The organism is Allosediminivita pacifica (assembly GCF_003054175.1).
Lineage (GTDB): Bacteria > Pseudomonadota > Alphaproteobacteria > Rhodobacterales > Rhodobacteraceae > Allosediminivita > Allosediminivita pacifica.
Genome location: NZ_QBKN01000008.1, coordinates 110,038 through 158,054, shown reverse-complemented (window position 1 = coordinate 158,054; position 48,017 = coordinate 110,038). Strand labels below are relative to the sequence as shown.

Here is a 48,017-nt window from a genome sequence, read left to right as displayed (position 1 = left end):
TGGTAATCTTTGACATGACCGCCTCCCATTAAGGATTGTTGCGATCCCACCTTGGCACAGCGATGCCGTCGGGGGGCGGTTACAGCATCAAAGCCCCGAGGGATGAATTACATTCCGCCGACCCGGCAGGGATGGTAGGCCCGGAGGGACTCGAACCCCCAACCAAGGCGTTATGAGCGCCCTGCTCTAACCAATTGAGCTACAGGCCCGGCCTGGGACCTTCCCTAGCAGAGCGCGGCAGACCGTCAAGCGTGCAGATTGCAGGGCGGCGCGGGATGGGCTAATCGCGCCTCACGGCAAGACGAGGACAGCTTCATGAGCGAGCGTAAGAACGGTCTGACCTACGCGCAGGCGGGCGTCGACATCGATGCGGGCAACGCCCTCGTCGAACGGATCAAACCCGCGGCCAAGCGGACCAACCGGCCCGGCGTCATGGCCGGGCTCGGCGGCTTCGGCGCGCTCTTCGACCTCAAACAGGCGGGTTATGACGACCCGGTGCTGGTCGCGGCCACCGACGGCGTGGGCACCAAGCTGCGCATCGCTATCGACACGGGCCTTGTCTCGGGCGTCGGCATCGACCTCGTCGCCATGTGCGTGAACGACCTGGTCTGCCAGGGCGCCGAGCCGCTCTTCTTTCTCGACTACTTCGCCACCGGCAAGCTCGACACCGAAACCGCCGCACAGGTGGTCGAGGGGATCGCCGAGGGCTGCGTGCGCTCGGGCTGCGCGCTGATCGGCGGCGAAACCGCCGAGATGCCGGGCATGTACGGCGACGGCGACTTCGACCTCGCGGGCTTTGCCGTGGGCGCCATGGAACGCGGCGCCGCCCTGCCCGACGGCGTGGCCGAAGGCGACGTGCTGCTGGGCGTGGCGTCGAGCGGCGTGCACTCCAACGGCTATTCGCTGGTACGCAAGCTGGTCGAGCTTTCCGGCCTCGGCTGGGACGCCCCCTGCCCCTGGGCCGACGGCACCCTGGGCGAGGCGCTGTTGGCGCCCACCCGCCTTTACGTGAAACCCGCGCTCGAGGCGGTCCGCGGCGGCGGCGTGCATGCGCTCGCCCACATCACCGGCGGCGGCCTGACCGAGAACCTGCCCCGCGTGCTGCCCGAGGACTGCGGCGCCGAGATCGACCTGAGCGCCTGGGAGCTTCCCGGCGTATTCGCATGGCTGCAGCAGCAGGGCGGCATCGAGGCCTCCGAGATGCTCAAGACCTTCAACTGCGGCATTGGCCTCGTGGTCGTCACGGCCGCGGACCAGGCCGAAAGCGTCGCCGCCACCCTGCGCGAGGCGGGCGAAACCGTCGTCACGCTGGGCAAGGTCACTGGCAGGCCGGGCATCGCCTACAGCGGGAGCCTTGCGTGACGCGCGTCGCCATCCTGATTTCAGGCGGCGGGTCGAACATGGTCAAGCTGGTCGAGGACATGACCGGCGATCACCCGGCGCGACCCTGCCTGGTCCTGTCGAACAAATCCGACGCGGGCGGCCTTGACCGCGCGGCGGACATGGGTGTGCCAACGGCGGTGGTCGATCACAGGCCCTTCGGCAAGGATCGCCCCGCCTTCGAGGCGGCGCTTCAAGAGGCCCTCACCAAGGCGCAGCCCGACCTGATCTGCCTTGCTGGCTTCATGCGCGTGCTCACCGGTGGCTTCGTCCGCCAGTGGGAGGGGCGCATGCTCAACATCCACCCCTCGCTGCTGCCGAAATACCGCGGGCTGCACACCCACCAGCGCGCGCTCGAAGCGGGCGACACCGAACACGGCTGCACCGTGCACGAGGTCACGCCCGAACTCGACGACGGCCCGATCCTCGGTCAGGCGACCGTGCCGGTCCGGCCTGATGACACGCCCGACGATCTCGCCGCGCGTGTCCTGACGCAGGAGCACCGTCTTTACCCCGCCGTCCTGCGCCGCTTCGCTGCCGGGAACCGCGAACCTCTGCACCTCAGCGCGCAGTGACGGCGTGCGGCGCGGCGTTGCCGTGCCATGCGCCGGGCGCGACCTCCGAGGCCGGGGCCAGCAGCGCCGGGATCCCCATCATGAGAACAAGCGCAAGACCCGCACCGATGGCCCGAAGGTCCGAGGGGGCGAGTCGTCGGTAATGTTGCGCAGGGGCGCAGGTCAGATCCAGATGTGTCATCTCAGCTCTCCTTCTCTGGTCATGCTGTAAGACGACACCTAGATAGGCGTCTCTTCGTCATCGCGGAAACGAATGTCTGTGCGCCCTGTCATCACCATCCTGAATGATAGCGATTGACCCGAGCGGGAGGCAGGCCGCCCGGCTCGGTTCCAAATGGAAATGGTGCCTTTGCGCTCCTGCCCGGACGGGTGTAGGAGGGCGCACCATCATCAGGACAAGCGGCCGGAGCGCACATGAAGACGATCACGACGACAGAGGACCTCGCCGCATTCTGCGACGCCGCGCGGGCACATCCCTATCTGACGGTCGATACCGAATTTCTGCGCGAACGCACCTACTACTCCAAGCTCTGCCTGGTACAGCTCGCCTATCCCGGCGACGGCGAGAATGACGCGGTGATCGTCGATCCCCTCGTCGAAGGACTCTCGCTCGATCCGCTGCTCGACCTCTTCCGCGATGACAGCGTGGTCAAGGTGTTCCACGCCGCCCGTCAGGATCTCGAGATCTTCTGGGTCGATCACGGCGTGATCCCCACGCCGCTCTTCGACACGCAGGTCGCCGCCATGGTCTGCGGCTTCGGCGAACAGGTCGGCTACGAGACGCTGGTCAAGAAGATCGCCAAGCAGAGCCTTGACAAGTCCTCGCGCTTCACCGACTGGTCGCGCCGCCCGCTGACCGACGCGCAAAAGACCTACGCGCTGGCCGACGTGACCCACCTGCGGGTGATATACGAATTCCTTGCCGGGCGGCTTGCCAAGACCGGCCGCGACCGCTGGGTGGCCGAAGAACTCAACACCCTCACCGATCCCGAAACCTACACGGTCCGGCCCGAACAGGCCTGGATGCGGGTCAAGACCCGCTCCAACTCGCCGCGCTTTCTTGCCATCGTGCGGGCGCTGGCGACCTTCCGGGAAAACTACGCCCAGAAGCGTAACATCCCGCGTTCGCGGGTCTTCAAGGACGACGCGCTGGTCGAACTCGCCTCGACCAAGCCGGCCGACATGGCTGACCTTGGCCGCTCGCGACTGCTTCTGCGCGAGGCGCGCAAGGGCGATATCGCCGAAGGCATCCTCGCCGCGGTCAAGGAAGGGCTCGACTGCCCCAAGGAAGACCTGCCGCAGCCTGATACGGCGCGCGACAAGCTCAACGTGAACCCGGCGCTCGCCGACCTCCTGCGCGTCCTGCTCAAGGCCAAGACCGAAAGCTCGGGCGTTGCCTCCAAGCTGATCGCCCCCGCGGCCGATCTCGACGCGATCGCTGCCGGCGAGCGCGATGTGAGCGCGCTGCGCGGCTGGCGTTACGAGGTCTTCGGAGAGGACGCCCTGCGCCTCTGCGAAGGGCGCATCGCGCTGTCGGCCAAGGGCAAGAACGTCTCGGTCATCGAACTCTAGGCCGCGGCGGCAAGCTCCCGGTTTTCCACCGGAAAATCCGGATCGGGGCGAATTCTCCGCCTCTCCCCCTTTGCAAGCCGCGCCACCCCGCCTATATTCCGAGTGTCTCGCAAGGGACTATGGGCATAAACGCGCACATAATAAGCGGATCGGACCCGGGGGCGGTACCCGGCGGCTCCACCAAATACCCGGCGTTGGCGGGAACATGGGGCCGAAATAGGATCGACGAACGTGTAAAGGTGTAGCTTTGTCCCGGTGAGATACCACCGTTATCGGTTCATTAAGCATAGTTGCCAACGACAATCATGCTCCGGTTGCAGTTGCTGCGTAAGCAGTGACAAGACCGAAATCTAAGCCCTTGCGCCTAGCAGCGTAAGGCGGGGTTCGCAGGCACCTGGCAACAGAAGCCTGCACTTTATCCCCACAAATCGACGCTCTTCGCTATCGGACCTGTCGCGCCGCGCGCAATGTCGTTGACGCATAGGCAAGCCGACGGCAGCATCGCCTCATGAACGTCGCGCCCGCGGCCCTCTGTCTTGCCGCAATCACCGCCGCCAGCCCCCTCGGGGCCTGCCAGACGGCCCTGCTGCTGGCGATGGACGTTTCCAATTCCGTCGATGCGGGCGAATTCCGCCTCCAGACCGAAGGGCTCGCAGCCGCGCTGCAGGACCCCGAGATTACCGAGATCCTCGTTCGCGACCGCGTGAGCCTTTCCGTACTGCAATGGTCCGGCATCCCGGATCAGGAGATTAGCATCGGCTGGACCACCATCTACAGCCCCGCCCAGGTCGCCGCACTCGCGCAGCAGGTCCGCGACATGCCGCGCGCCTTCATCCTCTCCGACACCGCCCCGGCCGAGGCGCTCATCGCGGCGCTCGCCCACATAACACAGGGCCCCGACTGCGTTCGCCGCGTCATCGATCTCTCGGGCGACGGAACGCCCAACGCCCTCGGCGGTGCCGAGGTGCGCCACCTCCGCCGTCGTGCGGAACGGGCCGGCGTCACGATCAACGGGCTTGCCATCGAAAGCCTCGGCCTCGCCATCACCAACTTCTATCACCGGCAGGTCATCACCGGCGACGGCTTTGTCGAGACCGCCCGAGGCTACCGCGACTACGCCCGCGCCATCCGCCGCAAGATGCTGCGCGAGATCTCGAGGGTCTTCGGCTGACCGCGCCCGCCGCCTGTCACATCCCTGTCGCACACGGATGTCAAAGGCCACGCGCATGACCACCCCTCTTGCCTCGCTCGCCCGCGTCTTCGGCCGCATCGGCGTCCTCTCTTTCGGCGGCCCCGCCGCCCAGATCGCCCTCATGCACCGCGCCCTGGTCGAAGAGACCCGCTGGCTGAGCGAGCGCCAGTTCCTCTCGGCGCTCAGCTTCTGCATGCTGCTTCCGGGCCCCGAGGCGATGCAACTCGCCACCTACGCAGGTTGGCGTCTCCGCGGGATTCCCGGCGGCCTCGTCGCGGGCACGCTCTTCGTGCTGCCGGGCGCGCTGGTTATCGCCGCGCTCGCCCTGCTCTACGCCCGCTTCGGCGCCCAGCCCGAAACCGGCGCGCTGCTGCTCGGGGTCAAGGCGGCGGTCATCGTCATCGTCGTGCAGGCGCTCCTGCGCCTCGGGCAGAAGGCCCTGAAGACCGCCGATGCCTATCTGCTCGCGGCCCTGTCCTTCCTCGCGATCTTCGCGCTCGGCCTGCCTTTCCCGCTGATCATCGCCGTGGCCGGGCTCTGGGGGTTCCTGCGCAGCCGTGAGACCGCCACCGACATCCCGCCACCACCGGCCAATCACACGGCCCCCGCAACGCTCGCGCTCTGGGCCGCGCTCTGGCTCCTGCCCCTGCCCGTCCTCTGGCTCGCCGGTCAGACGCTGCTCTTCGACCTCGCCGCCTTCTTCGCGCGCCTCGCCGTCGTCACGTTCGGCGGCGCCTACGCGGTGCTCGCCTACATGGCGCAGGAAGTGGTCCAGAACCGTGGCTGGCTCGACGCCACGCAGATGGTCGACGCGCTCGGCCTGGCCGAGACCACGCCTGGACCGCTGATCCTCGTCACCCAGTTCGTGGGCATGCTGACCGGCCACGCACAGGGCGGCGCAGGTCTGGCCATCCTCGCAGGTCTGCTCACCCTCTGGATGACCTTCGTGCCCTGCTTCCTCTGGATCTTCGCGGGCGCCCCCTATGTCGAAAGCCTCCTCGCCCGGCCCCGGCTGCAATCCGCGCTCAGCGCCATCACCGCCGCCGTGGTCGGCGTGATTCTCAACCTCTCGCTCTGGTTCGCCTTCCACGTCGTCTTCACCGAAGTGGCCGAGGTCCCGCTCGGCCCCCTCACGCTCGATCTGCCGCGCCTCGACGCGCCACGCTGGGACGCCTGGCCGCTCATCGCGCTCGCGGCAATCATGCTGGGGCCCCTGCGTCGCGGAATCCCCCTCACGCTCCTCGTCTGTGCGCTGGCCGGCTGGGGGATCTCGCACCTCTGACAAATCCGGCCTGCCCCCTTTCGCTCCCTGCGGAAAACGGCCTATGCTGGCCCCCAATCAAGAGGGGAGCGCCATGTCCCGCAGCATCGACTACGGAAATCTCATGCATCGCGCCATGCGCGGCCTGATTCAGGAGGTGCTGGAGGACGTCCAGGAACGGGGTCTGCCCGGCGACCACCACTTCTTCATCACCTTCGACACGGCCCATCCGGACGCCGAGCTCGCCGACTGGCTGTCGGACCGTTATCCCGAAGAGATGACCGTGGTGATGCAGCACTGGTTCGACCACCTCGAAGTCACCGACGAGGGATTCGCCGTCACGCTGAACTTCGGCGACGCGCCCGAACGGCTCTACATCCCCTACGATGCGATCAAGACCTTCGTGGACCCATCCGTCGAATTCGGCCTGCGCTTCGAGACCCAGGACGAGGCCGAGGACGACGATCAGCCCACGCCCCCCGACGACGGGCCGGGCGGCGGCGAAACCGAATCCCAGCCCGAGACCGAACGGCAGGATGCCGAGGTCGTCAGCCTCGACCGTTTCCGCAAATAAGAAGGCCGCTGCGCCGAACTGGCCGATTGCCCCCCGGGCAGCGACAGGCTATCCGGCATGCAGCTGCATACCGGAGGACCCCGACATGACCGAGACCCGCACCGAGACCGACAGCTTCGGCCCGCTGGAAGTGCCCGCAGACAAGTACTGGGGCGCGCAGACCCAGCGCTCGATCATGAACTTCCCCATCGGCTGGGAGAAACAGCCGGTGCCGATCATCCGCGCCCTCGGCGTGGTGAAAAAGGCCTGCGCCATGGCCAACAAGGCCAACGGCTCCATGGATGCCAAGATCGCCGATGCCATCATCGCCGCCGCGGGCGAGGTCATCGACGGCAAGTTCGACGACAACTTCCCGCTCGTCGTCTGGCAGACCGGCTCGGGCACCCAGTCCAACATGAACGCCAACGAGGTCATCTCGAACCGCGCGATCGAGATGCTCGGCGGCACCATGGGCACCAAGGACCCGGTGCACCCGAACGACCACTGCAACATGGGCCAGTCCTCGAACGACACCTTCCCGACCGCCATGCACGTGGGCATCGGCATGCAGGCGCGTGACGTGCTGCTGCCGGGCCTGACCAAGCTGGCCGAGGCGCTTGAGGCCAAGTCGGCAGAGTTCAAGGACATCATCAAGATCGGCCGCACCCACACGCAGGATGCGACGCCGCTGACGCTGGGCCAGGAATTCGGCGGCTACGCGCACCAGGTCCGCAAGGGCATCGCGCGCATCGAATCCTGCCTTCCAGACATCTACGAGCTCGCGCAGGGTGGCACCGCCGTGGGCACCGGGCTGAACACGAAGAAGGGCTGGGGCGAAACCGTCGCCGCCAACATGGCCGAAATCACCGGCCTGCCCTTCGTCACGGCCCCCAACAAGTTCGAGGCGCTCGCCGCGCATGACGCCATGGTCATGTTCTCCGGTGCGCTCAAGACCGTCGCCGCGAGCCTTTTCAAGATCGCCAACGACATCCGCTTCCTGGGCTCCGGCCCGCGGTCCGGCCTGGGCGAACTGATCCTGCCGGAAAACGAACCCGGCTCCTCGATCATGCCCGGCAAGGTGAACCCCACGCAGGCCGAGGCGCTGACCATGGTCTGCGCGCATGTCATCGGCAACGACACCGCCGTCGGCATGGCAGGCAGCCAGGGCCACTTCGAACTCAACGTCTACAACCCGATGATGAGCTACAACGTGCTCCAGTCGATGCAGCTTCTGGGCGACAGCGCCTCGGCCTTCACCGACAACATGGTCGCGGGCATCCAGGCCAACGAAAGCCGCATCGGTGAACTCATGCGCAACTCGCTCATGCTCGTCACCGCGCTGGCGCCCACCATCGGCTACGACAACGCCACCAAGGTCGCCAAGACCGCGCACAAGAACGGCACCACCCTCAAGGAAGAGGCCATCAACCTTGGCTTCGTCGACGAGGAAACCTTCGAGCGCGTCGTACGTCCCGAACAGATGATCGGCCCCAAGGACTGATCACGCGGCGCGGCGCCCCTTGCGGGCGCCGCCTCCCCGAAACGTGAGCGGCAGAGAGTTGCCGCCGCCGCGCAGACACCGCAGGTCTCTGCGCATGATGCACCGCCGCACGCTCCTCGCCTCCGCCATCGCCCTGCCCTTCGTCCGCCCCGCCAGCGCACAGCAGGCCCGTGACGAACTTCAGTCCGCCCTCGACACCGAGGACCAGCTGCATTCGCTTCAGGTCATGCAGGGCGGCGAGATGCTGATCGAGGCCGCCCCCCGCGGGCCGGGTCTCGACGGTCTCGCCAACATCAAGTCCTGCTCGAAAAGCCTCGTGGCCCTCATGCTGGGACAGGTCATCGCGCGCGGCGACATTTCGGGCGTCGATGCCACCCTGGGCGATGTCGCCCCCGGCCTCATCCCCTCCGGTGCCGACCCGCAGGTGCGCGACATCACCATGGAGGATCTCGTCACCCTTCGCGCGGGGCTCGAAAGCACCTCGGGCGGCAACTACGGCGCGTGGATCAACTCGTCGAACTGGGTCGCAAACGCGCTCTCCCAGCCGATGCAAAGCGACCCGGGCAGCCGCATGATCTATTCCACCGGCTCCACCCACGTGCTCGGCGCGGCCTTGGCCGAGGCATCTGGCGACAGCCTCCTGTCCCTCATGCGCGCCGAGCTCGGCAATCCCCTCAACATCGAAATCCCGCCCTGGGTCCGCGACCCGCAGGGCTACTACATGGGCGGCAACCAGATGGCGATCACGCCGCGCGCCATGTTGCGCATCGCGCAGATGATGCGCGACGAGGGCCGCTGGGAGGGCACGCAGGTGATCCCGCAGGACTGGATCGAGGCCTCGCTCGAACCACGCACCCGCTCGCCCTTCTCCGGCTATTCCTACGGCTACGGCTGGTTCCTCACCGGCTCGGGATACGTCCTCGCCCGCGGCTACGGTGGACGGGTCATCGCCGCCCACCCCGAGCGCGATCTGGCCGTCGCCATCACCTCTGATCCGAACCGCCCGGCCCGCTCGGCCGGCTACTTCGGTGTGCTCTCGGACCTTCTCGACGGACCAATCCTTGCCTTGGCCTGACCTTGGTGGCACGATGAAGAAATGGGCACCGTCACCAACCTGAACCGCTTCCGCAAACAGAAGGCCCGCGCCGACAAGCGCGCCGAGGCCGACGGCAACGCGGTAAAGTTCGGACGCACCAAGGCCGAAAGGCAGGCCGCGAAAAGCACCCGCGAAAAGGCCGACAGGGATCTCGACGGCCACAAGCGCGACACATGAGCGGCCGTCCGGTCAAGCACTCGCTGACCATCCGGGGGCACCGTACCTCGGTCTCGCTCGAAGATGTCTTCTGGAAGGAATTCCGCCGTATCGCCGAGGCGCGCGGCAAGGCACTGAACGCGCTCGCCGCCGAGATCGACGAACTCCGTGACCCCGAGGTGGGCCTCGCCTCGGCCATCCGCGTCTTCGTGCTCGAGGACCGCATCGCCTCAGGCCGCGTCTGAGCGCTCCACCGGAAAGACGAAACAGCGATCCCGCCGGACCGTCAGCCAAAGCGGCGTGCCGCGCGACGGCAGGAACACGTTCGGCACCGTGGCGCGCAGCACCCCGCCGTCGAAGTCCATCCGGAACTCCACCAAGCTTTCCGACCCCATGAACCGCGCCCGCTCCACGACGCCCCGCGCCGGTGTGCCGGCCATGTCCGTGGGATTCGGTCCTCGCCCGTTGCGGTCGAAATCGATGCTCACGTGCTGCGGGCGAAAGACGATCTCGACCTCCTGCCCGTCGGGCACGCCCGGCGCCAGGAACTGCCCGAAAGGCGTTTCCGTCAGCGCCCCGCGCACGGTGCCGCGTAGCACGTTGATGTCGCTGAAGAAGGCCACGGCCTCCTTGTCGGCGGGCGCGTTGTAGATGTTGTAGGGCGCGCCCTGCTGCACGATCCGCCCCCCGCGCATCAGCGCGATCTCGTCGGCCATGCGCATGGCCTCCTCGGGTTCGTGCGTGACCAGCAGCACCGAGCTGCCCTCTTCCTTGAGCACGTCCAGAGTCTCGTCCCGGATGCCATCGCGCAGCCGGTTGTCGAGCCCAGAAAACGGCTCGTCCATCAGCATGATCCGCGGCCGCGGCGCCAGCGCCCGCGCCAGCGCCACCCGCTGCTGCTCCCCGCCCGACAACTGGTGGGGATACTCGTCGATGTAGTGAACCAGCCCCACCCGGTCGAGCAGCGCCCGCGCCCGCGCCTTGCGCTCGGACCCCGCGCCCTTGAGGCCAAAGGCCACGTTCTCGCCCACGCTCAGATGCGGGAACAGCGCGAAGTCCTGGAACATCAGCCCGATCGACCGCCGCTCGGGCGGCACGCGAAAGACCGTGTCGCAGACAAGGTTGCCGTCCACGTAGATCTCGCCGCTGTCCTGCATCTCCACGCCCGCGATCATCCGCAGCGTCGTCGACTTGCCGCAGCCCGAGGGCCCCAGCAGGCAGGTCACGTTGCCGGGCTCGAGCGACAGTGACACGTGGTCGACCACGGCGGTGCCGTCGAAGCGACGGACAAGATCGCGCGTCTCGAGCCGCGGGGCATTCGGCATCTGGGTCTCCGGCTATCCGACAAAAACCTTCGGGATCGGACTTGGCGGTATCAGCCCCGCGCCGTCCCGGCAAGGTTCCGACGGCTGCCTGCGACCACGGCGACCGTCCCTGTGACAAGCACCGCGACGCAGATCACGAAAAGCTGCTCGTACTTGTGCCCCTCCGGCAGGACGGCCGCCACCGGCGCCCAACCCCGCGCAAAATAGACCGCCGCCCCCAGCATCGCCGCGCCCCAGGCCAGCATGTAGGACCAGAGCGCCACCTGCCGCCCGAGCACTAGCCCCGCGATCAGCACCGGCGTCAGGAACATCGACGCCGTGCCGCTGACCGCCACCGCGTCGAACAGCGTCTGGCTGCCCCAGAGCGTCAGCGCCGTGCCCGCCAGCGCGAAAACCGCCATGGCCGCGCGCCCGCCGTCCAGCGTCGCGGGCGCCAGACCCAGCTCCTGCACGCAAAGCCGGGCCGCCGAGGACAGCGCCGAATCCAGCGTCGACAGGGCCGAGATCAGCAGCGACAGCATCAGCGCGGCAAAGATCCACCCCGGGAACATCCCCGCCCAGCTTCCGATCAGTTCACCCTCGTAGGCGGCGCCGCGCAGGCTCGCCTCGATGCCGAAGACCCCGAAGGCCATTATGCACAGGGTCGAGATCCAGAAGGCATGCAGGAAGGACAGCCGGGTGGTGCGCGCATCCGCGATGAAGCCCCGGTCCATCATGACCGGGTCATGCGCCGGGTAGGAAAAGACCTGCAGCGCCGCCACCACCAGCAGCACCCAGCCGAGGTAGCCGCCCGACTGGCCCGGGGCGGTGACCACCGCCCCCAGGTCGAACCCCGGCGACAGCACCAGCGCGCCGAAGGCCACGAAGAAGATGCCGAGGAACAGCACCATCTGCACCACGTCGGTGCGCAGCGCCGCGCTCAGCCCGCCCCAGGCCGAATAGGCCAGCGCCAGCACCGCCACGCCGAGGATCGCCATGGTCCCACTGCCCGGCGCCACGGCCGAGAAGATCAGCCCCACCACCAACAGGTTGGCAAAGACCTCGGACAGCAGCCGCAGCGCGATGACAAGGTTGTAGGCCGCAGCCCCCGTGCCCCCGAACCGCGCCGACAGCCAGTCCTGAACCGACACGGCCCCCGCCTCGCGCAACCGCCCGACGATGAAGCCCCCCGTGACGAAGGACCCATAATAGGCCGCATAAGCCAGCACGCCCGCGATCCCGTAGAAATACCCCAGGATCGCCGCGTTCAACAGCGACCGCGCGAAGATCCAGGTCGTCACCTGGCTCAGCACCAGCGTCCAGAGCCCCGGCGCCGCGCCGCTGTCGTCCCGACCTCCGAAAAAGCCCTCGACACTCGCCCGCCGCGGCGCCGCGGCAAGGGTCAGCACCACGATCACGGCGCAGGCGATGACAAGCAGGGAAACGGACATGGGCACTCTCCGGAAACACACAATCCCAGAGCTTTAGCGGATCAAAGCGCCGCGCACAGCCGGGTTGCAGAGCCTTGCCGCGAACGTGACTGGCGGGAGAGCTTGGGGCCGTGCCCTGCCAGACCCGGAACAAGGGGCGAGGTCCCGCCGGGCCAACGCTAGGAGGGAGATGACCTCGGAGCTGTCATCAGCCGTGGAATGCCAGAATGTCCGTAGTGCGGGACAAAGCGCCAATTCGCTGCGCCTGCACCAATATCGGCTTTCGAAAAGTAGGCAGCGCGATAGCTGGGGATACGCGCGCTAGTACTCTCAAGTACTATCTGATGCGGCTTGAGTGCCTACGAGCCGTTCAAGGCGATCCGAAACCTCATTTTGTTTGAATTGTGCCATTTCGGCACGCCCAAACATCAAGCCTGTACAGATGAAATACCAACGAAAGAACCAAGGGGCGACGATTACCAAACCTACAAGCCCTAGAACCATGTTGAAGACGGCCCCAAAAATTCCCGTGTCCTCAAACAGGATTACTAGCAAGATGCCAACCGGGAGCATTGGCAAGAAGAACCAAAGCCATAGAGTACCGAACGCGAATAGGGCGAAAAAAGGTACCCTTCGCGCTGCCTTGAGTACCCAAATTTCATGCCGAGTAAAATTCAGTTTAATCCAACGAGAGAGACTCTCAAAACGAGATGCTTCACTATTCTCATTTGCGTACACTTCAATCATCCAAACTAGGATTGTTTCTGCAAGCTTTGAATAACAGACATTTGTCCAAAGTGCAGCATCCGTTACGCTGGCTCGCTCCCAACCTTCGCAACTTGCCCCCCGAAGCATCGCCTCCAGCCTCAGCGCGTCAGCGCCTTCGCCAGCCGCGGCAGGCGCGCCTTTTTCAGCAGTGCGCGCATCTCCCAGTCGCCCTCCGACAGGCGCCGCGCCTCGGCCAGCACGGCCTCGGTGACGTGCTCCATGGCCTCGGGATTGCCTTGCCAGAGCCCCAGCAGGAAGGCATCCGGATCGGCGCGACTCAGGCCTTCCTCGGCCAGCACGTTGCGCGGGAAATCCTGCGCGTTCATGGTCACGATCACATCGGCGCTGCCGGCGATGGCCGCGGCCAGCACATGGGTGTCATTGGCGTCCGGCAGCCAGAGCCGATCCTCGAGCGATGGCGCCCATCGCACCTCCGCCCCGGGCCAGGCCGCGCGCAGCAGCGCGATCTCACCGCGTGCCTGCGCCTCGCCCGTGGGGCCGATCTTGCGCGCAGCACGCGCCCATTCCTCGAGGATGCGCTCCGACCAGAGCGGCGTGAACAGCCCCTGCCGCGCCGCCCCCAGCAGCACCTCGCGCATCACCGTGGGGTAGATCACGCAGGTGTCGAGCAGGACCTTCAAAGCCGGAAGACCAGCGCCTTGAGATAGCCCGATTCCGCCAGCTGCGGCAGCAACGGATGGTCCGGCCCCGCCTGCCCCGTGTGGATCAGCTGAGCCCGCCGCCCCGCGCGCCCGATGCCCCGCAGGCAGGCCCCGGTAAAGGCCGACAGATCCGCCGCGTGCGAGCAGGAACAAAGCGTCAGGTAGCCGCCCTCCTCGACCAGCGGCGCGGCCAGCTTGGCCACCCGCTCGTAGGCCCGCAGCCCGTTCTCCAGCGCCTGCTTCGACGGCGCAAAGGCTGGCGGATCGCAGATCACCACATCAAACCGCGCCGCGTCCTCGTTGAGCGCGCCCAGCACGTCGAAGGCATCGCCCTGCCGCGTCTCCAGCGGCTTGCCCATACGCCGCGCGCCCTCTTCGGCCAGCGACAGCGCCGGTGCCGATCCGTCCACGGCCAGCGCGCTCTGCGCGCCGCCCGCCAAGGCGGCCAGCGCAAACCCGCCCACGTGGCTGAAGACATCAAGCACCCGCGCGCCCTCCGCCAGCCTCTGCACGAAGCGCTGGTTCTCGCGCTGGTCGTAGAACAGGCCCGTCTTCTGGCCGCCCGTGAGGTCGGCCATGTAGGTCGCGCCGTTCATCTCCACCGCCAACGCCGCCTCGGGCGCGCTGCCGCGCAGCACCGCGTCGGCATCGTCGAGCCCTTCAAGGCTCCGGCCCCGTCCGCCCGCGTTCTTCATCACCGTGGTCACGCCCGTGACCTCCACTAGCGCCTCGGTCAGCGGCTCGATCAGCGCGTCGGCCCATGCGGCGTTCGGCTGCATCACGCAGGTGTCGCCGAACCGGTCGATCACCAGCCCCGGCAGCCCGTCCGCCTCGGCATGGACCAGCCGGTAGTACGGCGCCGGGTAAAGCCGGTCGCGATGCGCCTGCGCCCGCGCCAGCAGGCCTTTGAACCAGGCCCGATCCACCACCGCCGCCGGATCGCGGTCAAGCATCCGCGCCGCGATCCGCGACTCGGGGTTCACCGCGACCACGCCAAGCGCCTCGCGCTCGTTGTCCTCGAGCACGGCAAGGCTTCCGGGCGCAAGCTTTCGCGTGCGCCGGTCCAGCACCAGTTCGTTATCGAAAATCCAGGGCGCACCGCGCCGGATGGCGCGGACATTGGCCTTGGGGCGCAGGCGGATCACGGGATAGTCGCTCATGCGCGGCATCTATCCCGCCACGGCGGCGAAGGGAAGCGGCACCGTCACACGGCTGGCACCCGGCTGCGCCATGATGCACAAGGAACCCGGAGGGCCGCCGGGGCGCTTATCCACAGTGCCCGGCTTTACTGTTAGCGGTAACTGCGCTAGCGTGCCCGCAGAGGAAAAGGAGGCTGCGATGCCGCTCAACGAAACGATCGCCAAGGTGACCCAGCGGATCGAGGAGAGGTCGCGCCCGACCCGCGAGGTCTACCTCGACAGGATGCGCCAGGCCGCCGACGAAGGCCCGCGCCGCGCCCACCTGAGCTGCGGCAACCAGGCCCACGCCTATGCCGCCATGGGCGAGGACAAGGACAGCCTCGCCGGGGACCGCGCCCCCAACCTCGGGATCATCACCGCCTACAACGACATGCTCTCGGCCCACCAGCCGTTCGAGCGTTTCCCCGACATCATCCGCGCCGCTGCCCGCGAAACAGGTGGCACCGCGCAGGTTGCCGGCGGCGTGCCCGCCATGTGCGACGGCGTCACCCAGGGTCAGGTCGGCATGGAGCTGTCGCTCTTTTCCCGCGACGTGATCGCGCTCGCCACCGGCGTCGCGCTCTCGCACAACACCTACGATGCCGCCGTCTACCTCGGCGTCTGCGACAAGATCGTGCCCGGCCTCGTCATCGCCGCGGCCACCTTCGGCTACATCCCCGGCATCTTCCTGCCCGCCGGCCCCATGACCAGCGGGCTGCCGAACGACGAAAAGGCCAAGGTCCGCCAGAAGTTCGCCGCCGGCGAAGTGGGCCGTGACGAACTCATGAAGGCCGAGATGCAAAGCTACCACGGCCCGGGCACCTGCACCTTCTACGGCACCGCGAACTCCAACCAGATGCTGATGGAGTTCATGGGCCTGCACCTGCCCGGCGCCAGCTTCATCAACCCCAACACGCCGCTGCGCGACGCGCTGACCGTGGCCGGGGCCCAGCGGGCGCTCGAGATCACCAACCTCGGCAACGACTACCGCCCGGTCTGCGACGTGCTCGATGCCAAGGCCTTCGTGAACGGCATGGTCGGCCTCATGGCCACCGGCGGCTCGACCAACCTCGTGCTGCACCTGCCCGCCATGGCCCGCGCCGCCGGCATCCAGCTCGAGCTCGAGGACTTCCACGACATCTCGACCGCCGTGCCGCTCATGGCCAAGGTCTATCCCAACGGCCTTGCCGACGTGAACCACTTCCACGCCGCGGGCGGCCTCGCCTACATGATCGGTGATCTCGTGGACCACGGGCTGCTGCACGACGATGTCTCGACCGTCGCGGGCGACGGGCTTCGCCGCTACGCGCAGGAACCCAAGCTCGACGGCGACCGCGTCGTCTGGGTCGACGGCCCCGGCGAAAGCCAGAACGACAAGATCCTGCGCCCCGCGGCCGATCCCTTCCAGCCCACGGGCGGCCTGCGCCAGCTTTACGGCAACCTCGGACACGGCATGATGAAGACCTCCGCCGTCGAGAAGGAGCGCCACATCATCGAGGCGCCCGCCCGCGTCTTCAAGGACCAGCAAGAGGTCAAGGACGCCTTCAAGGCCGGCGAGTTCACTTCCGACACCGTGATCGTCGTGCGCTTCCAGGGCCCCAGCGCCAACGGCATGCCCGAGCTGCATTCGCTGACGCCGACGCTGGCCGTGCTTCAGGACCGCGGCCTCAAGGTCGCTCTCGTCACCGACGGGCGCATGTCCGGGGCCAGCGGCAAGGTGCCCTCGGCGATCCACGTCAGCCCCGAGGCCGCCAACGGCGGACCGCTGGCGCGGGTACAGGACGGCGACGTGATCCGCGTCGATGCCGTCTCGGGCGCGATCGAATGCCTTGCCCCCGACTTCGACAAGCGCGAGCCGGTCAAGGAAGACCTGCAGGGCAACGGCCACGGGGTCGGGCGCGAGCTCTTCGCGGCCTTCCGCTCGAACGTGGGCCTTGCCTCCAACGGGGCCGCGGTGGTCGTATGACCGCCGCACCCCTCCCGACCCTACTGACGAAAGAAGACCGGACATGACCCCCGAAACCGCCAGCATCGAATCCGAAAAGCTCTGCCGCATGGCCCCCGTGATCCCCGTGCTGGTGATCGAGGACCCCGCCAAGGCCCGTCCGCTGGCCCAGGCGCTGGTCCGCGGCGGCCTGCCCGTGCTCGAAGTCACGCTGCGCACCCCCGCCGCGCTCGAGGTCATCCGCGAGATGAGCCAGGTCGAAGGCGGCGTCGTGGGCGCGGGCACCCTGCTTACCCCCGAGGACGTGACCAACGCACGCACCAGCGGCGCCCGCTTCGGCGTGTCGCCGGGCGCCACCGACCGGCTGCTTCAGGCCTGCGAGGACGAGGGTCTGCCGCTCCTGCCCGGTGCCGCCACCGCCTCCGAGGCCATGGCCCTGCTGGAACGCGGCTACCGCGTGCAGAAGTTCTTCCCGGCCGAGGCCAACGGCGGCGTGCCCGCGCTCAAGGCCATCGGCGCGCCGATCCCGCAGGTGAAATTCTGCCCCACGGGCGGCGTGTCGCTGAAGAACGCCGAGACCTACCTCGGCCTTTCGAACACGCTCTGCGTCGGCGGCAGCTGGGTCGCGCCGAAAGATGCGGTGGACCGCGAGGACTGGGAGGAAATCGAACGCCTCGCCTCCGAAGCGGCGGCGCTGACGCGCAGCTGAGGACCCACCACGGCGTCTAATACCGTTTGAGAACAGAAGGTTGAGGGCCATTCCTCAACCTTCACATGAAGACCCCCAGGTGCCGATCACACCAACCACCCGCAAAACGCGCTTCCCTCTCCCCTAGGGGGAGAGGGCCAGGGTGAGGGGCAACAACACCCCCCTCTAGCACCGACGATTGCAGAGATTCTCGCAGGGGATGCCGTCGTTGTCGCCGTCCCGGATGCTCTGCCCGCATTGGATCAGCTTGTAACAGGCCTCCGCACAGGACCGCAGCTGCTTGCAACTGACGTTCCTGCAGTCAAAGGCCTGCGCCGTCCGGAAGGCATTCAGCCTCTCTGTCGGCGTCCTCTGCTCCTCTGCAAAGGCCGCTTGCGACACCAGCACCAGGATCAGAACAAGTCCCCGCATCTGCCGACCTCCCTCACTTGTTAACCATTGGTTAACCTAAGGGCAGCGAGAGCGAAAAGGCAACGAGCGTAGAGACCCAAAAGTTAAGTCCCGGTGAATGCCGGAACCTAACCCATTGAAATCATTTAGGCGAAGAAGTGTCCCGGCCCGGGACACTATCTCACGCCCCTTCCTTCTTCCGCTTCTTCACGGCCCCCGCCGCCTCCGCCAGATCCACGGCGATGGCGAAGGCGCCCTTGATCTTGTCGGCGTCGGATTTCCAGTCGCGGCGGACCACCACCTTGTTGTCCTTCACCTTGGCCAGCCCGTTCTGGTTCCCCACGAACTCCACCAGCCCCTCGGGCCGGGCAAACTTGTCGTTGTGGAACTGGATCGTCGCGCCCTTCGGCCCTGCATCCAGCTTGGAGATCCCGGCCTTCTTGCACATGGCCTTGATCCGCACGACCAGCATCAGGGTGTTCACCTCCTTCGGCAGCTTGCCGAAGCGGTCGATCAGCTCGGCGGCAAAGCCTTCGAGCTCCACCTTGGTCGACAGCTCCGACAGGCGGCGGTAGAGCCCCAGCCGCACGTCGAGATCGGGCACGTAGTCCTCGGGGATCAGCACCGGCACGCCGAGGTTGATCTGCGGCGCCCACTGGCCGTCGTCGTCGCTCAGGCCTTCGCCCTCGCCGGCCTTGATCTTGCCGATCGCCTCCTCGAGCATCTGCTGGTACAGTTCGTAGCCCACGTCGCGCATCTGGCCCGACTGTTCCTCGCCCAGCAGGTTGCCCGCGCCGCGAATGTCCAGGTCCTGGCTCGCCAGCGTGAAGCCCGCCCCCAGCGTGTCGAGCGAGCCCAACACCCGCAGACGCTTTTCCGCCGTGGCCGTCAGCTTGGCGCGCGGCTTGGTGGTCAGGTAGGCATAGGCGCGAGTCTTGGACCGGCCCACGCGGCCCCGGATCTGGTAGAGCTGCGCCAGACCGAACATGTCGGCTCGGTGCACGATCATCGTGTTCGCCGTGGGAATATCCAGCCCGCTTTCCACGATGGTCGTGGCCAGCAGCACGTCGTATTTCCCGTCGTAGAAGGCGTTCATCTTGTCGTCGAGCTCGCCCGCCGGCATCTGCCCGTGGGCGACGACGAAGGAGACCTCGGGCACCTGTTCGCGCAGGAATTCCTCGATCTCGGGCAAGTCGCTCAGGCGCGGCACCACGAAGAAGCTCTGCCCGCCGCGGTAATGCTCGCGCAGCAGCGCCTCGCGGATGGTCACCGCATCGAATTCCGACACGTAGGTGCGGATCGACAGGCGGTCGACAGGCGGCGTGCCGATGATCGACAGGTCCCGCACCCCGGTCAGCGACAGCTGCAGCGTGCGCGGGATCGGCGTCGCGGTCAGGGTGAGCACGTGTATATCCGTGCGCATCTGCTTGAGCCGTTCCTTGTGGGCCACGCCGAAATGCTGCTCCTCGTCGATGATGAGCAGCCCGAGGTTCTGGAACCGCGTGTTCTTGGCCAACAGCGCGTGGGTCCCCACCACGATGTCGACGGTGCCCTTGGACATGCCTTCGCGCGTGGCCTGCGCCTGCTTGGAACTGACGAAGCGCGACAGCGGCGCAACGTTGATCGGGAAGCCGCGGAAGCGTTCGGCAAAGCTCTTGTAGTGCTGGCGGGCGAGCAGCGTGGTGGGCGCGATCACGGCCACCTGCACGCCCGACATGGCCGCGATGAAGGCCGCGCGCATGGCGACCTCGGTCTTGCCAAAGCCCACGTCGCCGCAGATCAGCCGGTCCATGGGCTGGCCCGACATCATGTCCTCGAGCACGTCCTCGATGGCGCGCAGCTGGTCGTCGGTCTCGGTGTAGGGGAAACGCGCGGCGAAGCTTTCGTAGGCGCCCGGCGGTGGATCCATCATCGGCGCCTTGCGCAGGGCGCGCTCGGCCGCGATCCGGATCAGCCGGTCGGCCATCTCGCGGATGCGTTCCTTCAGCTTGGCCTTCTTGGCCTGCCAAGCGCCACCACCCAGCTTGTCGAGCAGCCCTTCCTCGTGGCCGTATTTCGACAGAAGCTCGATGTTCTCCACCGGCAGGTAGAGCTTCGACCCTTCGGCGTATTCCAGCAGCAGGCATTCATGCGCGGCACCGGCGGCGGTCACGACCTCCATGCCGATATAACGGCCGATGCCGTGATCCACGTGCACGACCAGATCGCCCGGAGTGAGCGCCTGCGCCTCGGTCAGGAAGTTCTCGGCCTTGCGGCGCTTGCGCGGCTGGCGGATCAGCCGGTCACCCAGCACGTCCTGTTCCGAGATCACCGTGATCCGACGATCCCCCCAGGGTGCCTCGAACCCGGCCTCAAGGGACCAGACCGCAAGGTGCAGCCCGCGCTTGCCGACGCGGGTACCGTTGGCGACGGGCACGGCCTCGGCCAGGCCCTCATCCTCGATCAACCCGGTCAGGCGTTCGCGGGCGCCTTCGGAATAGGAGGCGATGAGGACCGGGCCGTCTTCGAGTTTCTTCTTGACGTGATCCGCCAGTGAACTGAAAAGGCTGATACTTTCCTGCTGGCGCTCGGGCGCAAAGCTGCGCCCCAGCCGCCCGCCGGCGTCCACCACGCCCGGCCCGCTCGCGTGCGGCAGCGGGTTGAACTGCACCCGTCGGTGCCGGTCCAGCGTGGCAATCCAGGTCGCCTCGTCCAGATACAGCTGTTCCGGCGGCACGGGCTTGTAGACCGTGTCCATCCGCCCCTTCTGGGACATGGCGAACTTGCGGCTCTCGTACTGGTCGGCGATCTGTTCCCAGCGCGACAGATGCGCGGGCACGACCTGATCGTCCAGCAGCACCGGCGCCTTGGGCAGGTAGTCGAACAGCGTTTCGAGCTTTTCGTGGAAGAATGGTAGCCAGTGCTCGATGCCCTGATGCTTGCGCCCGGCGCTGACGGCCTCGTAAAGCGGGTCGTCGGTGCCCGCCGCGCCGAATTCCACGCGGTAGTTCTGGCGGAAACGGGTGATGGCGCTGTCGTCGAGGATCACCTCGGAGACCGGCGCCAGTTCCACCACGTCCATTTTCTCGGTCGTGCGCTGCGACACCGGATCGAAGCGGCGCGCGCCGTCCAGCACGTCACCGAACAGATCGAGCCGCACAGGCCCGCCTTCGCCCGGTGGGAAAATGTCGAAGATGCCGCCGCGGATGGCGTAGTCGCCGGGCTCGGTCACGGTCGGCGCCTGCGAAAAGCCCACGCGGACAAGGAAGTTGCGCAGCGCCTGTTCGTCGATGCGGTCGCCCACGCGGGCGGTGAAGGCCGCCTCGCGCAGGACATCGCGCGCGGGGATGCGTTGCATCGCCGCCGACAGCGTTGTCAGCAGGACGAAGTGCTTCGGCCCGCCATGCGCCAACCCCGCCAGCGTCGCCATGCGCGCGGCGGATATGTCGGCGTTTGGCGACACCCGGTCGAAGGGCAGGCAGTCCCAGGCGGGAAAGCGCAGTACCGGCATGTCGGGTGCGAAAAAGGCCAGCGCGTCGGCCATGGCCGCCAGCCGCCGGTCGTCGCGTGCCACGTGGACGACGGGCCCGCCCGCCTTGTCCACCTCGTCGAGGACGAGCCGCGCATCGAAGCCCTCGGGCGCGCCTCCGATCGTGATCTTGTCTGCCATGCGGGGCAAATGGCGCGCCGCCGCGCCAGCGTCAACCGTAGAACGGACCAAGCACGAGGTTCTGGTACATCCCCCAGACCGCGGTCACGAAGATCGCCACCATGCCGATCATCTGGGTGATCACGCGATGCGCCCGGATAAGCCGCAGCAGCGCCTCGCCATGCCTCTCGCCGTTGTGCACCCGCTGCGCCGCGCGCAGTTCCAGCAGGCGCACCAGCAGAAGCGGGAACCCAAGCAGGAACAGCGCCTGCGCGAACTCGACCCGGTAGAGGAACCCCAGAAGCAGCGCCATGCTCAGCACTCCCGCCACCAGCGCAGACATCCAGAGCCCGCTTTCCCGCGCCAGAAGCAGTTGTCTTTCCGCGTTGATCCGGGCGAGCTCCTCGAGATCCAGGGTCGCCTGCCCGCCATCGCGCCGGGCGCGCGTTACCATGTCGATCGGCACACCCAGCACGCGATGGCTCGCCATGGACCAGACGGCGGCCAGCACGATCCAGAACCACAGGTTCGAAAAGGATCGCATGTCGATCACTTCGAAAACTGTGCCGTACCAATCCAATGCGCGACCTCCCGCCCTTGCGAGGGCCTTCTATCGCGCCTCGTTTCGCTTGCCCATAGCACATCCCCGCCGGGGTTCCCGCAATTGCCGAAAACACAGCGAGGAACACGGGCCGGTGGCTCTGCGATGAAGCAGTACAACCACAATACTGCAAGTCAGGAGGACACTATGCCACTGGAATTCGGTGCGCAGAGCCAGGACACCTATCCCACGCGCAACCCCGATCAGGAACGCTGGATCGAACGCGCGGACCCGGTCCTCTGGACCGACTGGACCGACCATGCCCCGATCTCACAGGAGCAGGCCGGATCGTTCGAACGCGACGGCTTTCTCGTGCTGAAGGGCCTCTTCGAACCCGAAGAGGTCGAGGCCCTGATCGACAGCGCCGCCGCACTGCGCGAGGACCTTGCCGGCGCCAAGGCCGAGGACATCGTGACCGAACCCGAGAGCGAGGCGGTGCGCACGGTCTTCCGGCTCGAACAGCATAACGCCCTGATGCAGAAGCTCAGTCGCGACAAGCGTCTGGCCGGCATCGCGCGCTTCCTGCTGGGGGACGAGGTCTACCTTCACCAGTCGCGCCTCAACTACAAGCCGGGCTTCTCCGGCAAGGAGTTCTACTGGCATTCGGACTTCGAGACCTGGCACGCCGAGGATGGCATGCCGCGCATGCGCGCCGTCTCTGCCTCGCTGCTGCTGACCGACAACCGGGCGCATAACGGCGCACTGATGCTGATGCCCGGCTCGCACAAGACCTTCATCTCGTGCCAGGGCGAGACGCCGGACGCGAACCACGAAAGCTCTCTCAAGGCGCAGGAGGTCGGCACCCCGTCGCAGCAAAGCCTGCGCGACATGGCGACGATGTGCGGGATTGAGGATGCCGAAGGCCCGGCCGGAACGCTGGTGCTTTTCGACTGCAACACGCTGCATGGCTCGAACGGCAACATTACGCCCGATCCGCGCTCGAACGCCTTCTTCGTCTACAACGCCGTCTCGAACGCATTGGACGACCCATACGCGGCCAAAGCCGCGCGTCCGGATTTCCTCGCCAAGCGCGGCGAGCCTGAGCCGATCGAGCTTCACGACGGCCCGCTCGCCTGAAGCGGCCCTGCCCGCTCCGGCCCTTCACGGGCCGGGGCTGGACACGCTCTGGCTCCGGGTGCAGACCTGCCTTTGAACGACAAAGATCAGGTGTTTCCTCATGCTCCCCAGCCAGGCCCCCTTCCCCGCCACCCGTCACCGCCGCCTGCGCCAGAGCCCGGCGATCCGTTCGCTGGTCGGGCAGACCTCGCTCAGCCCCTCGGATTTCATCTGGCCGGTCTTCGTGCGCGATGGCGAAGGCATCTCAGAACCCGTGGGCTCGATGCCCGGGGTCAACCGGCTGTCCGTCGACAAGGTTGTCGAGGCCGCGCGCGAGGCCCATGCCCTCGGCATCCCGGCGATCTGCCTGTTTCCCTACACCGCCCCCGCCCTCAAGACACCCGACTGCGCCGAGGCCTGGAACCCCGAGAACCTCTCGAACCGCGCCACCCGCGCGATCAAGGACGCAGTGCCCGACATCGCGGTGATGACCGATGTGGCGCTCGATCCCTACAACAGCGATGGTCACGACGGCATCGTCGAGAACGGCGTGATCGTGAATGACGCCTCGGTCGAGGCGCTGGTGAAACAGGCCCTCAGCCAGGCCGCCGCTGGCGCGGACATCATCGGGCCCAGCGACATGATGGACGGACGCATCGGCGCCATGCGCGCCGCGCTGGAGGCCGAGGGGCATCAGAACGTCCTGCTGCTGAGCTATTCGGCCAAGTTCGCCAGCGCCTTCTACGGGCCGTTCCGTGATGCCGTGGGCGCATCCGGCGCGCTCAAGGGCGACAAGAAGACCTATCAGATGGACCCGGGCAACTCGGACGAGGCCATGCGCCTGATCGAGCGCGACCTTCAGGAAGGCGCCGACATGGTCATGGTCAAGCCCGGCATGCCCTATCTCGACATCTGCCGCCGCGCCAAGGACATGTTCGGCGCCCCCACCTTCGCCTACCAGGTCTCGGGCGAATACGCGATGATCGCGGGGGCGATCGAGCGCGGCTGGCTCGACGGCGACAAGGTCATGATGGAAAGCCTCATGTCCTTCCGCCGCGCCGGCTGCGACGGGATTCTCACCTACTTCGCACCGCAGGCCGCGCGACTTCTGGCGGAATGATGCCGTGCATCATCGGATTGTTGCCTATTGCGTGACACAGTCGCCACACTCCGGTATAAGAAAAGACAACCGGCGGAACAGCCGGGTTCGGCATCGGCAGTGAAGAGAGAGTTCCCCATGAAGATCACGCGACGCGCGTTTACCCTCGGTCTGGGCGCCGCCCTTGTGGCTGGCTGCAACAACGGCATCGGCAGCCCCGGTGCCGCACGGATCGACGCCCGCGTCGATCAGACCCTGAATTCGCTCTACTCCCAGTATCCCTCCACCCGCGACCTGGCCCAGAAATCGGTCGGCACGCTCGTCATGCCGCTGGTCAATGAGGCAGGCTTCGGGCTCGGCGGCGCCTACGGGCGCGGCGCCCTGCGTGTGGGCGGCGCCACGGTCGACTACTACTCGGTCAGCAAGGCCTCCGCCGGGCTTCAGATCGGCGCGCAGCAATACTCCCACGTCCTGTTCTTCATGACCGAGAACGCGCTGACCAGTTTCCGCCGCTCGCCGGGCTGGGCCGCAGGCGCGAACGTGGCTTATGCCACGCTGACTGAGGGGCAGGCGCTTGCAGCCGAGACGACGACCTCGCTCGCGCCCGTCATCGCGGTCATCTTCGGCCAATCCGGCCTGCGCGTCGGCGCCACCCTCGAGGGCGTGAAATACACCCGCATCATCCCCTGATCGTGGCGCCCCGGGACATTTCCAGGACCCACGGCCCGTCGTCGTAGGCGGCCGGCCCCAGCATAGGTACGGTCGTGACCGACGCCCTTATCGAGATTGGCCGTTTTGAGCCCGCCGAGGCGGACGCGCTTGGTGTGATCTACTACAGGGCGGTGCACGAGGGTGCGGCCGGGGCCTACGACGCCTCCCAGCGACATGCCTGGGCGCCCAAGGCCCCGTCCGGCTCCGACTGGGAAGCCCGACTTTGGGCGCAGCACACGTTGGTGGCCCGTGACGCCGGGAGGCCCGTCGGCTTCATGACGCTCGACGCCGGGGGCCACATCGACCTTGCCTTCGTGGACCCCGACTTCCAGCGCCGCGGCGTGGGCGGGCGTCTCTACGACCGGCTCGAGGCGCTGGCCATGGACGCAGGACTTGAGCGTCTGTCCTCGGATGCCAGCCACTTGGTGAGGGGCTTTTTCGAGCAGCGGGGCTGGCAGGTGCTGCGCGAACAGCGGATCGAACGGGCCGGCGTGACGCTAACGAACTTCGCGATGGAAAAACGGCTTACCGACGTTGGTCAGGGCTGACCCGAACGCGCTAGGGCGGCCAAGAAAAAGCCGGCCATCGGGCCGGCTTTCTCATGTCATGACAAAGCCTTACGGCTCAGACCTGCATGATCTCTTCCTGCTTGGTCTCAAGCGCTTCGTCGACCTTCTTGATGTAGGCGTCGGTCAGTTCCTGCACCTCGGTCTCCCAGAACTTCTGGTCGTCCTCGCTCATGCCGTCGGACTTGGCCTTCTTGACCCGATCCATGCCGTCGCGGCGGATGTTGCGGATCGAGACGCGGGCGTGTTCGGCATACTGACCCGCCACCTTACCCAATTCGCGACGGCGTTCCTCGTTCAGCTCGGGAATGGGGAGCATGATGATCGTGCCGTTCATCTGCGGGTTGATCCCGAGACCGCTTTCACGGATCGCCTTCTCGACCTTGTTCACCATGCTCTTGTCCCAGACATTCACGGTGACCATTCGTGGTTCGGGCACGTTCACGGTGCCGACCTGGTTGATCGGGGTCATCTGGCCGTAGGCCTCGACCATCACCGGCTCCAGCATCGAGGCCGAGGCACGGCCCGTCCGCAGGGACGCGAATTCGGTCCGGAGGTTGGACATGGTGCCGTCCATGCGGCGTTTCAGATCGTCGGTATCGAGTTCGAAATCGTCTGCCATGGTCGTCTGGCCCTGCATCTTTGAAAACGGTGTATCTTGGGACCAGACCCATATCCCGCCCCGAAGTGCGGATCAATGGGCGCCTCCCGGCGCCCGGACCTCAGCCCTGGACGCGGGTATAGGTGCCTTCCCCTGCAAGGATGCCGCGGAAGCCGCCGGGCTCGTCGAGCGAAAAGACGATCAGCGGCAGGCTGTTGTCCCGCGCGAGCGCAATGGCCGACGCATCCATGACGCGCAGGTTCTTGGCCAGGCAGTCGTCATAGCTCACGGTGTCATAGCGTTTGGCGTCGGCGTGCTGCTTGGGATCCTTGTCGTAGACCCCGTCGACACCGTTCTTGCCCATGAAGATGGCTTCGCAGTTCATCTCGTTGGCGCGCAACGTGGCGGCGGTGTCGGTGGTGAAATAGGGGTTGCCGGTGCCCGCGGCGAAGATGCAGACCCGCTTCTTTTCAAGGTGGCGCACCGCGCGGCGGCGGATGTAGGGTTCGGCCACCTCGTCCATGCGGATCGCGCTGATGACCCGGGTGAAGACGCCCAGCCCTTCGAGCGCGCTTTGCACGGCCAGCGCGTTCATGACCGTCGCAAGCATGCCCATGTAGTCGGCCGTGGTCCGCTCCATGCCCTGTGCACTGCCCGCGAGACCGCGGAAGACGTTGCCTCCGCCGATCACCATGCAGATCTCGACGCCCATGTCGTGGACCGACTTCACCTCTTTCGCGATGCGCTGGACCGTCGGCGGGTGAAGCCCGAATCCCTGGTCGCCCATCAGGGCCTCGCCCGAAATCTTCAGCAGGACACGCTTGTACTGTGTCCGGGGTGTGCTGCCGTCGTCCATGTTGCGCTCCGCCTTGGCCCGGGTCTAGGATCGCCGGCATAAATGTCTCAAAAGCGGCCTCTCTGCAATGCCGCAAGAAGGCCATGCCAGAGCCGCCGCACGCGATTGCCGATATCCTGCGCGACCATGACCCCGCGCGCCCCGTCCTGATCGCCGGCCCCACCGCCAGCGGCAAGTCGGCGCTTGCGCTCGCGATTGCCGAAGCCGCGGGCGGTATCATCGTCAACGCCGATGCGATCCAGGTCTACGACGACTGGCGGGTGCTGACCGCGCGCCCGGGCCCCGAGGATCTCGCCCGCGCCCCGCACGCGCTCTATGGCCATGTGCCGGGGGACCGTGCCTATTCCGTGGGCGACTGGCTGCGCGAAGTCACGCCGCTCCTGCACGGCCCGACCCGGCCGATCGTCATCGGCGGCACCGGGCTCTATTTCACCGCCCTGACCGAGGGACTGGCCGAGGTGCCGCCGGTCCCGGAAGAAGTCCGGGAAGAGGCCATGGTCCGTCTCGAGGAAGGCGCGCTTGGCGAACTCGTCGCCGAGCTCGACGGCGAGACGCGCACCCGCATCGACACCGCCAACCCCATGCGCGTTCAGCGCGCGTGGGAGGTGCTGACCGCCACCGGACGCGGCCTCGCCCAATGGCAGGATGACACGCCGCCGCCGCTTCTGCCGCTCGAGCAGGCGCAGCCGATCGTGGTCGACGCCCCGAAAGACTGGCTGACGCCCCGGATCGAACGGCGCTTCCACCAGATGATCACCGCCGGCGCCCTCGCCGAGGCCCGCGCCAACGAACCCGGCTGGTCGCCTTCGCACCCTTCGGCCAAGGCCATCGGCGCCGCCGAGCTGATCGCCTACTTGCGCGGCGAAACCACGCTCGAAGCGGCGACCGAGCGCGCCACGATCCTCACCCGCCAGTTCGCCAAGCGCCAGCGAAGCTGGTTCCGGGCCCGCATGAAAACCTGGACGCATGTCCCGGGCGAGGCACTGGCCGGATGACCGCCACCGCACCTCGTCCGGTGCCGCCTCAGGCGCCCGCGATCCGGTGCGACAGCTATGGTCTGAAACTTCAACTCGCGCCCTGGCGCTTCACGCTGCTCCACGACCGCCCCGACGACGTCCTGCTCTGGGTGACACGCGGCCAAGGGCGCGTGATCGTGAACGGCGTCCGGCGCGGCATATCCATGAACACCGCGCTCTATCTGCCTGCAGGTACGCTCTTTTCTGTAGATCTGGCTCCTCAGGCGCAGGCCCTTCTTGTCGAGTGCCCCGGCGGACGGGTCGGCATCCTGCCAAAGACCACGCTTCTGCTCCGTGTGCGTGACAGCCTCTCGCAGGCCGAGCTCACCGGCGAGATCGACGCCATGACCCGCGAGACCCAGCGCGGACGGGCCTATCTGGACGACGCCCTCGAAGCGCATATGCGGCTGATCGCGGTCTGGCTCCATCGGCAGACGGCGGCAGGCGCAGGGGAGGAGCCCCCGGACAGCGCCGCGCAAAAGCTCGCCCGGCGCTACGCGCAGGCCGTCGTACGCAGCTACGCGGGGCCGCATCCCATGGGCGCCTTTGCCGAGGCGCTTGACGTGACGCCCACGCACCTCACCCGAGCCTGCCGCGCCGCGTGTGGCCGGACCGCGGCGGAGATCCTGACCGAACGTCGCCTGCATGCAGCGCGCGATCTGCTCGAAACCGGAACGCCCAGCATCAAGGACATTGCTCAGCGGCTTGGATTCGCGTCACCTGCCTACTTCACGCGCTTCATCCGCAATCACACCGGCGCGTCCCCCTCGGAACTGAGGTTCCGTGCCCGCACGCGCCCGGCACGAGCGTAGGGTAAGGTCGAGACAACGTGGCTTGAAATCCGCCGCCCTGTCGTTTTTGGTCGGGTCGACTGTCGTTTTTGAACATCTAACTGGCGGAACCTGCCGTTGACCTGACGCGGAAAACAATGCGCAATGTCGTCCAAACGGACAAAGCGCATCGCCACCGGCAGAACGACGGCGCAATGGCAAAGACCCCGCCGGATAACGACAACATGTGTCACAGGGAGACGACGATGACGCAGACAAAAGATCAGTGGGTGCACCCTGCTGCCAAGCTTTATGCGCGTGAATTCAAGCAGGGCCTCATGGATCGCCGCGAATTCCTCGCCCGTTCCACCATGCTCGGCATGACCGCCACCGCCGCCTATGCCCTCGGCGGCCTCGGCAGCCCCGCCGCCGCACAGGAAACGCCCCAGGAAGGTGGCACCCTGCGCATGCAGATCGAGGTGCGCCAGCACAAGGATACGCGCACCTACGATTGGAGCCAGATGTGCTGGGTCACCGCCGGCACCCTGGAAATGCTGGTCGAATACAACTCCGACGGCTCCTTCCGCGGCATGCTGCTGGAAAGCTGGGAAGCCAACGACGATGCCACCGAGTACACGCTCAATGTCCGACAGGGCGTAAGCTGGAACAACGGCGAGCCCTTCACCGCAGAACACGTCGCCTTCAACATCGAACGCTGGTGCGACAAGTCGGTCGAAGGCAACTCCATGGCCGGCCGCATGGACACGCTGATCGACCCCGAGACCGGCCAGCTTGCTGAAGGCGTGCTCGAGATCGTCGACGATCACACCATCAAGCTCACCCTGCCGCGTCCCGACATCACCATCATCGCTGGCATGTCCGACTATCCCGCCCCCGTCGTGCACCCCAGCTACGACCCGGCGGCAGACCTTTCCGAACTCGTCGGCACCGGCCCGATGATCGTCGAGGAACTCTCCGTCGGCCGCCAGGCCATCCTCGTGAAGGGCGACCACCCATGGTGGGGCAACGAGGCCTTCGAGGAAGGCGGCTACTACCTCGACCGGATCGAATACATCGACTACGGGCAGGACCCCGCCGCCTGGCTCGCCGCGGCCGAAGCCGACGAGGTCGACGTCTTTTACGAATCCGTGGGCGATTTCATCGAGATCCTCGATTCCCTCGGGCTCAAGAAGTCCGAGGTGGTGACCGGCGCGACCATCGTGGTGCGCCCCAACCAGAACGCCGAGGTCGACGGCATGAAGCCCTATGCCGACAAGCGCGTGCGCCAGGCGCTCGTGATGGCCGTCGACAACGAGATCTGCCTCGAGCTCGGCTACGCCGGCCGCGGCGAGGTGGCGCGCAACTTCCACGTCGCCCCCGTGCACCCTGAATACGACGACAGTGTGCAGCGCCTGCCCTACGATCCCGAAGGCGCCCGCGCGCTCATGGAAGAGGCCGGCATGGCCGATTTCGAACATGAGCTGCTGTCCATCGACGACGACTGGCGCAAGAACACCACCGATGCCGTGGCAGCCCAGTTGCGCGACGCGAGCATCAAGGTCAGCCGCCGCGTCCTGCCCGGCTCCACGTTCTGGAACGACTGGACCAACTTCCCCTTCAGCTCTACCAACTGGAACCACCGCCCGCTCGGCGTTCAGATCCTCGCGCTCGCCTACCGCACTGGCGAGGCCTGGAACGAGTTCGGCTTCTCGAACGAGGAATTTGACTCGCTTCTGGCCGAGGCCAACTCGATCGCAGACGCCGACGCGCGCCGCGAGGTCGTGGGCCGCATGGAAGAGATCCTCGTCGACGAGGGCGTGACGATCCTGCCCTACTGGCGCTCGCTCTATCGCCACATGAAGCCCGAAGTGGTCGGCGCGGACATGCACATCGCCTTCATGCCGCAGATCTACAAATGGGGCTTCGCGGCCTGACCAGACAGAACGGGACCGCCCGCCGCGGGCGGTCCCTCGTCAAGTTCACCGGTCCGAAGGGCCGGCCGTCCGGTACCCAGTAGCCAGGGGACGCCATGGGTCTGTTCATTCTCCGTCGGGTCGGGATCATGCTGCTGACGGCGGTCTGCCTGACGTTCATCGTCTTCTTCCTAACGAACCTCTATCCGAACCTCGAAAAGCTCTCGAAATCGCAGGGCAACTTCCGCATGTCCGATGCCGAGGTCGAAACCTGGCTCGGCAACCGCGGCTACACCCAGCCGCTGCTGGTGAAATACGGCCAGTGGCTCGGCGTGATGCCGGGCTACGTGATCGAGGGCAGCGACGGCGAGTTGCGCGGACGCTGCTTCGAGACCGGCTTGCCGCCCGAAGAAGCGCCCACCTTCTGTGGCGTCCTGCAGGGCAACTGGGGCTTTTCCACGGTCTTCCAGGAACCGGCGGGCCGCATCATCGGCGAGGCGCTGGCCCTGACCGGCAAGCTCATGTTCTGGGTCATGCTGCTCATGGTGCCCACGGCCCTGCTGATCGGCGTGCTCGCGGGCATGCGCGAGGGCTCGGCCACCGACCGGAGCCTGTCGACCGTGGCCATCGTGACCACCGCCACGCCGGAATACGTCTCGGGCGTGATCCTGATCGCGGTCTTCGCCAGTTCCGCCGTGGGGCTGAAGTGGTTCAAGGGCACCGCAACGCAGGCGATGGAGAACGCCACCTTCGAGAACTTCTTTCTGCCGGTGCTGACCATCGCGCTTTACGGCATGGGCTACATCGCGCGGATGACACGCGCCAGCATGGCCGAGGTCATGACCGCGCAGTACATCCGCACGGCGCGGCTCAAGGGCGTGAGCTTTCCCAACATCGTGGTGAAGCACGCGCTGCGCAACGCGCTGATCGCGCCCTTCACCGTCATCATGCTCCAGTTTCCATGGCTGCTGAACGGCGTGGTGATCGTCGAGACGCTCTTCAACTACAAGGGCTTCGGCTGGACGCTGGTGCAGGCGGCCGGCAACAACGACATTGACCTGCTGCTCGGCGTTTCGGTCGTGTCGGTCTTCGTCGTGCTCGTGACGCAGCTGATCTCGGACATCGGCTATGTCTATCTCAACCCGCGCATCAGCGTGAGCTAAGGAGAGAGCGATGGATCCCCTGTCCTGGGCCGAAATCATCACCCGCGTGCTCACGCAATTCCTGCCTGTCTGGGTTTCGATAGCGATTGTCTTCGCAGTATCAATCACCTGGAAGCGAAAGCTCGGGCTTTACGGCAAGATGTTCGACAGCCCCATTGGCATGATCGGTTTTGCGCTCGTGCTGTTCTGGGTCTTCACCGGCATCTTCGGCGCCATGGACCTGATCGTCACGCACGACAGTCTCGGCCAGAGCGCCTTCATGAAGAACGAGGTGCCCGGCACCCCGCTGCGCGGCGGCGATGAGAGCGCCTATCCCTACTACCTTCTGGGCGGCGACAACCTCGGGCGCGACGTCTTTTCCCGCATGGTCGACGGCGCCTGGGTGGTCGTTCAGATCGCGCCGCTGGCCACGCTCTTCGCCTTCATGGTGGGCATCACGCTGGGCCTGCCAGCGGGCTACTTCGGCGGGCGGCTCGACACGGTGTTGTCGTTCCTGGCCAACCTCATTCTCGCCTTCCCGGTGATCCTGCTCTTCTACCTGCTGGTCACGCCCGAGATCGTGGAGACGGGCATCCCGAGCTACATGGCGACGGTGCTCTTCGTCTTTCCCATTGTCTTCCTCGCGGTGCTGCTGAACTCGCGCTACCACACGCGACCGAAACTGCGCACACCGCTGCTTGTCTTGGTGCTGGGACTGACCGGCTGGCTCTACCTCTCGCTGATCTCGCAGGCGGGCACGGGCGTCGAGGTGCTGCCGCAGGCGCTCGACCTCTTCGACGTGCCGGGCGGCATCCTCGTGGTCTTCGTCGCGGTGGTCTTCGTGAACTCGCCCACGGTGTTCCGCATCGTCCGGGGGCTCGCCATGGACATCAAGACACGCGACTACGTGGCCGCCGCCCAGACCCGCGGCGAGGGCCGCTGGTACATCATGCTGTGGGAGATCCTGCCCAACGCGCGCGGGCCGCTCATCGTCGATTTCTGCCTGCGCATCGGTTACACGACCATCCTCCTGGGCACGCTGGGCTTTTTCGGGCTGGGCCTCCCGCCCGAAAGCCCCGACTGGGGCACCACCATCAACGACGGACGGCGGCTCTTGCAGATCTACCTGCATCCGGCGCTGGTCCCCGCGGTGGCTCTGCTGAGCCTCGTGCTCGGCCTTAACCTGCTGGCCGACGGGCTGCGCGAGGAGTCCTTGCGTGACTGAGACAAGGCCGGGGGCGCTGCCCCCGGACCCCCGAAGTATTTCCGCCAAGAAGAAGCGCCACGCGCGCTCGAGCCCAAAGGGACACGCGCCATGAAAGACAAATATGACGGGCCGATCCTCGAGATCGATAATCTCTCGATTTCCTTCTTCACCCGCCTGCGCGAGATCCCGGCGGTCATGGATTTCTCGGTCAAGGTCATGCCGGGCGAGGCGGTGGGCCTGGTGGGCGAGAGCGGCTGCGGCAAGTCCACCGTGGCGCTTGGCGTGATGCAGGACCTGGGCGTGAACGGGCGCATCGTCGGCGGCACGATCCGCTTCAAGGGGCGCGACCTGTCGGAGATGTCGGCCGACGAGCTGCGCCGAGTGCGCGGGTCAGAGATCGCCATGATCTACCAGGAGCCCATGGCCAGTCTGAACCCGGCCATGCGGGTGGGCAAGCAGCTCATGGAGGTGCCCAAGATCCACCGCGGCGTCAGCGACAAGGAGGCCTACGCGCGGGCACTTCAGGTGGTGACCGACGTGAAGCTGCCGGACCCCGAGCGCATCCTGCAGGCCTACCCGCACCAGCTTTCGGGCGGGCAGCAGCAGCGTATCGTGATCGCCATGGCGCTGATGGCCGAACCCTCCCTGCTGATCCTGGACGAGCCGACCACTGCGCTCGACGTGACGGTGGAGGCCGCCGTCGTGGACCTCGTGAAGGAGCTGGGCCAGAAGTACGGCACCTCGATGCTGTTTATCTCGCACAACCTCGGACTGGTGCTCGAAACCTGCGACCGCATTTGCGTGATGTATTCCGGCGAGGCGGTCGAGCGCGGCAGCATCGCCGACGTTTTCGATGAGATGCAGCACCCCTACACGCAGGCGCTGTTCCGCTCGATCCCGCTGCCCGGCGCCGATAAGGCGGCACGCCCTCTGCGTGCCATCCCGGGCAACTTCCCCCTGCCCCACGAACGCCCGCCGGGCTGCAATTTCGGACCGCGCTGCGACTACTTCGTCGAGGGGCTCTGCGACGAGCGTGAGATCCCGATGTTCGACGTAAAGGGTTCGGACCGGCACACCACGCGCTGCCTGCGCTTCGAGGAGATCGACTGGCACGCGCCGCTCTCGGGCGTCGAGGCGCGCGACAAGACCGAGCCGGGCAAGGTCATCCTGCGCATGGAGGAGCTCAAAAAGTACTACGAGGTTGCCGCCAACGCGCTCTTCGGGCGCTCGGGCGAGACGAGGGTGGTCAAGGCCAACGAGACGCTGAGTTTCGAGGCGCGCGAATCCGAGACGCTGGCCATCGTGGGCGAAAGCGGCTGCGGCAAGTCGACCTTCGCCAAGGTGCTCATGGGGCTCGAGACGGCGACCGAGGGCAAGATCATTCTCGACAACCGCGAGATCCAGGACACGTCGATCGAGGACCGCGGCGCCAAGACGGTGTCCGAAATCCAGATGGTGTTCCAGAATCCCTTCGACACGCTCAACCCCTCGATGACGGTGGGGGCGCAAATCATGCGCGCGCTCGAGATCTTCGGCATCGGCGATACGGTGGCAGAACGCCGTGAACGGATGCTGTCGCTGCTGGACCTCGTGAAGCTGCCGCGCGAATTCGCCGACCGTATGCCCCGGCAGCTTTCGGGCGGGCAGAAACAGCGCGTAGGCATCGCCCGCGCCTTTGCCGGTGACGCCCGCATCGTCGTGGCGGACGAGCCCGTCTCGGCCCTCGACGTCTCGGTCCAGGCGGCCGTCACCGATCTGCTCATGGAGATCCAGCGCGAGCACAAGACCACGCTGCTGTTCATCAGCCACGACCTGTCGATCGTGCGCTACCTGAGCGACCGTGTCATGGTCATGTACCTCGGCCACGTGGTCGAGCTCGGCACCACGGAACAGGTCTTCGCCCCGCCCTACCATCCCTATACCGAGGCGCTGCTGTCCGCCGTGCCCATCGCCGACACCCGCGTCGCGAAAGAGCACATCGTCCTCGAGGGCGATGTGCCCTCGGCCATGAACCCGCCGCCGGGCTGCCCCTTCCAGACGCGATGCCGCTGGAAATCGAAGGTCCCCGGCAATCTTTGCGAGACCGAGGTGCCGCCGATGCGGCAGATGCAGGACGGTCACCAGGTGAAGTGCCACCTTTCCGAAGAGGAGTTCCGCGGCATGACGCCGGTGATCCGCATCGCCGCGGAGTGACGCTCAGAACCCGGCGCGGCGCAGGTTCATCCCGCGCCTTCGGCTCCTCTCGATGTAGAAGGGCGTGATGATCGAGCACTGCAGGATCTCCTGCTGCTGCTGCACGGAAAGCCGTTCGGCAAAGCGGAAATGCGCGTAGCCGGGATAGCTCTCGCTGACCGTCGCCGGGATCGCCGCGTCACCAATCGCGAGGGTCACCTTGCCGGCGGGCATCGCCTCCAGACGCGCGTACATCAGCGCCGCGTCGTCGGGCTGAAAGCGCAATCCGCCACGCCCCATGGTCGTCACGAGCCCCTCCACCGGGAAGGAGCCGTCGCGCGCCGTCAGGCTGGCGGGGATCCGGCAGGCCTTGGTGTTGTAGAGATAGGCCATGGACCAGCGGAAGACACGCCCGCCCGCAAGGACCGCCGCCGCGATCCCCGTCACCATCAGCAAGGCCGCGCCGATGCCAAGGATCGGCTCGATCACGCGTGTGACGAAATTCTTGGGCAAATCGCGCGTCTCGGCGTAGGTCACCGTTCCCAGCGGCTGGGCCGCCTGCGTCCCGTCGCCCCCGAGCGGCACGCAATTGAGGCGCACCATCTGGTCGATGTTGCGGATCAGGCGCTGCAGGCCCTCCGCGTCGGCGATCACGCCGGTGGCGGCGATCTGCTCGGCCCGGTCGAGCATCTCCATCACCATCGGCACACCGCGGATCATGCCGGAGGCCTCGACCCTGCTCCGGACGCGGGATCGCGATATGTCGCGCTGAAGCGACCGCAGGTAGCTCAGGTTGCCACTGGCGATCGCGTCCCGCCCAGCCATCTGCTGCAGGGTGACGCTGATCGCCTCCACCTCGGGCGGAAGGCGGCATATCTCGGTCTGCGCAGCCGCGGATCGGGGCAGAAGAAGGCCAAGGCAGACCAGAACCGCGACCATCCTGAAGGCCCGGCCCGTGTTGAAGATGTCGGTTTTTCGTGACTCGGGTGCTCGTGACACTATGCGATCCTGCCTGACGGGTGCCTGGTTCGAAGCACCCGCCCACAGGATCCGGGAAAGACCGCAAGCCACGGTTAAGAGAGGACCGGAATGTCGCCTCTCAACCTAGGGATATTCCGGACATCTTTCCTAAAATGCGCCCTAGTTGCCCCAGATCTTGGCGACGTAATTGCGCGTCTCGGTATAGGGCGGCACGCCTTCGTGGCGCACGACCGCCTCGGGCCCAGCGTTGTAGGCCGCGAGCGCCAGCTTCCAGGACTGGAACCGCTGGTACTGCGCCTTGAGATAGCGCGCGCCGCCGTCGAGGTTCTGCTCCGGATCGGCGGGATCGACACCCAGAAGGCTTGCCGTGCCAGGCATGAGCTGCGCGAGACCGATCGCCCCCTTGTGTGACAGCGCCTTGGGGTTGAACCGGCTTTCCTGAGCGACAAGCCGCAGGAAAAGATCCTCGGGAATGCCGTGCCGGCGCGCGGCGCTGCGGGCCATCTCGGCATAGATGCCATTGTAGCTGCCGCGATAGGCCGGGACGCTTCCGTCGAGCGTGCCGTACTTGGTCGGCGTCACTACCTTCGGCGGCTGCAGGCGGACCGAGTTGTTGTATTGCTGGGCCGCGCGGCTGTCGAGAACACCGGTCTGGTTGCTGAAAAGCCCGGCGCGGCTGCGCGTGGAAAGGATGTCGGCCGTGGCTGCGGAGCCCGCGATAAGCCCGACCGCGACCGCACAGATCGTCGTCAAACGCATGCTGTTCCTACTGTCCCCGTTGGCTTTGGGCGGACCTTAACGGAACCGGCCGGGTGACGCCACCATCTCGTCGAAAAGCCGCCCTTTCCCGACTGCTTTCCGCGCGGACCCGTGTAGCGTTCCGGGGGTGGGACGTGTAGCGTGTCGCGAACAGCAAGAGATCCACTGAAAAAGATTCGAAGGGGGCGTCATGGCCGGATCCGTCAACAAGGTGATCCTGATCGGCAATCTGGGCCGGGATCCCGAGGTCCGGAACTTCCAGAACGGCGGCAAGGTGTGCAACCTGCGCATCGCCACATCCGAGAACTGGAAGGACCGCAACACGGGCGAACGGCGGGAAAAGACGGAATGGCACAGCGTCGCCATCTTCGCCGAACCGCTTGTCCGCTTAGCCGAGCAATACCTGCGCAAGGGCTCCAAGGTCTACATCGAGGGTCAGCTCGAAACGCGCAAGTGGCAGGACCAGAGCGGCCAGGACCGCTACAGCACCGAGGTCGTGCTGCGCCCGTTCAAGGGCGAACTGACCTTCCTCGACGGCCGCGATGGCGGCGGCGGCGGTGGCGGCGGGGGCAGCTACGGCGGCTCCTCCGGCGGTGATTACGGCGGCGATTACGGTGGTGGCGGCGGTGGCGGCGGCGGCTCGCGCGCCCCGGCCCGTGACATCGACGACGAGATCCCGTTCTAGGTCACTCGAAACCAGACGCGCCCCACCCGGGGCGCGTTTTCGCTTCAACCTGATGCGTCAGCGCGGGTCATGGCACCAGCCTTGCTCGGGCATTATGTCTTTACCAGTCACACGTTAATCGGGGTTTCACATGACCTGGTCTTTCCCTCTCGGCCGCCTGCTCGGCTCGGAGCTTCGGGTACACGCCACCTTCTTCCTGCTGCTCGCCTGGATCGCCGCCTCGGCATGGTCGCTCGGCGGCCCACAGGCGGCGCTGATCAACACCGGGTTCGTGCTGGCGCTCTTCGCCTGCGTGGTCGCCCACGAATACGGCCACGCGCTCATGGCGCGCCGCTTCGGAATTGCCACACCCGACATCACCCTGCTGCCCATCGGCGGCATGGCCCGCATGGAACGGATGCCGGAAAAGCCCGGACAGGAGATCGCCGTGGCCCTCGCCGGACCTGCCGTGAACGTGGTGATCTGGGCACTGCTCGCCCTCTTCGGTGCGTCCACGGCGCTGACGGCGCTTGTCGATCCCGGCACCAGCGGCGCCTTCCTCGGGCGGCTCGCGGCGGTGAACCTCTTTCTAGCACTCTTCAACCTGATCCCGGCCTTCCCGATGGACGGCGGGCGCGTACTGCGCGCGCTGCTTGCCACGAAGCTGACCCGCGTTCGTGCCACCCGGATTGCGGCCACCACGGGGCAGGTCGTGGCCTTTCTCTTCGGCCTCTTCGGGCTGACATCGGGAAACCTGATCCTGGTGCTGATCGCGGTCTTCATTTTCATCGCCGCGCAGGCGGAATCGAGCGACGTGCAGAGCCGCGACATCGCCAGCCATCTGAAGCTGCGCGACGCGACCATCACCGCCTTCGAATCTCTCACGCCCTCCGACCCGCTGCACGTGGCCGCGCAGACGCTCATCCGCACGACCCAGCACGAGTTCCCGGTGCTCGACGCCGAAGGGCGTCTTGCGGGCTTTCTCACGCGGCAAGCGCTGCTCTACGGCATGGCCGAAGGACAGAACACGCGCCCAGTTGGCGAATTGATGGAGACGGAAATTCCCGCGCTGCCGCTCGGCGCGCCTCTGCAGGACGCGCTCGAGGCGCTCGACCATGCACCGGCCGTCGCGACGACCGACAAGGCCGGGCACGTGATCGGCTACGTCACGCGTGAAAATGTCGGGGAACTGATGATGTTGCGCGGCCGCTCCTAGGGCCGCGCAAGCTATCTCAAACCGGCAGGACCGCCAGCGCGACCCGCCGGCCTTCGCTCAGCAGGACGTTGTAGGTACGGCACGCGGAGGGTGAATTCATCACCTCCACACCCATGCCGGCCTCCTCGAGCTCGCTGCGCAGCTCGCCGGGAATGTGGCGGGTGTCGTTGCCCGTGCCGACGAACAGCACGTCGATATCGCCCTTGAGCGCAAGCAGCGTTTCGCTATCGGCCATGCCGCCCCATGCCTTGGTCCCTTGGGGCGACAGAAGAAGCGGACCGTCGACGGCCTTGCCGCCGATTCGGAAAAAGCCGGGGCCGTAACCGTCGACCGGTTCGGCATCGGTATAGGTGATCTCGTTCAGACGCATCCTGGCGTCCCCCCGTCAGTTCTTGTGCAGATTTCCGGACTCAGTAAAGATATGATTTTGTGCGATAGCACAACGAGCAATCATATCGGCAGGTTAATCGCGTGGTTTTTTCGGATTTCGCAACTGCAGCATAGGTTAGCGAATCGTTAACGCCAAGAAGAAAGTCAGATCAGACAACGTCTTTTGACATGCCAATGACACAGTCTTTGTTTTCGAACTGGCATCAATGAAGAACCAAGGGCCCCGCATGTCGGGGCCCTTTCGCGTCAGGCGTCCACGTCGCCGAACTGGTTGCCGGTCGTGTCGGTCGGCTTGGACCAGTCACGCTTTACGCCGAGCCAGAGCAGGATCGCGCTGGCCACGAAGATCGACGAATAGGTCCCGACGATCACGCCCCAGATCATCGCGAAGACGAAGCCCCGGATCACGTCCCCGCCCAGCACGAAGAGCGAGATCAGCGCTAGCAGCGTCGTGAACGAGGTCATGAAGGTCCGCGACAGCGTCTCGTTGATCGAGACGTTCATGACCTCCTTCAAACCCTTCGACTTGTACTTGATCAGGTTCTCGCGAACCCGGTCGAAGACCACCACGGTGTCGTTCAGAGAATAGCCCACGATGGTCAGCAAGGCCGCGATGATCGCAAGATCGAACCGTATCCCGACTTCCGAGAAGACGCCGATGGTCAGGATCACGTCGTGCACGAGGGCCACGACGGCCCCCAGGGCGAACTGCCACTCGAAACGCAGCCAGATGTAGACAAGCACCGCGCCGATCGCGAGCGCCACCGCCACCACGGCCGTCTGGATCAGTTCGCCCGACACCTTCGGCCCCACGGATTCCACGGACACGAACTCGACGTCCGGAGCGATCTCCTGCAGCGCCGCACGGACCCTGTCGATGGTCTCGGGCGTGACTGAGGCCTCGGCGTCCTGGGCGCTGATGCGCACCATGGCCACGTTGCGATCCGGCCCGAACGACGGGTCGAAGACCTCCGAGATCACCACGTCGCCAAGGTTCAGCGCCTGCAGCGCGTCGCGGTAGGCCCCCACGTTCACCGGCTCGGAGCTTTCCGTCCGGATGGTCGTGCCTCCCCGGAAGTCGATGCCGTAGTTCAGCCCGCGGATGGCAAAGCTCGCGAAGGCCAGCACCATCATTACGGCCGAGATCCCCAGCCAGAGCCGCCAGCGCTTGAAGAAGTCGAACGAGGTTTCGGACGGTATCAGTTTCAGGCGCATATCAGACCTCGATCGTCTTGGGACGGCGGCGTTCGAACCACATCACGATCAGCAGCCGCGTCACGTAGATCGCGGTGAAGACCGAGGTGAGGATGCCGAGCCCCAGCGTGACGGCAAAGCCGCGCACCGGGCCCGAGCCCATGACGAACAGGATCACGGCGGTGATGAATGTGGTGATGTTGGCATCCACGATGGCCGAGAGCGCACGCTCGTAGCCAAGCTCGATGGCGCGTGCCGGCCCTCGAGAGGTCTTGAGTTCCTCGCGGATGCGCTCGAAGACAAGCACGTTCGCGTCGACCGCCATACCCACGGTCAGCACGATGCCCGCGATGCCCGGCAGGGTCAGCGTGGCGCCGATGGTCGACAGAAGGCCGAAGATCAGGCCGATGTTGATGATGAGCGCGATATTCGCAAAGAGCCCGAACAGCCCGTAGCTGAGCCCCATGAAGACGAGCACGGCGATGAAGGCCACTGCCGTGGCGATCTGGCCTGCCTCGATGCTGTCCTGGCCGAGCTCCGGACCGATCGTGCGTTCCTCGAGGAAGGTCATCTGCGCCGGCAGCGCACCGGCCCGAAGCAGCACGGCAAGCTGCGTGCTTTCCTCGACCGAAAAATCGCCGGTGATGATGCCCGACCCGCCCGCGATGTGGCTCTGGATGACGGGCGCGCTGATGACCTCGTTGTCGAGCACGATGGCGAAGGGCGAGCCGATGTTCTCGGCGGTGTAATCCCCGAACGCCCGCGCCCCCGAGGGGTTGAAGCGGAAGTTCACCGCCGGCCGGCCGTTCTGGTCGAAGGTGGGCTGCGCGTCGTTCAGTTCCTCGCCCGTCACGACGGGCGCCTGCTCGAGCACGTAGTACAGTCCCTCCTGATCCATCGACGGAAGCAGCTCGTTGCCGATACCGGGGTTCTCGTCAGGATCGGAGGTCCGGCTGACGACGGGCTGGAAGGTCAGCTGCGCGGTCGTGCCGATGATGTCCTTGAGCTCCTGCGCCGATCCGATGCCGGGCACCTGGATCAGGATCCGGTCGAAGCCCTGGCGCTGGATCGTCGGTTCGCGCGTGCCGACCTCGTCGATACGGCGGCGGATGATCTCGAGGCTCTGGCGCATGGTGCGATCGTCGGTCGCCTCGCGCTCGGCCTCGGAGAGCGTCACGACGATGTCGCTGCCCTCGCCGCGTACCGTGATGTCGGTCGATCCCGCACCGGTCAGCGACTGGACCGGCGAAGCCAGGCCCCGGACGAGCTCCAGCGCTTGTTCCATGTTCTCGGGCTTGCCGATGCGCACGCGCAGCTCGTCGGCCGCCGAGGGCTGAAGCCGGATGGTGCCGACCGTGTCACGCTCGGGGCGCAGCGTGTCGCGCACTTCGGGCCAGAAGCTTTCCAGCCGCGCGGCATAGACATCCTCGACCTGGACTTCCGCCAGAAGATGCGCGCCGCCCCGCAGGTCGAGCCCCAGATTCACCAGCCCCGAGGGCAGGTACGAGGGCCATGCCCCCGCCGCGTCCCGGTTTTCCGAAGTATCGGCGCCCCCCTCGATGGCGGAAACGGCATCGTTGTGCCGTTCCACCCGATCGTAGAAGAGGTTGGGCATCGCCAGCAGCAGACCAACCGCCACCAGCGCCCAGATCAGAACGCGTTTCCAGGTCTCGACTTGGAGCATCGCCGGTTCAGCCTTCGGCCGGTTCGGTCTTGGAGGTCACCTGCGCGATGGTGTTCTGCACGACGCGGACACGAACGCCTTCGGCCAGTTCGACCTCGAGCTCGTTGTTTTCCTTGACCTTGGTTACCTTGCCGATCAGCCCGCCCTGGGTGACGACCTGGTCGCCCCGGCGAAGCCCTTCGACCATCTTCTGGTGGTCCTTCATCTTCTTCTGCTGCGGACGGATCAGCAGGAAATACATGATGGCGAAGATAAGGATCAGCGGAACGAATTGTCCGAGGGCTGCGGGATCCATGGGCACTCCTGTATGGTGTCAAGCGGGGCACCCCCGCGAATTGCGCGGAACCTATGCGCGGGGCCCGTGGGATGCAAGGAGAGTGCGGCGCGATGGCCCCCTGTCACCGGCGGCGCAAGGCCGCGATGTAAGGAGAGGGGACTTGCACCGCGGCCGGTGCCGCCTACCCTGACAGGCGCGCCCGGTCACTTCGGAGCCATGTCCCGTGCCCCTGCCCCTCCTTCGCCGACTCGCGGTCCTGCTGATCGCAGCGGTCCCAGCCCTGCCCGCCCTGGCCGATGACGCGGGCCCCGCCGTGGGTCGGCTGAACCTCGGCGGCTACAACCGGCTCCAGATGTGCACCGGCACGCTGGTCGCGCCCGACCTTGTCCTGACCGCCGCGCATTGCGTGCTGGGCGACGACGGGTACGCCCGCCGCACCGAGGACATGGTCTTCGTCGCGGGCTGGGACGGCGCGTCGCACTCCGGTGCCGCCGGCGTCCTCACGGTCGAAGCCCACCCCGGGGCCTTCCGCGACGGTCGCATCGACATCACCCGTGACCTGGCCCTCGTCACCTTGGAGACACCGCTCGACATCACTCCGCTGGCCCTCGGCATCAGTCCACCCGCCGGTCCCTTCGCCCTGCTCGGCTACCCGCGCAGCGCCCCGCACCGGCTTCGCCGCGAGGACGGCTGCGCAGGCGAGGCCTTCCGCGCCATCTGGCGCCTCTCCTGCCGGGTCGAACGCGGCCAGTCCGGTGGCCCTGTCCTCGCGGGCGTGGGTCCCGCAACCCGTGTCGTCGCCGTGCTTTCCGCAATCTCCGGCAGCCGCGCCCTCGCCGTTCCGGTCGACGACTGGCTGCGGCGAAGACTGGCGCGCTGAGCCCTACCCTCTGCCCGAAAGATCGGGCATAACCGGCCCCGACTCACGCAGAAGGAGCACCAAGATGCACGACATCCGCGCCATCCGAGACAATCCCGCCGCCTTCGACGCGGCGCTGTCCCGCCGGGGTGTGGAGCCGAGCGCGTCCCAGGTGCTCGAGCTCGACCAGGCGCGCCGTGCCGCCATCACCGCCGCCGAAACCGCCCAGGCCGAACAGAACAAGGCCTCCAAGGAGGTCGGCAAGGCCAAGGCGCAGGGCGACGAGGCCGAGTTCACGCGCCTGCGCGAACTGGTCGCCGCCAAGAAGACCGAAGTCGCCGAAATGCAGGCCAAGGCCAGGGAGCTCGACGCCCAGCTCACCGACCTGCTCATGGGCCTGCCCAACATGCTGCACGACGACGTGCCTGACGGCGCGGACGAAGCCGACAACGTCGAGATCCGCCGCTGGGGCGAGCCGCGCGCCTTCGACTTCCAGCCGAAGGAGCACTACCAGCTCGCCGCCGTGCAGGACGGGCTCGACTTCGAAACCGCCGCCAAGCTTTCGGGCTCGCGCTTTGCCGTGATGTCGGGCGCCGTCGCGCGCCTGCACCGGGCGCTCGCGCAGTTCATGCTCGACACGCACACCAACGAGAACGGCCTGACCGAGACCTGGACGCCGGTCCTCGTGCGCGAGGAGATGATGTACGGCACCGGCCAGCTGCCCAAGTTCGGCGAGGACAGCTACAAGACCACCGACGGCTGGTGGCTCGTCCCCACCGCCGAGGTGCCGCTGACCAATATCGTCAACGGGCTCACCCTCGACGAAGGCTACCTGCCCCGCCGCTACGTCGCCCACACCCAGTGCTTCCGCTCCGAGGCAGGCAGCGCCGGCCGCGACACCGCCGGCATGCTCCGCCAACATCAGTTCGAAAAGGTGGAGATGGTCTCCGTCACCCACCCGGACCTCAGCATGGACGAGCATGAGCGCATGACCCGCTGCGCCGAGGGCATCCTCGAGGCGCTGAATCTGCCCTACCGCACCGTGGTGCTCTGCGCCGGCGACATTGGCTTCGGCGCGATCAAGACCCATGACATCGAAGTCTGGCTGCCCGGGCAGAACACCTACCGCGAGATCAGCTCGGTCTCGGTCTGCGGCGACTTCCAGGCGCGGCGCATGAATGCCCGATTCAAGCCCGAGGGCGGCGGCAAGCCGCAGTTCCTCCACACGCTGAACGGCTCCGGCCTTGCGGTGGGGCGCTGCCTCATCGCCGTACTGGAAAACGGGCAGACCGAGGACGGCGGCGTGGTGCTGCCGCAGGTGCTTGGCCCCTGGCTCGGCGGCAAGACACGCATCACTCCGGAAGGTGCGCTGGAATGAACCGCCTCTGGGCGATCCTGTGTTTCGTGGCGGCGCTGGCCTTCGCGGCGTCGCCCTTCTTCACGGGCGGCTTCGACGGCTTCGACCCCTCGCAGTTCCCGGCCCCCCAGGACGACCCTCCGGTGCAGCCCTCGGGCTACGCCTTCTCGATCTGGGGGCTGATCTACCTCTGGCTTCTGGCCGGCACCGGCTTCGGCCTGCTGCGCCGCTGGGCCGACCCGGACTGGGCGCCCATGCGCCCGCCGCTACTGGTCAGCCTCGCCGTGGGAGCCATCTGGCTGCCGGTCGCCAATGTCTCGCCGGTGCTCGCCACGCTGCTCATCTGGATCATGCTGGCCGGTGCGCTGGTCAGCCTGTTCCGCGTCGGCGACACGGACCGGTGGCTGCAACAGGCGCCGGTGGCGCTGCTGGCGGGCTGGCTCACCGCGGCGGCCTGCGTGGCGCTGGGGCTGCTGCTGGCGGGCTACGAATGGCTCCCCGAGACGCCAGCCGCGCTCATCGCGCTCTCCATCGCGGTGATCATCGCCGTCACTACCCAATACCGCCTGCACCGGGCGCCCGAATACGGCATCACGGTGATCTGGGCACTGGTGGGCGTGATCGTCTCGAACTCGCAGCCCTTCAACGCCGCCGTCACGCTGCTGGCGCTGCTCGGCATCTTCGCGATCCTCGCCCTGCGCGGCACCGACACCGAGTGAGCTGAGCGCGCGCCGGAGACCCGGCCTCAGGCTTGGGGCAGCGTGACCCGGCCGTTGTGCAGCCACGAGATCGCATCCTCCAGACGGTCGTCGCCCCAGAAGACCTCGCCATCCACGACGAAGCTCGGCGCGCCGAAGACGCCGAGATCCATGGCCAGATCGGTCTCCACCTGCAGCGCCTTGCCGATCTTGGCGCTTTCCGCTTCGGCCACGGCCTTGAGCGGGTCGACGCCCGCGGCCTCCAGCGCCTCGGTGTTGTTGGGCTCTTCGCCCGGTGGATGCCCGGCCAGGAACCACAGCCGGTAGGCGGCACGCGTGTAGGCCACGCCCCAGCCCTGCCGCATGCCCAGCACCGCCAGCCGGTTGGCCAGCGCGAAGTGCTTCAGCGGATAGGGGGCGGGCAGATGCGCATGCGGCAGCCCGTATCCCTCGGCCCGCCGTTCTATGTCGCGCCACATGTAGGCGGCCTTCACTGGCTTGTCCTTGAAGGGGATGTTGTTCTGATGCGTCATCACGTGGCGCACGTCGAAGGGCCGCCAGATGATGTCGAGCCCCTCGGCTGCGGCGAGATCGGGCAACCGCATGATGGTGAGATAGCTGTAGGTGCTGCCGATCGCGTACCAGAAATCGATGTGGGCCATGCGCGTCCTCCTGCAGGCCGCCTCCCCGCGACCGCTTTCTCCGGCATCTTGCAGGCAAAAAGGTAAAAGGAGCACGAAAATCCGCGCGAAACCGCATCAATCCAGCACGACGATCCCCGAATGCTTCTGCTTGTGCTCGGGCTCCACGTGGATGGTGATGCGCGCGCCGGGCACGGCCTCCTTCAGCGCCTCCTCGACCCGGTCGCAGATCTCGTGCGCGTCGAAGACCGTCATCTCGGCGGGCACCACCAGATGGAAATCGATGAAGATCGCCTGCCCCGCGTGCCGCGTCCGCAGATCGTGTGCCTCGACCGCGCCGCCCGCCTCCTGCGAAATCACCTCGCGTACGCAGCGTACGGTAGCCTCGGGGGCCGCCTCGTCCATCAGCCCGCTCAGCGACTCGCGCACGACGCGCGACCCCGCCCAGAGGATATTGAGCGCCACCGCCCCTGCCAGCAGCGGATCGAGGATCCACCATCCCGTCGCCACGGCCAGCAGCACGCCAACCGCCACGCCGAGCGAGGTCACCACGTCGGCCATCAGATGACGCCCGTCCGCCACCAGCGCCGGCGACTGCGCCGAGCGGCCCTTCGTGATCAGGATCCGCGACCAGACCGCGTTGATCACCGTCGCGCCCGCGTTCACCAGCAGACCCACCAGCGGAAGCTCCAGCGCCACCGGCGACCGCAGCCCCTGCCAGGCCTCGTTCAGGATCAACAGCGCAGCCACGATGATCATCACGCCTTCGAGCACTGCGCTGAAGAACTCTGCCTTGTGATGCCCGTAGGGATGCGTGTCGTCAGCCGGGCGCGCGGCGACCCGGATCGCGATCAGCGCCGCGACGGCCGTGGCCACGTTCACGGTACTCTCAAGCGCATCCGAAAGCAGCGCGACCGACCCGGTCATCCACCAGGCCAGCGTCTTGATGCCCAGCACGAGAGCGCCGATGATGATACTGCCGATGGCAAGACGGATTGGGGTCGACACGGGCGGCACTCTCCCGGCGGGAAACAGGGACGCCCCATCTATCGCCGCCCGCGCCGCCGGGCAACCACGGGTTGGCGAGATTTGAGGGCAATCGGCCCGGACCTGCGCCCGGGCCGATGCGAGCGGCGGCGGCTCAGGTCACCTTGCCGTTCAGCGGATCGTCCGAACCGTCCTTGACGACCTCGAACACCACCTGCTTGCCCGCGTCGAGGAAGCGGTCTCGCTGGGCCACGCCGAAGTCACCGTAGGGGTAGGTGTTGCGCGGGACCGGCCTGCTTAGGAACTCGAGCCGCTCGACCGCGCCGCCGTCGAGCTCCAGGTCCGCGGCCGCGAGGTTGGCCTTCAGCTGATCGGCATCCCGTGCACCCACGATGGGCGCCGCGACACCCGGCCGGTCGGCAAGCCATTTTAGCGCCACCTGCGCCGGGGTCGCATCGTGGTCCCGAGCGATCTCGCGCAGCGCATCGACGATGTCCCAGCTCCGGTCGCCTTCGAGGAACTCCGCCGTCGACCACTCGTAAAGCGCACTCCCGTCACCGGCGCGGGTGCCCTCAGGCGCGGTGCCGCCACGCTCGTACTTGCCGGTCAGGATGCCGCCCGCCAGCGGCGACCACGGCAGCAGGTCCAGACCATTGTACCGGGCCGCGGGGAGGATCTCGTACTCGATCTCGCGCGACAGCAGGTTGTACTGCGGCTGCAGCGACACCGGCTTCGGCAGGCCCAACCGTTCGGCCGTCGAGACGAAAAGCTGCAGCTGCCAGCCGGTCACGTTCGACAGCCCGTAGGTGTGGATCTTGCCCGCCCGGATCGCGTCGGCGAGGAAATGCACCGTCTCTTCGACCGGCGTCAGCATGTCCGCCGCGTGCAGCTGGTAAAGGTCGATGGTCTGGACCTGCAGCCGCTCCAGCGACTCGTTCAGCGCGTTGTGCAGGCTGCGGCGCGACAAGCCGTGCGCGTTGATCTCGGGACGGACGCTGTAGCGCCCCTTGGTGGCGAGGATCGCGTGCTGCGTCACGTCTTTGGGCCGCGACGCGAACCACCGGCCAATGATGGCCTCGGTCTCGCCTCCCGCGTAGACGTTCGAAGTGTCGATCAGGTTGCCGCCCCCCTCGATGAAGGCGTCGAGCACGGCAAGGGACTGCTCTTCGGTCGATTCCGCGCCGAAGGTCATTGTGCCGAGCGCCATGGTCGAGACGCTCAGACCGGATGTGCCGAGGATGGTGTATTTCATGGCTCTGTCTTTCCTTGTCTGTTCCGGCCGCCTGCCTGCCCCGCACGG

46 protein-coding genes, 1 tRNA gene and 1 other RNA gene are annotated in these 48,017 nt (G+C 66.6%); 28 read left to right on the top strand and 20 right to left on the bottom strand.

Annotation, left to right across the window (positions count from 1 at the left end; translation table 11 throughout):
- Window positions 1-132 precede the first annotated feature (132 nt).
- A tRNA-Ile gene (locus C8N44_RS08410) sits at window positions 133-209 on the bottom strand.
- A 106-nt stretch (window positions 210-315) separates the two neighbouring features.
- On the opposite strand from C8N44_RS08410, the gene purM reads away from it, so the two are divergent.
- Window positions 316-1,362 carry a phosphoribosylformylglycinamidine cyclo-ligase gene (gene purM / locus C8N44_RS08405; RefSeq protein WP_107975745.1) on the top strand — a complete coding sequence of 349 codons (1,047 nt, stop codon included), beginning with the start codon at window positions 316-318 and terminating at the stop codon, window positions 1,360-1,362.
- Window positions 1,359-1,955, top strand: a complete 597-nt coding sequence (purN, locus tag C8N44_RS08400) for a phosphoribosylglycinamide formyltransferase (protein WP_107975744.1) — start codon at window positions 1,359-1,361, stop codon at window positions 1,953-1,955. Before purM ends, purN begins: the two co-directional genes overlap by 4 nt.
- Here the strand turns inward: purN and C8N44_RS08395 are convergent.
- Window positions 1,942-2,136 (bottom strand): hypothetical protein, encoded by a 195-nt coding sequence (locus C8N44_RS08395; RefSeq protein ID WP_107975743.1) that lies wholly within the window; start codon window positions 2,134-2,136, stop codon window positions 1,942-1,944. The genes purN and C8N44_RS08395 overlap by 14 nt on opposite strands.
- Window positions 2,137-2,369: 233 nt before the next feature.
- Here C8N44_RS08395 and rnd point away from each other — a divergent pair, with 233 nt between their 5' ends.
- The 9 genes from rnd (at window position 2,370) to C8N44_RS08350 (ending at window position 9,531) form a co-directional block, all read left to right on the top strand.
- The gene (gene rnd / locus C8N44_RS08390) at window positions 2,370-3,527 is read left to right on the top strand and encodes a ribonuclease D (protein ID WP_107975742.1); all 1,158 of its coding nucleotides are present in this window, start codon (window positions 2,370-2,372) and stop codon (window positions 3,525-3,527) included.
- Window positions 3,528-3,592: 65 nt separating this feature from the next.
- Window positions 3,593-3,942, top strand: a transfer-messenger RNA (tmRNA) gene (gene ssrA, locus C8N44_RS08385).
- Between the two features lie 93 nt (window positions 3,943-4,035).
- Window positions 4,036-4,698 carry a DUF1194 domain-containing protein gene (locus C8N44_RS08380; protein ID WP_107975741.1) on the top strand — a complete coding sequence of 221 codons (663 nt, stop codon included), beginning with the start codon at window positions 4,036-4,038 and terminating at the stop codon, window positions 4,696-4,698.
- A gap of 55 nt (window positions 4,699-4,753) precedes the next feature.
- On the top strand, window positions 4,754-6,001 hold the full coding sequence (gene chrA / locus C8N44_RS08375; RefSeq protein WP_107975740.1) for a chromate efflux transporter: 1,248 nt from the start codon (window positions 4,754-4,756) through the stop codon (window positions 5,999-6,001).
- Window positions 6,002-6,074: 73 nt separating this feature from the next.
- Window positions 6,075-6,554 carry an SspB family protein gene (locus tag C8N44_RS08370; protein ID WP_107975739.1) on the top strand — a complete coding sequence of 160 codons (480 nt, stop codon included), beginning with the start codon at window positions 6,075-6,077 and terminating at the stop codon, window positions 6,552-6,554.
- Between the two features lie 85 nt (window positions 6,555-6,639).
- The gene (gene fumC / locus C8N44_RS08365) at window positions 6,640-8,034 is read left to right on the top strand and encodes a class II fumarate hydratase (protein ID WP_107975738.1); all 1,395 of its coding nucleotides are present in this window, start codon (window positions 6,640-6,642) and stop codon (window positions 8,032-8,034) included.
- A 94-nt stretch (window positions 8,035-8,128) separates the two neighbouring features.
- A complete protein-coding gene (locus C8N44_RS08360) occupies window positions 8,129-9,109 on the top strand; it encodes a serine hydrolase domain-containing protein (protein ID WP_170121072.1) in 981 nt (326 codons plus the stop codon).
- A gap of 21 nt (window positions 9,110-9,130) precedes the next feature.
- Entirely contained in the window at window positions 9,131-9,307 is a 177-nt protein-coding gene (locus C8N44_RS08355; protein WP_107975737.1) for a DUF4169 family protein, read from the top strand.
- Window positions 9,304-9,531, top strand: a complete 228-nt coding sequence (locus C8N44_RS08350) for a ribbon-helix-helix domain-containing protein (protein WP_107975736.1) — start codon at window positions 9,304-9,306, stop codon at window positions 9,529-9,531. Before C8N44_RS08355 ends, C8N44_RS08350 begins: the two co-directional genes overlap by 4 nt.
- On the opposite strand, the gene C8N44_RS08345 is transcribed toward C8N44_RS08350, so the two are convergent.
- From C8N44_RS08345 to C8N44_RS08325, 4 genes are all read right to left on the bottom strand, one after another.
- Window positions 9,517-10,611, bottom strand: a complete 1,095-nt coding sequence (locus C8N44_RS08345; RefSeq protein ID WP_107975735.1) for an ABC transporter ATP-binding protein — start codon at window positions 10,609-10,611, stop codon at window positions 9,517-9,519. The genes C8N44_RS08350 and C8N44_RS08345 overlap by 15 nt on opposite strands.
- A 50-nt stretch (window positions 10,612-10,661) precedes the next feature.
- Window positions 10,662-12,041, bottom strand: a complete 1,380-nt coding sequence (locus C8N44_RS08340) for an SLC5/6 family protein (protein ID WP_107975734.1) — start codon at window positions 12,039-12,041, stop codon at window positions 10,662-10,664.
- 845 nt (window positions 12,042-12,886) lie between these two features.
- Window positions 12,887-13,429, bottom strand: a complete 543-nt coding sequence (locus C8N44_RS08330) for an RSP_2648 family PIN domain-containing protein (RefSeq protein WP_107975732.1) — start codon at window positions 13,427-13,429, stop codon at window positions 12,887-12,889.
- On the bottom strand, window positions 13,426-14,610 hold the full coding sequence (locus C8N44_RS08325; protein WP_244641034.1) for an RSP_2647 family RNA methyltransferase: 1,185 nt from the start codon (window positions 14,608-14,610) through the stop codon (window positions 13,426-13,428). Before C8N44_RS08325 ends, C8N44_RS08330 begins: the two co-directional genes overlap by 4 nt.
- A 178-nt stretch (window positions 14,611-14,788) precedes the next feature.
- Here C8N44_RS08325 and edd point away from each other — a divergent pair, with 178 nt between their 5' ends.
- Both edd and C8N44_RS08315 read left to right on the top strand, forming a co-directional pair.
- On the top strand, window positions 14,789-16,594 hold the full coding sequence (gene edd / locus C8N44_RS08320) for a phosphogluconate dehydratase (RefSeq protein WP_107975730.1): 1,806 nt from the start codon (window positions 14,789-14,791) through the stop codon (window positions 16,592-16,594).
- A 43-nt stretch (window positions 16,595-16,637) separates the two neighbouring features.
- Window positions 16,638-17,282 (top strand): bifunctional 4-hydroxy-2-oxoglutarate aldolase/2-dehydro-3-deoxy-phosphogluconate aldolase, encoded by a 645-nt coding sequence (locus C8N44_RS08315; RefSeq protein WP_107975729.1) that lies wholly within the window; start codon window positions 16,638-16,640, stop codon window positions 17,280-17,282.
- 165 nt (window positions 17,283-17,447) lie between these two features.
- Here C8N44_RS08315 and C8N44_RS08310 read toward each other — a convergent pair whose 3' ends face one another.
- The 3 genes from C8N44_RS08310 to C8N44_RS08300 form a co-directional block, all read right to left on the bottom strand.
- On the bottom strand, window positions 17,448-17,693 hold the full coding sequence (locus C8N44_RS08310) for an excalibur calcium-binding domain-containing protein (protein WP_107975728.1): 246 nt from the start codon (window positions 17,691-17,693) through the stop codon (window positions 17,448-17,450).
- Window positions 17,694-17,853: 160 nt separating this feature from the next.
- Window positions 17,854-21,321 carry a transcription-repair coupling factor gene (gene mfd, locus C8N44_RS08305; protein WP_107975727.1) on the bottom strand — a complete coding sequence of 1,156 codons (3,468 nt, stop codon included), beginning with the start codon at window positions 21,319-21,321 and terminating at the stop codon, window positions 17,854-17,856.
- Window positions 21,322-21,352: 31 nt separating this feature from the next.
- Entirely contained in the window at window positions 21,353-21,844 is a 492-nt protein-coding gene (locus C8N44_RS08300; RefSeq protein WP_244641033.1) for a component of SufBCD complex, read from the bottom strand.
- A 204-nt stretch (window positions 21,845-22,048) separates the two neighbouring features.
- On the opposite strand from C8N44_RS08300, the gene thpD reads away from it, so the two are divergent.
- From thpD to C8N44_RS08280, 4 genes are all read left to right on the top strand, one after another.
- Entirely contained in the window at window positions 22,049-22,978 is a 930-nt protein-coding gene (gene thpD, locus C8N44_RS08295; RefSeq protein WP_107975725.1) for an ectoine hydroxylase, read from the top strand.
- Between the two features lie 100 nt (window positions 22,979-23,078).
- Window positions 23,079-24,077 carry a porphobilinogen synthase gene (gene hemB / locus C8N44_RS08290; protein ID WP_107975724.1) on the top strand — a complete coding sequence of 333 codons (999 nt, stop codon included), beginning with the start codon at window positions 23,079-23,081 and terminating at the stop codon, window positions 24,075-24,077.
- 117 nt (window positions 24,078-24,194) lie between these two features.
- Complete coding sequence (locus C8N44_RS08285) at window positions 24,195-24,746, top strand: lipid-binding SYLF domain-containing protein (RefSeq protein ID WP_107975723.1); 552 nt, start codon at window positions 24,195-24,197, stop codon at window positions 24,744-24,746.
- Window positions 24,747-24,820: 74 nt separating this feature from the next.
- A complete protein-coding gene (locus tag C8N44_RS08280; RefSeq protein WP_158274023.1) occupies window positions 24,821-25,315 on the top strand; it encodes a GNAT family N-acetyltransferase in 495 nt (164 codons plus the stop codon).
- A 76-nt stretch (window positions 25,316-25,391) separates the two neighbouring features.
- On the opposite strand, the gene frr is transcribed toward C8N44_RS08280, so the two are convergent.
- Window positions 25,392-25,955 (bottom strand): ribosome recycling factor, encoded by a 564-nt coding sequence (gene frr / locus C8N44_RS08275; protein WP_107975751.1) that lies wholly within the window; start codon window positions 25,953-25,955, stop codon window positions 25,392-25,394.
- Between the two features lie 100 nt (window positions 25,956-26,055).
- Entirely contained in the window at window positions 26,056-26,790 is a 735-nt protein-coding gene (gene pyrH / locus C8N44_RS08270) for a UMP kinase (RefSeq protein WP_107975721.1), read from the bottom strand.
- 83 nt (window positions 26,791-26,873) lie between these two features.
- On the opposite strand from pyrH, the gene miaA reads away from it, so the two are divergent.
- The 6 genes from miaA (at window position 26,874) to C8N44_RS08240 (ending at window position 35,031) form a co-directional block, all read left to right on the top strand.
- On the top strand, window positions 26,874-27,785 hold the full coding sequence (miaA, locus tag C8N44_RS08265) for a tRNA (adenosine(37)-N6)-dimethylallyltransferase MiaA (protein WP_107975720.1): 912 nt from the start codon (window positions 26,874-26,876) through the stop codon (window positions 27,783-27,785).
- On the top strand, window positions 27,782-28,618 hold the full coding sequence (locus tag C8N44_RS08260) for a helix-turn-helix transcriptional regulator (RefSeq protein ID WP_107975719.1): 837 nt from the start codon (window positions 27,782-27,784) through the stop codon (window positions 28,616-28,618). Before miaA ends, C8N44_RS08260 begins: the two co-directional genes overlap by 4 nt.
- Before the next feature lie 224 nt (window positions 28,619-28,842).
- On the top strand, window positions 28,843-30,510 hold the full coding sequence (locus C8N44_RS08255) for an ABC transporter substrate-binding protein (RefSeq protein WP_107975718.1): 1,668 nt from the start codon (window positions 28,843-28,845) through the stop codon (window positions 30,508-30,510).
- A gap of 95 nt (window positions 30,511-30,605) precedes the next feature.
- The gene (locus C8N44_RS08250) at window positions 30,606-31,652 is read left to right on the top strand and encodes an ABC transporter permease (protein WP_107975717.1); all 1,047 of its coding nucleotides are present in this window, start codon (window positions 30,606-30,608) and stop codon (window positions 31,650-31,652) included.
- Between the two features lie 10 nt (window positions 31,653-31,662).
- A complete protein-coding gene (locus C8N44_RS08245; RefSeq protein WP_107975716.1) occupies window positions 31,663-32,856 on the top strand; it encodes an ABC transporter permease in 1,194 nt (397 codons plus the stop codon).
- Between the two features lie 90 nt (window positions 32,857-32,946).
- Window positions 32,947-35,031, top strand: coding sequence for a dipeptide ABC transporter ATP-binding protein (locus tag C8N44_RS08240; RefSeq protein WP_107975715.1), 2,085 nt, complete (start codon window positions 32,947-32,949; stop codon window positions 35,029-35,031).
- Window positions 35,032-35,034: 3 nt separating this feature from the next.
- On the opposite strand, the gene C8N44_RS08235 is transcribed toward C8N44_RS08240, so the two are convergent.
- Window positions 35,035-36,009, bottom strand: a complete 975-nt coding sequence (locus C8N44_RS08235; protein WP_146178829.1) for a hypothetical protein — start codon at window positions 36,007-36,009, stop codon at window positions 35,035-35,037.
- A 141-nt stretch (window positions 36,010-36,150) separates the two neighbouring features.
- On the bottom strand, window positions 36,151-36,750 hold the full coding sequence (locus C8N44_RS08230; RefSeq protein WP_107975713.1) for a lytic transglycosylase domain-containing protein: 600 nt from the start codon (window positions 36,748-36,750) through the stop codon (window positions 36,151-36,153).
- Window positions 36,751-36,940: 190 nt separating this feature from the next.
- Here C8N44_RS08230 and ssb point away from each other — a divergent pair, with 190 nt between their 5' ends.
- The gene (ssb, locus tag C8N44_RS08225) at window positions 36,941-37,435 is read left to right on the top strand and encodes a single-stranded DNA-binding protein (RefSeq protein WP_107975712.1); all 495 of its coding nucleotides are present in this window, start codon (window positions 36,941-36,943) and stop codon (window positions 37,433-37,435) included.
- Window positions 37,436-37,565: 130 nt separating this feature from the next.
- On the top strand, window positions 37,566-38,630 hold the full coding sequence (locus tag C8N44_RS08220) for a site-2 protease family protein (RefSeq protein ID WP_107975711.1): 1,065 nt from the start codon (window positions 37,566-37,568) through the stop codon (window positions 38,628-38,630).
- A 16-nt stretch (window positions 38,631-38,646) separates the two neighbouring features.
- Here C8N44_RS08220 and C8N44_RS08215 read toward each other — a convergent pair whose 3' ends face one another.
- The 4 genes from C8N44_RS08215 to yajC form a co-directional block, all read right to left on the bottom strand.
- Complete coding sequence (locus C8N44_RS08215) at window positions 38,647-39,000, bottom strand: Mth938-like domain-containing protein (RefSeq protein WP_107975710.1); 354 nt, start codon at window positions 38,998-39,000, stop codon at window positions 38,647-38,649.
- A gap of 266 nt (window positions 39,001-39,266) precedes the next feature.
- A complete protein-coding gene (secF, locus tag C8N44_RS08210) occupies window positions 39,267-40,235 on the bottom strand; it encodes a protein translocase subunit SecF (protein WP_107975709.1) in 969 nt (322 codons plus the stop codon).
- A gap of 1 nt (window position 40,236) precedes the next feature.
- A complete protein-coding gene (gene secD, locus C8N44_RS08205; RefSeq protein ID WP_107975708.1) occupies window positions 40,237-41,898 on the bottom strand; it encodes a protein translocase subunit SecD in 1,662 nt (553 codons plus the stop codon).
- A gap of 7 nt (window positions 41,899-41,905) precedes the next feature.
- Window positions 41,906-42,193: a preprotein translocase subunit YajC gene (gene yajC, locus C8N44_RS08200; protein WP_107975707.1), complete on the bottom strand. Its 288-nt coding sequence runs from the start codon at window positions 42,191-42,193 to the stop codon at window positions 41,906-41,908.
- 205 nt (window positions 42,194-42,398) lie between these two features.
- On the opposite strand from yajC, the gene C8N44_RS08195 reads away from it, so the two are divergent.
- The 3 genes from C8N44_RS08195 to C8N44_RS08185 all read left to right on the top strand — a co-directional run bounded on the left by C8N44_RS08195 (window position 42,399) and on the right by C8N44_RS08185 (window position 45,110).
- On the top strand, window positions 42,399-43,055 hold the full coding sequence (locus tag C8N44_RS08195; RefSeq protein WP_107975706.1) for a trypsin-like serine peptidase: 657 nt from the start codon (window positions 42,399-42,401) through the stop codon (window positions 43,053-43,055).
- Window positions 43,056-43,119: 64 nt separating this feature from the next.
- Window positions 43,120-44,412: a serine--tRNA ligase gene (gene serS / locus C8N44_RS08190; protein WP_107975705.1), complete on the top strand. Its 1,293-nt coding sequence runs from the start codon at window positions 43,120-43,122 to the stop codon at window positions 44,410-44,412.
- Window positions 44,409-45,110 (top strand): hypothetical protein, encoded by a 702-nt coding sequence (locus C8N44_RS08185; protein WP_107975704.1) that lies wholly within the window; start codon window positions 44,409-44,411, stop codon window positions 45,108-45,110. The genes serS and C8N44_RS08185 overlap by 4 nt, the downstream gene beginning before the upstream one ends.
- A gap of 26 nt (window positions 45,111-45,136) precedes the next feature.
- Here C8N44_RS08185 and C8N44_RS08180 read toward each other — a convergent pair whose 3' ends face one another.
- From C8N44_RS08180 to C8N44_RS08170, 3 genes are all read right to left on the bottom strand, one after another.
- Window positions 45,137-45,751, bottom strand: a complete 615-nt coding sequence (locus C8N44_RS08180) for a 2-hydroxychromene-2-carboxylate isomerase (protein ID WP_107975703.1) — start codon at window positions 45,749-45,751, stop codon at window positions 45,137-45,139.
- Between the two features lie 96 nt (window positions 45,752-45,847).
- Complete coding sequence (locus tag C8N44_RS08175; protein ID WP_107975702.1) at window positions 45,848-46,738, bottom strand: cation diffusion facilitator family transporter; 891 nt, start codon at window positions 46,736-46,738, stop codon at window positions 45,848-45,850.
- 133 nt (window positions 46,739-46,871) lie between these two features.
- Window positions 46,872-47,969 carry an aldo/keto reductase gene (locus C8N44_RS08170; protein ID WP_107975701.1) on the bottom strand — a complete coding sequence of 366 codons (1,098 nt, stop codon included), beginning with the start codon at window positions 47,967-47,969 and terminating at the stop codon, window positions 46,872-46,874.
- Window positions 47,970-48,017 lie beyond the last annotated feature (48 nt).

Coding starts and splice junctions, on each gene's coding strand:
- purM (WP_107975745.1), top strand. CDS start 316: ATGAGCGAGCGTAAGAACGGTCTGACCTACGCGCAGGCGGGCGTCGAC.
- C8N44_RS08395 (WP_107975743.1), bottom strand. CDS start 2,136: ATGACACATCTGGATCTGACCTGCGCCCCTGCGCAACATTACCGACGA.
- rnd (WP_107975742.1), top strand. CDS start 2,370: ATGAAGACGATCACGACGACAGAGGACCTCGCCGCATTCTGCGACGCC.
- C8N44_RS08380 (WP_107975741.1), top strand. CDS start 4,036: ATGAACGTCGCGCCCGCGGCCCTCTGTCTTGCCGCAATCACCGCCGCC.
- chrA (WP_107975740.1), top strand. CDS start 4,754: ATGACCACCCCTCTTGCCTCGCTCGCCCGCGTCTTCGGCCGCATCGGC.
- C8N44_RS08370 (WP_107975739.1), top strand. CDS start 6,075: ATGTCCCGCAGCATCGACTACGGAAATCTCATGCATCGCGCCATGCGC.
- fumC (WP_107975738.1), top strand. CDS start 6,640: ATGACCGAGACCCGCACCGAGACCGACAGCTTCGGCCCGCTGGAAGTG.
- C8N44_RS08360 (WP_170121072.1), top strand. CDS start 8,129: ATGATGCACCGCCGCACGCTCCTCGCCTCCGCCATCGCCCTGCCCTTC.
- C8N44_RS08355 (WP_107975737.1), top strand. CDS start 9,131: ATGGGCACCGTCACCAACCTGAACCGCTTCCGCAAACAGAAGGCCCGC.
- C8N44_RS08350 (WP_107975736.1), top strand. CDS start 9,304: ATGAGCGGCCGTCCGGTCAAGCACTCGCTGACCATCCGGGGGCACCGT.
- C8N44_RS08345 (WP_107975735.1), bottom strand. CDS start 10,611: ATGCCGAATGCCCCGCGGCTCGAGACGCGCGATCTTGTCCGTCGCTTC.
- C8N44_RS08340 (WP_107975734.1), bottom strand. CDS start 12,041: ATGTCCGTTTCCCTGCTTGTCATCGCCTGCGCCGTGATCGTGGTGCTG.
- C8N44_RS08325 (WP_244641034.1), bottom strand. CDS start 14,610: ATGAGCGACTATCCCGTGATCCGCCTGCGCCCCAAGGCCAATGTCCGC.
- edd (WP_107975730.1), top strand. CDS start 14,789: ATGCCGCTCAACGAAACGATCGCCAAGGTGACCCAGCGGATCGAGGAG.
- C8N44_RS08315 (WP_107975729.1), top strand. CDS start 16,638: ATGACCCCCGAAACCGCCAGCATCGAATCCGAAAAGCTCTGCCGCATG.
- C8N44_RS08310 (WP_107975728.1), bottom strand. CDS start 17,693: ATGCGGGGACTTGTTCTGATCCTGGTGCTGGTGTCGCAAGCGGCCTTT.
- mfd (WP_107975727.1), bottom strand. CDS start 21,321: ATGGCAGACAAGATCACGATCGGAGGCGCGCCCGAGGGCTTCGATGCG.
- C8N44_RS08300 (WP_244641033.1), bottom strand. CDS start 21,844: ATGCGATCCTTTTCGAACCTGTGGTTCTGGATCGTGCTGGCCGCCGTC.
- thpD (WP_107975725.1), top strand. CDS start 22,049: ATGCCACTGGAATTCGGTGCGCAGAGCCAGGACACCTATCCCACGCGC.
- hemB (WP_107975724.1), top strand. CDS start 23,079: ATGCTCCCCAGCCAGGCCCCCTTCCCCGCCACCCGTCACCGCCGCCTG.
- C8N44_RS08285 (WP_107975723.1), top strand. CDS start 24,195: ATGAAGATCACGCGACGCGCGTTTACCCTCGGTCTGGGCGCCGCCCTT.
- frr (WP_107975751.1), bottom strand. CDS start 25,955: ATGGCAGACGATTTCGAACTCGATACCGACGATCTGAAACGCCGCATG.
- pyrH (WP_107975721.1), bottom strand. CDS start 26,790: ATGGACGACGGCAGCACACCCCGGACACAGTACAAGCGTGTCCTGCTG.
- miaA (WP_107975720.1), top strand. CDS start 26,874: ATGCCAGAGCCGCCGCACGCGATTGCCGATATCCTGCGCGACCATGAC.
- C8N44_RS08260 (WP_107975719.1), top strand. CDS start 27,782: ATGACCGCCACCGCACCTCGTCCGGTGCCGCCTCAGGCGCCCGCGATC.
- C8N44_RS08255 (WP_107975718.1), top strand. CDS start 28,843: ATGACGCAGACAAAAGATCAGTGGGTGCACCCTGCTGCCAAGCTTTAT.
- C8N44_RS08250 (WP_107975717.1), top strand. CDS start 30,606: ATGGGTCTGTTCATTCTCCGTCGGGTCGGGATCATGCTGCTGACGGCG.
- C8N44_RS08245 (WP_107975716.1), top strand. CDS start 31,663: ATGGATCCCCTGTCCTGGGCCGAAATCATCACCCGCGTGCTCACGCAA.
- C8N44_RS08240 (WP_107975715.1), top strand. CDS start 32,947: ATGAAAGACAAATATGACGGGCCGATCCTCGAGATCGATAATCTCTCG.
- C8N44_RS08230 (WP_107975713.1), bottom strand. CDS start 36,750: ATGCGTTTGACGACGATCTGTGCGGTCGCGGTCGGGCTTATCGCGGGC.
- ssb (WP_107975712.1), top strand. CDS start 36,941: ATGGCCGGATCCGTCAACAAGGTGATCCTGATCGGCAATCTGGGCCGG.
- C8N44_RS08220 (WP_107975711.1), top strand. CDS start 37,566: ATGACCTGGTCTTTCCCTCTCGGCCGCCTGCTCGGCTCGGAGCTTCGG.
- C8N44_RS08215 (WP_107975710.1), bottom strand. CDS start 39,000: ATGCGTCTGAACGAGATCACCTATACCGATGCCGAACCGGTCGACGGT.
- secF (WP_107975709.1), bottom strand. CDS start 40,235: ATGCGCCTGAAACTGATACCGTCCGAAACCTCGTTCGACTTCTTCAAG.
- secD (WP_107975708.1), bottom strand. CDS start 41,898: ATGCTCCAAGTCGAGACCTGGAAACGCGTTCTGATCTGGGCGCTGGTG.
- yajC (WP_107975707.1), bottom strand. CDS start 42,193: ATGGATCCCGCAGCCCTCGGACAATTCGTTCCGCTGATCCTTATCTTC.
- serS (WP_107975705.1), top strand. CDS start 43,120: ATGCACGACATCCGCGCCATCCGAGACAATCCCGCCGCCTTCGACGCG.
- C8N44_RS08185 (WP_107975704.1), top strand. CDS start 44,409: ATGAACCGCCTCTGGGCGATCCTGTGTTTCGTGGCGGCGCTGGCCTTC.
- C8N44_RS08180 (WP_107975703.1), bottom strand. CDS start 45,751: ATGGCCCACATCGATTTCTGGTACGCGATCGGCAGCACCTACAGCTAT.
- C8N44_RS08170 (WP_107975701.1), bottom strand. CDS start 47,969: ATGAAATACACCATCCTCGGCACATCCGGTCTGAGCGTCTCGACCATG.